We start from the raw sequence: 57,671 nt of genomic DNA, 5'->3' as shown, positions 1-57,671 counted from the left end.
ACCTGACAAATTCTACGAATTGACGCGCAAAAATGAAGAGATGTATCTCTTTAGTCCCTACAGTGTCGAAAAAGAATATGGCGTGCCCTTCTCTTATGTCGATATCACCAAGGAATACGACAACTTAGTCATGAACCCACGGATTCGCAAAACCAAAATCAGAGCCCGTGATCTAGAAAACGAAATTTCTAAATTGCAGCAAGAATCTGGTTATCCTTATATCATCAATATCGATACAGCAAACCGCAGCAACCCAATTGATGGCAAGATCATCATGAGTAATCTTTGTTCCGAGATCCTTCAAGTCCAAGCACCATCTGAGATCAACGGCAAACAAGAATACGAAGTTTTAGGAACAGATATCAGCTGTAACTTAGGTTCCACCAATATCGTGAACTTGATGGACAGCCCTGACTTTGGGAAATCTGTTCGAGCAATGACTCGTGCCTTGACCTTTGTTACTGATGCGTCTGACATTGACGTAGTACCATCGATCCAAAATGGGAATGCCTTGAACCACACGATCGGTTTAGGCGCAATGGGCTTGCATACCTATTTTGCAAAAAATCAAATGGAATATGGTTCACCAGAATCCCTTGAATTTACTGATCTTTATTTCATGTTGTTGAACTATTGGACATTGGTTGAAAGCAATGCCATCGCCAAAGAAAAAGGCGAAGTTTTCCATAACTTTGAAAAATCAGCGTATGCAGACGGCAGCTACTTCACCGATTATATCCAAGGTGACTACCAACCAAAATCGGAAAAAGTCAAAGCATTGTTCGAAGGCGTCTTTTTACCAACTGGTGAAGATTGGGCAGCCTTGGCACAAACCGTCAAAGAAACCGGCTTGTATCACCAAAACCGCCTAGCCGTTGCACCAAATGGTTCGATCTCTTATATCAATGATACGAGTGCCAGCATCCACCCAATCACTCGGATGATCGAAGAACGCCAAGAAAAGAAAATCGGCAAGATCTACTATCCAGCACCTTACTTGAGCAATGAGACGATCGGCTACTACAAATCAGCCTACGATATGGATATGCGCAAAGTGATCGATGTTTACGCAACTGCTCAAAAACACGTCGATCAAGGTATGAGTATGACCTTGTTTATGCGTTCAGATATTCCAGAAGGTCTTTACGAATGGAAAGAAACGACAAAACAAACCACCCGTGATTTGAACATTTTGCGTCACTACGCTTTCCACAAAGGCATCAAATCGATCTACTATGTACGGACCTTTACAGATGATGCAGAAGAGATCGGCAGCAACCAATGTGAAAGCTGCGTCATCTAATCCAACTTTTGCCTGAAAACGAACCAACCGCCTGCCCCTGCTCTTTCTTGACAGCGGGTCGGCTGTTGTCTTGATACGATTATTGGAGGAACCGACTATGGGTAAGACTTACTATGAAGCAATCAACTGGAATGAGATCGAAGATATCATCGATAAATCCACTTGGGAAAAATTAACAGAACAATTCTGGTTAGATACGCGGATCCCTTTATCAAATGACCTTGATGACTGGCGGACGCTATCTCCATTAGAAAAAACAACGGTGGGCTACGTCTTTGGCGGCTTGACTTTATTAGATACCGTTCAATCAGAAAGCGGTATGGATCAACTGCGTAAAGATGTCCGCACCCCACATGAAGAAGCGGTCTTGAACAACATCCAATTTATGGAATCTGTCCATGCAAAAAGCTATTCATCGATTTTCAGCACCCTGAATACAAAAGCGGAGATCGCTGATATTTTTGAATGGACCAACACCAATCCATATTTGCAAAAGAAAGCCGAACGAATCAATGAGATCTACAAAAATGGCACACCGCTAGAGAAAAAAATCGCCAGTGTATTTCTAGAGACCTTCTTATTCTATTCAGGTTTCTATACACCCCTTTACTACTTAGGCAATAACAAACTAGCGAACGTAGCGGAGATCATCAAATTGATCATTCGTGACGAATCCGTTCACGGCACGTATATCGGCTACAAATTCCAATTAGGTTTCAACGAATTACCAGAAGACGAACAGCAAAAGCTGAAAGACTGGATGTACGACTTGTTGTATGAGTTGTATGAAAATGAAGAGCGTTATACCGAAGAATTATACGATGAGATCGGCTGGACCGAAGAAGTCAAAACCTTCTTGCGTTACAATGCCAATAAGGCTTTGATGAATCTAGGTCAAGACCCGCTTTTCCCAGATACCGCCAACGATGTCAATCCAATCGTCATGAACGGTATTTCAACTGGTACCAGCAACCACGACTTCTTCTCACAAGTTGGGAACGGGTATCTGCTTGGTTCCGTGGAAGCGATGAAAGACGATGACTACTTCATCGGACTTGATTGATCTGCTGACAAATAAACACCTTGTTTCTCGCCAATTGAGGGTGAGAAACAAGGTGTTTTTTAGTGAGCCAACTGGTCTTTGATAAAGGTCAACGTTTCTGTCAAACAGGCCTGTGCTTGGGGCAAGCTATAATCAAATTGGTATTCGTGGGTCACCGTTTCCGAATCCCCTTTGTAAAAGCGACTCGTCACGGGAATATCAAGAGCTTGCAGCTGGTTGGCAAAGGCAATGCCTTGGTCTTCAAAGGAATAGGCATTGCCATCCGTGATATACGTTGGTGGAAAATCAGCCGTCAATTTATCCACCAGTGAGATCTCCTGCAGTTGGGGACTATCTTGCCATTCTTTTTTGCCTAATAACGACCAAGCCACCGTTTTGACAAAGAATTTCATAAAGCGATCATCTGAAGAAGTCCCAGCGATCTGCTTCAAATCAAGCGGTCCGCAATAGGAAATAAACCCTTTCAGGGCCGATGCAGGAATGTCTTGATCAAAGGACATTTCCTTCGCATACGCTGGATTGGTTTGCAGAGCCACATATTGCCCAGCGATTTGGGCTCCTGCAGAATCCCCGCCGAAGAAGAGTTGATCGAAATCCAGCATGGGGTATGCTTGGGCATCTGCTTTGATCGAGTCTACCGCTTGGGCTAATTGTTTGACCTGTCCAGGATAATGCAGACTTGGTGCCCATTCATAATTAATCGAAATCACAGCGGCTTTGGTTTCATCGACGACATAGGTCGCAAACTCTTTGACCCCTTCTTTGTCTCCGCCGACATAGCCGCCCCCATGGACCCAAAAAATGACTGGAACAGGGCCTTCTTGTGCCTCTTTGGGATAATATAGATCAAAGGTACTACGTTGATAATCCGATTGATACGTCAAGTCCTGTTTGACCGTCACATTCGGCAAACTTTTTTGATAAGCTGCCTCATCCTTGATGGTCACTTCTTGGTTAAACAGATGACCGATCAAAAAAGCCCCCGGTCGTGGGGAGAGTTGAAAAGCCAGAAAAACGGCAGCTAAGAGTCCGATCAGGACAATCGCCACCCACATGAAAAAGCGCAGAATTTTTTTCAAGTAAAAGCTCCTTCCTTCTTTCTGTTTCAGCTTTTTCATTTAACCATGTTTTTTTAGCAAATTCAATGACAATCGCTAAAGATTAAAAAAGGATGATACCAATAGGCATCATCCTTAAAATAACATCGTTTATAATGGCAACATCATAAACAAACCAGCAGCGATCGCTGCCCCGATCATTGGACCGATGATTGGTACTAACGCATAGCCCCAATCGGAAGTCCCTTTGTTTTTGATTGGCAAGATTTGGTGAGCGATCCGTGGTCCTAAGTCCCGTGCCGGGTTGATGGCATAGCCTGTTGGTCCACCAAGCGACAGCCCGATCGCTAAGATCAAGATCCCAACGACGATGGGATTTAATCCATCCGTAAAGGTATTGGCACCAAAAGCCAATAAGCCAAAGACTAAGACAAAGGTTCCAATCACTTCAGTGATGGTATTCGATACTAAATTACGAACCGCAGGCCCTGTTGCAAAGGTGCCTAAAATCGCGCCTTGGTCTTTTGTTTCATCCCATAATGGCAAGTAGTTGAGCCAAACGAGGATCGCCCCTACGATCGCACCAGCAATTTGTGCCAGCATAAACGGTACAGCCAAGCTCCAAGAAAAATTCCCCGTCATCGCCATGCCTAATGTAACGGCTGGATTCAAGTGAGCAGGTCCCATGTACCCTGAAACGTAAACGGCAATCGTTACCGCTGTCGCCCAGCCCATTGCGATCACGATCCAGCCAGAGGCTTCTGCTTTACTCTTTTTCAGATTGACAGCCGCACACACACCATCCCCTAACAAAACCAAAATAGCCGTTCCTAGAAATTCACTAAAGATCTGGGTTGTTTCATTCATCTTTTTTTCCTCCTTTTAAGGCTGTTAAATCTGATTCTGCGATCACTTGGTTCAATTCTGCTACATGGGCTGCTTTTTCTTCCTCGCTCCAGCCAAAGAAGTCGGTCATAGCTGCAACGACACCGGCTTTGACTTCATCTAAGGTGTCTCGCATAAATAGGATATGGTTGGTCCGACGCAATAGATAATCGACAGGCGTCAGAACCATTTCTTCATGCAAGGAATAGTTCAAGGCCGTACTTTCTTTTTCATCTAAGCCCTCAAACTTCGTCTTGTAGTTCAACACTTGGGGAAGATTCGACCCATAAAGATGAGCCAAATACGTTGCAGCGGCTTCATCGAATCCAGCGGCTTGCGCTTGGTCAGCCAGCTTCGCTAAGTCTTCCTCTACATTGGCTGCATCAAGCTCACCACCAGAAACTGGGTACGTGGTTGAATCCACCAACTCGAAGGATGCACCGCTTTCTTGGAGCAATTCATTGATCCGTTTGACTGCTCCTTCCGCCATCAAGCGATAATCGGTGATTTTTCCCCCTGCCAACGTCAATAGTCCGTCTTTTGAGCGTTCCAAACTGCTGCCGCGAGAAACTTGCGATGGATCCACTTTGCTGGCTTCTACTCGTTCTTGTGCTTGTTTTACGGCTTTTTCTACGACTGGTCGCTGCCGCTCATCTTCAAGATACTCTTTGACGCTTTCAACGATCTGCTCAAAGCTTTCATCCGATAGTTTGCCTTTACCGCCGCCATTGTAATCAGACCCGCCATTATTCACAATCAACGGACGCAATCCTGCCCAGCTCGCTTCGATATCATTAAGGGTGATCTGAGCGTGAGGGAAGCGTTCATTCACGATGGTCAGTAGATAATCAACATCTTCTTGCGTGACCGTTGGATGGGCGAAATCGCCTGTATAATCCGTATCGGTTGTGCCAAAATAGGTCTTATTTTCTCTTGGTACCACGAAAACCATCCGACCATCATTTTTCCCAGTATCAAAATAGGTTGGTTGCGGCACTTTTAGTTTTTCCCGATCGACCACTAAATGGACACCTTTCGTCGGACGCATTTGTGGCGGCAACTCATCATTCTTGTCTAATTGACGAACGATGTCTGACCAAGGGCCTGTCGTGTTGATCACGACTTTGGCGTGAACCTCAAAGCGCTCGTTTGTCAGTTGATCCTCCACTTCTACCCCATTGATGATGCCTTGCTCATCATGTAAGATGCCGACGACTTTGGCTTTACTGATCATTGCTGCCCCATCGGCTTGTGCTCGTTTGATGTTTTCGATCACCAAGCGGGCATCGTTGTTGCGAAAATCAAGATAGACACCGCCACCGACTAAGTTTTCCGCCTGCAGCTGAGGTTCGCGTTCTAAGACCTCTTCTTTCGTCAGCAGATAATTTTCGTATTTACTGCCTGTCACATTCGCTAAGCGATCATAAAGATCCATCGCCACTTTGACAGAAAACAAGGAGAAGGTTGCCCCTGGTTCATCATAGATTGGCAAAAGCATTGGATCTGGTTTCGGGATATGCGGAGCAATTTGCTGCACGATCGCCCGCTCCCGCACGGTGTCAGCGACCACTTCCACGTCAAAGGTTTTCAAATAGCGAATACCGCCATGAACGAGTTTGGTGGACCGCGAAGACGTTCCTTCGGCAAAATCCTGCATTTCCAAAAGAACCGTCTTCATCCCAGCGGCTGCGGTTTGAACAGCAACCCCCGCGCCAGTGATCCCACCACCGATGATCAATACATCATAGGTGGTCTTTGCCGCTTCTTGAATGGTTTGCTTCCGATCTTTATGTGAAAAGGTCATGGCTTACTCGCCTTCTTTCTTCGCTTTGAATTTGAAGGTCTGAGTAGCTGCCACCGCTTGTTTCCAGCCTTCGTACAAATTGTCTCTTTCTTCTGCTGGCATTTCTGGTGTAAACATTTGCCCTTCTTCTGCCATTGATTTCAATTCATCCAAGTCTTTCCAGAAGCCAACCGCTAGCCCTGCCAAGTAAGCTGCACCTAATGCGGTTGTTTCCAGATTCGCAGCTCGTTGCACGTCAATGTCTAAAATGTCCGCTTGGAACTGCATCAATAGATCGTTTTTGGCTGCACCGCCATCGACTTTCAGCAATGGGATATCGATGCCAGAATCTTTTTTCATCGTGTCGATGACATCTTTTGATTGATACGCAACAGCTTGCAATGTTGCCCGAACAAAATCTTCCTTCGTCGTCCCACGAGTCAAGCCAAAGACGGCTCCTCTTGCATCTGAATCCCAATAAGGTGCACCCAATCCAGTAAAGGCAGGCACCACATACACTTCATTATCGCCTTTTGCTTTGGCAGCTATTTCTTCTGATTGCGGAGAAGACTCGATCATTCGTAGACCGTCCCGCAGCCATTGGATCGCTGATCCAGCAACGAAGATACTTCCTTCTAAGGCATAATAGACTTTGCCGTTGATGCCATACCCGATGGTCGTCAGTAGGTCATTGTCAGACAATTGTGGTTCTTCTCCCGTATTCATGACGATAAATGCCCCAGTGCCGTAAGTATTTTTGATCATGCCTTTTTCAAAGGCCATTTGTCCAAAGAGGGCGGCTTGTTGGTCCCCAGCCATTCCAGCGATTGGTACTTCACTGCCGTAAAAATGGTAGCTGCGGGTGTGACCATAGACTTCTGAGTTGCTTTTGACTTCTGGCAGCATCGAGCTTGGAATGTTCAAAAGATCCAAGATTTCTTGATCCCACTCTAATTTATGAATGTTGTAAAGCATCGTCCGACTAGCATTGGAGTAATCGGTGACATGGACTTGCCCATCTGTCAGTTTCCACACAAGCCATGAATCGATCGTTCCGAAAAGTAGCTCGCCATTATCCGCCTTTTCTTGTGCCCCTTCGATATTGTCTAAAAGCCAGCGCACCTTGGTCGCTGAGAAATACGCATCAATGACTAACCCAGTTTTTTCATGGATCATCTCTGTATGGCCATCTGCTTTTAATTGGTCAGCGATCGGTGAAGATTGGCGGGATTGCCAAACGATTGCATTTGCGATCGGCTGGCCTGTCGTTTTGTCCCAAACCACTGTCGTTTCACGCTGGTTGGTGATCCCGATGCCGGCGATTGCTTCTGGTCGGATACCTGATTCAATAAATGCCCCTGCGATGACTGATTGGACAGAGTTCCAAATTTCGTTGGCGTTGTGTTCTACCCAACCCGATTTTGGGAAGTATTGCGGAAACTCTTTTTGTGAACTGCCGATTTTTTTCCCATTACGATCAAAAATAATTGCTCTTGAACTAGTGGTTCCTTGGTCGATCGCCATTACATAATTTTTTTCTGCCATTTGATTCGCTCCCTTTAGTTTTTTATACGCTTTTATTGTTAGCGCTTTCTGACTTGCTTTTATTTTAGCTGAACTTTCGCTATGTGGTTCGTCAATTTTTTTTCAAATTTCTAAGAAATTGACGAAATCCACTATTGAAAGCGTTCGCGGATCATTTTTTTGATCGTTTCCCGATCATAAGCGGTACCTAGTTCACTGATTCGATAAGTCGGTGTTTTCGTCTCGATAGCATAATTTGCCAAGATCAAATCATATTCTTGTTCCGGGCGATAGCGTTCCACGACTACGCCATTCAAATTTTTGAGATACAGCAGCCACATGTAGTAGAGGGCTTCTTTAAACAGTTCATCCATTTTCAAAGCGATCCCGACGCGAAACTCCCGATTGATTTGATAATCGATGATCGTGATCACGCTCAAGTATTTGACCATCGTCATCATCAACAAACTATTTTTATCAGATGGCTTGATATCAAGCTCTGCTAAAGCCTTATCCAATAGTTCGTGACTGATTTGCTGGATGTTACGACTGGATAGCTGCGCTTCTAACTGCCAAATATTTTCTCGATCAAAAACCTCCACATCCCCTTTGAAAAAATACACGCGGCTGTGGATCTGCAGCAGGTGACCATAACAAGTGGCTTCGATTTCACGGGGAACAAACGATGGGCGGTAGAGATGCAAAATATGTTCCAAAATCAAGGTATCCGTCAAGGCAGTTGGTGTAAACCGAGAACGCTGCAGCATATACACTTGCAGATCGTGTTCGGATAACACCGAGAACGACAGTAAAAAGACAAAGTGCAGCATCGCCTCCTCTTCTCTGACTTCTAATGCATAATGGCCAAACCCACGAAATACCAACTCCCGTAATTGCTGAAACAAAGGATCTTTCGTGTAGGGTACCATTTTCTCCCGTAAGACTTGAAAGGATTGAGTAGCAATTTTCAGTCGCGCCTTCATGATCCTCAGCCATAGGGACAAGCGCTGTTGGGCTTCTTTCGTGAAGGTCATGTTCAGACCTCGTGTGATCAGACCGACGTATTTTTCATCGATCGGCAGCGGCTGACTGTCGAAAGAATGGACATACCAAAAGAGTTCAAAATAGAAATAACGAATTTGCGTTTCTTCCCCAATCAGCTTTCCTTGCCAGATCTCTAACTCGAATTCTGCTAGCAAGCCATTTAGCTCTTTGATTTTGCGAAACAAGGATGACTCGCTGACCGCTAATTTTTGTGCCAGCTGGACAGTGGTCACCTCTTGATGCTGCAAAAGATGCTCGAGGATTTGAAATTTCAATGCTGAACGATAAAACGCCCATTCGATTTGATTAAGGGAAAAAGTGGGACTCATTTCAAAGACCAGGACACCTTTTCGATAATACAACTGACACTGCTCTTGGTAGTGAGCCAGCTCATCTTGCAACTCCTCCACATATTTTTCCAAGGAAGGCTTACTGATGCCAAGATAGCTCGCCAGCTCGTGCAGCTCCATTTTTCCGCCCACCAGTAAAAGCTTTTTGAGCAGCTGCAATTGCTTTGCTTCTTTTTTTTCTAATAACTGATCAAGTCTCATCGGCATCACTTCCCGACCGTAGAAAAGTTTCGTCGATTACATTAGTGAACCGTGGATGGAAGAAAAAGTCTTTTTGGGTCAACTCCTCCATCGTTGCCTGCTGCTCGATCGCAAACGCTAGTAAATTGATTTTTTCCAAAATATTGGCTTTTGATAAAAGCTGCGCACCAACGATTCGGCCGCTGGCTTGTTCGATCATCACTTTTCCATGAACCTGTGTTGGATCAAACAAGGAACTGGCGGCAGTAAACGCATGACAGACGATCGGAGATTCGAAGAAAAACCGATCCGACTCGGTCAAGCCGGTGCTTGCTAAGTACCACCCAAACAGTTTCGTACCGACTGTCCGCAATCCGCCACGAAACGGGGTGGTTTTGCTTGCCAGATTGCGAGCTGCTGCGATTCCTGAGCGAACAGCATTGTTGACTAAGGGCATATAGACCGTGTCTTTCGTAATAGCATTCGGAATTTGGATCAAATCGCCGACCGCAAAAATATCCGTGGCAGAAGTTTCCAAGTAGGCATCTGTCCAGATGGTTTGATCACTGTGTAATTCAAAGACCGCAAATGCCTCTGGCAAGCGAGGATGAACGTTGACTGTCGTCAATACCAGATCGCTTTCATAGCCTTGATCGGCGGTTTCGATCCGAAAGCCTGTTTCCGTTTTAACGACTGCCAAAGTTGGCTTGGACCAATGCAGCTGCAAGTTGGGGATTTTTTCGATCTCCGTTAAAAAGGGCTGCAAAAAATCGTGATCAAAGTACTTGAATAAAGGATATGACATTGATTCGATCACACTGACTTTTTTTCCGATCGCAGTCAAGGTATTCGCCGCTTCCATCCCCGCTTGACCAGCACCTACGATGGTAATCGACTCTGCTTGGGGCAATTGCTGCAAGAAATGCTTGGCTGCCTCATATTCCTTGTAGGTCAGTAGTGCTTCTTCTGGTTGTGGCAAAACAGTGGAATCTTGACTGGAGCCTGCTGCCAAGACGAGTCGATCATAACTTAGTTCTCGCTTATCCGTTCGAATCCGATGATCCGAAGGAAAAATCTCCAGAAGCGTTTCTTCTAAGGCAACGTCGATCGTTTCTGCCTCCAGCTGCTCCTTCGTACAAAAGAATGCTTCTTCCAGCGATGCGATCCTGCCTTCGATCAGCAATAACAAACCGCTTGGAACAAACCCAAGATGGGCTTTTTTTTCTATCAATAAAATCTCTGCGTCAGGGTATAATCGGCGTGCTTCACGGGCGCAGCTGACACCCCCAAAGGACCCGCCTATGATAATGATTTTCATTGGATCACCTCTCTCCCTTAGCTTAAATGAAACGCTCTCATTTGACGAGTAAAAAGCTATCAGGCTGACTATTTTTTTGTTAACTGCGGTAAAATAAATGAGACCTATGCTACACTATACGCAAAGGAGTGTTCAAATGGTTTTCTTTTATCAATTCATGCTGGGATTGTTTGCCAGTACATTCGTTGCAGCGGCAGCATTCGTCTTTCAGTGGCTGACTGTTTCTGGCGCACTGGCTGCGATTCTTTGCGGCACACTGGTCATTGGCTTTGGTCCGTGGTACAGCATCTTTTTGATTGGCTTTTTCTTTGCCAGCTCTGGCATCATTGGTCTTTTAAAGAAAATGCGCAGTCAGCCAGAGTTAGCTGTGCTTGCCAAAGGTGCTCGCCGTGATGCAAAACAAGTCTTTGCGAACATCACACCAAGCATCTTTGCTCTACTGCTTGCCTTTTGGACGAAAGAACCGCTATTCCTTTGGGGATTTGTAGCGGGAATCGCTAGCTGTACGGCTGACACTTGGGGCTCAGAAATCGGCGTGCTGAGTCCAAGTCCACCGCGTCACTTACTAACGGGAAAAAAATTACCACCGGGACTTTCCGGTGGTGTCAGTTGGTTGGGAACTGCCGCTTCCCTAGCAGGGAGTCTCTCCATCACTGGTTTATTCGCAGCAGCCTTATGGTTGAACGGCAAGCCGTTCTCCTTTGATCTCTGGTTGACCTTGACTGCTTTAGGCTTTGGCGGTAGTCTTTTGGACAGCTTACTGGGCGCAACGATTCAGGTGCGCTATCAATGTCCTGTCTGTCACCAATACACCGAAAAAAAAGTCCACCACGACGTTGCCACCAAGCAAGTCGGCGGTCTTTCCTTTGTAACGAATGAAGGGGTCAATTTGCTGAGTTCAATAGTGATCGTTATTTTGACTGTATGTTTCTTTTACTTAAAAATGTCTACCGCATCATAAAAAAAGCAGCAAAGCACGTCACTAATGTGAGGTGTCTTGCTGCTTTTTGACTCAATACCGATTAAGCAATATCCACTAAGCGGATCTTCGTGACATTTTTGTAGACAGACAATTCTTCGATCACTTCAGAAAAGCCTAGCCCTCGGGGGAGATCAATCGTATAAATGTTGGTATAAATGCGATAGTCTTCCATAAATTTTACATCAAAATTGACATCTTCGATCACGATATTTTTCTCTTGGAAGTACTCCGTCAAAAACTCTTTGGTCTCGGTGCGATGGATGTAATGGATCTCTAATTTTTTTGCTGTCGGTACGCGGACGATCCGCTTAACGATCGTCAATGCAAAGAAGATCCCGATAAAACTGCTTAATGCGATGGTGTAAAAGCCCATCCCGATGGCAATTCCTAAACCTGCGATCGCCCATAAGGAAGCAGCCGTCGTCAACCCCGTCACCGAGCGCTTCGTCACAATGATCGTTCCAGCGCCTAGAAAACCGACCCCGCTGACGACTTGTGCGATCAATCGTGCTTCGTCTGAACGAATCACGCCCGCTAAATCTGGATGATCCAGCGCATCTCGCATGGCACCTGTGGCGATCTCCACTTGGATCAAGGCAATGACACAAGCTCCCATGCAAACCAAGATATGGGTTCTAAGACCAGCTGGTCGACTTTTGTATTGCCGCTCGTACCCAATCGCTCCTCCCATGATCATTGCCAGCAGCAATCTCAGCGCTACTTCAGGAATGGATAAATGCATATCAACCATTTGCATCCCTCTTTTCTTCGTATTCTCTCTTTTAACTATAGCATCTCTGATGAAAAAAAGAAAAAAACAGCGCCGAATCAGTCAAATAAAAAAAGCCCCCTCAGAAAATAAGCAAGTAAGCTACAAACCATTGCTCGCAGCTGCGCTGGCGCTACTGCACAAGCGCAGGGGGAAGCTGCGAGGATGGCTCATTTTTCCTTCTGACTTATTTCTGAAAAGGGCTGATTTTGTTTTACAGGTTGCTGGCAGCAGCCTCATCGATGATCACGATCACGTCATCATGCTTTTGTAAAACAGAAGCCGGTAATTCGTTGGTTACGGGTCCTTCAATCATTTTTTGGATCGCATCCGCTTTGACTTCGCCAAATGCCATCAAAATGATTTTTTTGCTTTGCATAATCGAACCGATCCCCATTGAAATTGCCGTCGTTGGGACGTCTTCGACTTTATCAAAGTAGCGTTTGTTGGCATTGATGGTCGATTCAGTCAAATCAACGACTGAGGTCGTTCCTTCAAAAGATGCACCAGGTTCGTTGAAGCCGATATGTCCGTTTTGACCGATACCCAAGATTTGGATATCAACTGGGTGATCCGCAATCACGCTATCGTAGCGTTGGCATTCTGCTTCTAAGTCTTCCGCTTTGCCGTTTGGTACGAAGGTTTCTTTGAATGGTTTTTTATTGAATAAATGAGCATTCATGAAGTAGCGATAGCTTTGTTCGTCTTCGCCGCCTAGTCCTACGTATTCATCTAAGTTGACTGAAGTCATTTCTGAAAAATCAACTTCACTGGCAGTCATTTCTGCATAAAGGGTCTCTGGCGTGCTTCCTGTTGCTAAACCTAGCACCTTGGCGCCATTTGCCATACCTTCTTGAATCAATTCAAAAGCTTTCTTTCCGCCTTGAGCAGCATCTTTGACGCGAATAATTTCCATGATCAGCGCTCCGTTTCTATTTGGTATAGTCCAATAATACCACAGGTTGTGTTTAATTACAATAATTAGTCTAGACCAGATGACGATTTTTTCTCGCCAATCAAAAAAAGACGAGCTCTAAAGTGCGCTCGTCTCTACTCGTATTCTACTTGCTTACCAATTCGTATAAACATCAATACCGCTATGACCGACACCTGTGTCATAGACTTTATAGGCACCTAAAGATGATTGACCAGTCGATCCTTTCGGTTGATTATCACTGGCAACAACGATGTACCCATCGGCATCACGGATGGTTCCGTCTGATGCTACATGGCGACCAGGGATATTCAATCCGCCTCCTGGCAAGACTTTTTGTGAGTAGTACGATTCTCTCACTCCATTGAAATAGTTGATCCCATCCACTGGATTCAAGACACCAGAACCAGCACCAGGAACGCTTGAACGAGTTTGACTCATGTTAGCAGTCGCTGTAGACTCACTTTTTTCTGTGCTTTCTTTCGTACTTGTTTCTTTGTTTTCTACTGATTGGCCATCGTTAGAAACCAACAATGTTTCGCCATCAAAAATCATATTTGGATTTTCGATCGAATCATTTAAAGCTAAAAGGTCTTCGACCGTTGTTTGATAAGTAGCAGCGATCCCAGATAGAGTGTCTCCTGGTTTGACAACATGGGTTTGTTCTGCTGCTGAAACAACTGTTCCGCCAACGAATAAACCAAATCCTGCAACAACTGTAAATGCAAATTTTTTCAAATGAAAAAACCTCTCTTTTAATTATTTGTCCCGCTATCGGGCACAAGTAAGAGAATAACATTACAATATTGCAGGAAGGTTTCAGAAATATTTTTCATTATCACAATTGTTAAACAGAAAGTTACAGGATTTTTATTCAAAAATGCTAAACTTACAATATTGTTATCCCTTTCGATGAGTGCTTTTAGTGGCCACATGCTATAGTGATGCTAGTAATGGAAAGGAATGACACCCATGAAAAAACTACTAGTAACGCTTGGCGTTTTGATTATTGTCGTAGCCGGCTATTTCGGCTACACGTACTATGCAACAACGTATCGCGGCATCACGGCTTATGCTATCACACCCAACAAAGTCCCTGAAAAGACACAGACCTACAGCGATTCTGGTGAAAAAATCGATGGCTCTTTTACCTACAAATACACCTTTGAATTCGTAAAGAAAAATGGTGAAAAAGAACTCATGACCTATGACCTGACGGGCGAAAATGTAAAACCATTGGCTCCAAATACTTTAGTCAAAGCAGAAATCAGTAAGACCCGCATCATTTCTGGTCCCAATGAAGTCCCTCAATCAGAAGTCCCCGCAAAAATACTATCTGAGCTGGAAACCTTTGACGAATAAGGACTTCTTACAAGAAACTTTCTACTTTTTAAGGTTCATTTTACTTTGACCGACTATGCTAGCTTTATACCAAAACTATTTTTCTTCCTCTTACCAGTCCTCACCCGACTGGTATTTTTTGATTTTTCCCAATGGTCAAGAGTTACACTTCTTATAGACAGAACCGCTCTAGGTTCGCAATGGGTTTTTTCTCAAATTTTGATCAAGTAGCTATTGATGATCGGAAATAAATAAAAACCAGAATCAAGAGGATAAACGCTGGTTTCATCATAAAAAAACCGCTAGATTGTTTATCTCTAGCGGCTTTTTTTGCGATTTTAATAGAGTTCCAAGTATTGTTCTCTTTCCCACTCGGAGACTGTTTGGCGGAAGGCTGCCCATTCTAATCGTTTTGCTTCGACAAAGTTGGCATAGATGTGTTTGCCTAAGGCATCGATCATCACTTGGTCTTTGCGCAATGCTTTGATGGCATTGTGGATCGTTGATGGCAGATCTTCGATTTGTGCTTCTGCCCGTTCTGTTTCGTTCATGATATAGATGTTGCGGTCGACAGCTGGTGGTGGTGTCAACTCACGTCTAACGCCATCAAGTCCTGCTTGTAATAAAACAGCCATTGCTAAGTATGGGTTAGCGGATGGGTCAACTGAACGCAATTCCAAACGCGTTGACAAGCCTCTTGATTCTGGTACCCGAATCAATGGTGAACGGTTGCGTCCTGACCATGCCACGTATACAGGCGCTTCGTAACCTGGCACTAAGCGTTTGTAAGAGTTGACAGTTGGGTTGCAGACAGCTGTGTAAGCACGGGCGTGTTCGATCAAACCGCCTAAGAAGTGATACGCTGTTTGGCTTAATTGCATTGGTCCTTCTTCATCAAAGAAGACATTTTCATCACCTTTGAACAAGGACATGTTGCAGTGCATGCCTGAACCGTTGATGCCGAACAATGGTTTTGGCATGAAGGTCGCATGCAAGCCGTGTTTACGAGCAATGGTTTTCACGACAAGCTTGAAGGTTTGGATGTTGTCACATGCTTCCACTGCATCCGCATATTTAAAGTCGATTTCGTGTTGCCCTGGTGCTACCTCATGGTGAGACGCTTCAACTTCAAAGCCAAGGCTTTCTAATTCTAATACGATATCGCGACGGCAGTTTTCCCCTAGATCGGTTGGGGCAAAATCGAAGTAGCCGCCTTTGTCGTTTAATTCAGTTGTGATTTCGCCTGCTTCATCTAATTTGAATAGGAAAAATTCTGGTTCAGGACCAAGATTGAAAGAAGTAAAACCAAGGGATTGCATGTCAGCTAACGCCCGTTTTAAGTTGCCGCGAGGGTCGCCTGCAAATGGGGTGCCATCTGGATTGTAGATATCACAGATCAAACGAGCCACTTTGCCATGTTCACTTTCCCAAGGGAAGATCATCCAGGTGGACAAATCAGGATACAGATACATGTCACTTTCTTCAATACGGACAAATCCTTCAATAGAAGAACCGTCAAACATCATTTTGTTTTCCAGTACTTTATCTAATTGACTTACAGGTACTTCAACGTTCTTGTTCGTTCCTAAAATATCAGTAAACATCAAGCGTAAAAAGCGCACGTTCTCATCCTTTACGATTTGTTTGATGTCTTCGGCAGTTCTTTCAAATTTTGGCATAGTATCCCTTCCTTTTTCCCAATTCTTTTTTATATCACAGCAACGATCTACTAATGCTCTACATTCGTGGACCTTTTTGCTGGTATGGCTGTTGTTGATTCAATCCACCTTGAGCCAAGAGTTCATCATAAAAAATTCGACGTACATCTTCATCGGTCAGCGGCGGTTTGTTCTTCGCTTCTTTTTCTTTGGCAACTTTCATTTCATAAACTCGTTTGATTCCCGCCATGTTCAGTCCATCGGAAAGATAGTCTTTGATCTCAAGCAAGGTATCAATATCATTCAGCGAGTACATTCGTCGATTGCCATCGCTGCGTTCCGGGTGGATCAATTCTTGTTCTTCGTAATAACGAATTTGACGGGCGGTGAGATCGGTCAATTTCATGACTGTTCCGATAGGAAAGACTGACATTGAGCGCCGCAATTCTTTTTCCCGCATAACTTGGCTCCCCTCCGTTTCAATGATGCTGCGTAACTTTATGGAAACTATACCAATTCTTTTTTTGCGTGTCAACCCCTCATGTTAGAAAAAGTGACATGAATGCAATTTTTTTTGATTTTTCCACTGAGTCCTTGATTTGATCGCATGTTCAAGCAGTCCTTTTTCTGGAAGAAATGGTGCCTTAGCCAAAAATGTTCGGGTTTTGCACTTGAAGGAAGTCAAACCACTTATACTTCCATAATTTTGTCACCACAAAAAAAACGGTGCATCGGCTGCACCGCTTCTGTTTATTCTTGTTCTTGCGCCATTCTGCGTAGTGGATAGGTATCCTCCAGCGCAAATCCTTTGATATGATAGGTCTGTGTTGCTTCATCGAAGGCATTGCTCAACACTAGCGACTCCCGTTTTAAACGATTCAGCGCATTGCCTTCATAGGCTTGCAACACCAGATGATAAGGCTGCATGATCTGCATCAATTCCATTTTGATCGCCTGAGTCAAGCGCTCTTTGCCTTTGGTACTCTTTGCTGAGATCAAGACATTGGGAAAGAGCGTTGGGACAAACTGATCGGCGTCGATGCGATCCGCCTTATTGTAGACCGTCAACATCGGTAATTGGGTCAAAGAAAGTTCCTCCATTAATTTTAAGACCGTCTCCTCTTGCTGGACCCGTTCTTCGGAACTGGCATCGACGACATGCAGCAAGAAGTCCATGTTTTGACTTTCCTCCAGTGTGGAATGAAACGCATCAATCAATTGGGTCGGCAATTCTTGGATAAAACCAACCGTATCGGTAATGGTGACTTCGAATCCTTCTGGCATCCGCCAGCGTTTCGTCAAAGGATCGAGTGTCGCAAACAACTGGTCTTGCTCATACGTATCCGCACTGGTCAAAATGTTTAAAATAGTTGATTTTCCAGCATTGGTATAACCAATCAAGCCCATTTGAAAGACTTGGCTGTCTTTGCGCTTTTGGCGTGTTCGGTCTCGATGGGCTGCCACTTCCTTCAATTCCCGTTTGGTGATGGTGATGCGGTTGCGGATGTGGCGACGATCGGTCTCCAGCTTGGTTTCCCCTGGCCCTCTCGTTCCGATTCCGCCCCCTAGCCGAGACATGTTCTTTCCTTGCCCTATCAAGCGTGGAAGCAAATAATCCAGCTGCGCCAATTCTACTTGCAGCTTTCCTTCTTTGGAACGGGCACGCATCGCAAAAATATCAAGGATCAGCTGAACGCGATCAATCACTGGCACTTCTAGCGCATCACCGATCAACTGGCTTTGCCTTGGTGTCAGTTCATGATTGAAGATCACTAGATCTGCTTCATGTGCTTCTGCCAACTGCTGCAATTCCGCAACTTTCCCCTTGCCGATCACGGTTTGTCGATCGACTTGCTGCCGTTTTTGCACCAGTGAAAAAACAACTTCACCATTGGCGGTTTTTGTTAAGCTTTTCAATTCTTTCATTGACGAATCAAAATGAAGATAGTTTTTCTCCGTTTCTACTCCGACAAGAATCACACGTTCTTGGCTCATCTTTTCTCCTCCAACCATTGGTCGATTTCTGTTTCAAGGGTACGTTGTTCTTCAGGTTGCCTCACTAAATCAATCCATCGGGGCTGTGCTCGGTTATTGAACCACGTCAACTGCCGCTTGGCGTAGCGGCGTGAGTTTTGCTTGATTTGCTCAATGGCCTCCTCCAATGTGGCCTGCCCTTGTAAATAGGGCAAAAATTCCTTGTAGCCGATCCCCTTAGCGGCTTGCGTTTCTGGATACTGCAAAACAGCTTTTGCTTCTTCGATCAAGCCTTGATCCATCATCAAGTCCACCCGCTGATTGATTCGCTGGTATAACACTTCTCGCTCAGTGGTTAACCCGATCATGAAGAAATCGTACAAAGCTTGTGGTGTCTCTTTTGGTGCAGCGATACTTTCGCCAGTCGTTTCAAAAACCTCCAACGCACGAATCACTTTCCGCTCATTGTTGTAGTGGATCTTCGCTGCTGCCAAGGGATCGACCGCCTGCAGCTTTTGCCATAAAGCTTCTTTGCCGATGGCTGCTGCTTCTTGTTCGTAATGCTGACGAATCGTTGGGTCGCCTTCTTCTGCCCCTAAACGAAAGTCATACAAAAGCGCTTGGATGTATAACCCTGTTCCCCCTACAACGATCGGCAGCTTTCCTTGCTGCTGGATCGTCTCGATGGCTTCACGCCCCATTTGCTGGAAATCAGCGGCAGAGTATGCTTCCGTCATCCCACGAATATCGATCAAATGATGAGGAATCCCTGCCATTTCTTCCTTCGTCACTTTGGCGGTACCGATATCTAACTGACGGTAAATTTGCATGGAATCCCCGCTGATGATCTCCCCATGGTATTTTTGGGCTAACTGGATACTCAAGGCGGTTTTGCCGACTGCGGTCGGTCCCACGATTACTAAGACTTTTTTCATCCTTTTGTTTCCTCGCGAACCTGTTGCACAATTGCCCGAGCTTTTTCTGGAAAATCGGTGATGATCCCCGTCAACCCCAGAGCCAAGCAGGTGCGAATCGCCGCTTCTTCGTTGACAGTCCACGGACGGATCGCGATCGGAAAATCAGTTAAGACCGTTGCTGTCTCTTGGACCCAGCGATAGGCAGGATGAATTCCTTCGATATACGGTCGGCTGAGCGCCAACGGTGGTTTGTCTTCCCCGCGTCCCATAATAAAATCAAGGGTCGCATCCGGTTCGATCGCATGCATCCGATCCAAGGTCTCGATATTGAAGGAACAATACCAATGAGTAAAGGGCCATTCTTGACTATTCATTAAGTCGGATACTTTGGCTTCGATTCCTTCATACTCATAATGATCGGTTTTTAATTCGATCGTCAAAATGCCACGATAATTCTTCGCTGCAAGTAAATCCAACACTTCTTTTAGCGTGGGGACTTTGGCGGCTTGGAATTCCTCAGAAAACCAGCTGCCAGCATTGAGGTCTTTTAGTTCAGCAACCGTCAGGTCACAGATCCGACCTTTGCCGTTGGTCGTTCGATCAACCGTTTCATCATGCATGACGATCAAGCCGCCATCTTTTGATAGATGTACATCTAACTCAATGATATCAGCTTTGACCCGCACCGCTTCCGCAAATGCTGGTAGCGTGTTTTCAGGTCGGTTGCCGCTACTCCCGCGGTGGGCAACGATTTGTACCATCATTCTTTCACTCCATTCTCACTCTTTATTTTACCATGGAATCTACTAGAACCAAAAAGCCTCTGTTTGTTTCGATCCTCTTAATGAATAATAACGCTTTGTTTCGGTCAAAGAAAAACACCCTTACTATGATCGCAGTAAGAGTGTGTGTGATCAGTTAAAAAAGCGCAACCGTCGATACTCTGGTTTGGTTGCCTTAACCAAGGAAAACGGCTGACCAGTAGAATCAAATCGTTTTTGAAAAATAGGTCAACGGTTCGCTCGTCATGTTTTTCATTTGGGTTTTACGCTCATTGACCATTTCGACTAATTGATCAAGGAAATTTTCCATAATGATCCGACCGCCTTTATAGGTATACCCACCGATTTTAACAGTTTCCTCTGGGGATAAAATCACCCGACGTGTCCCGATTTTTTTGAAAAACTCTTCCAAGAAAAAATTCGGTAGATAAAAACTGTTTTGCGCTGCAAAAGATTGTAGATAGGCAAAATCATCGATGGTGATATAACAGTCGTCAAAGGCATCAAAGCTGACATACTCATCCATCAGCATGACCCGTTTTTGTAGAATCTCACTGATTTTTTGATTCAATAAAACCAACGTTTCGATTTCTTTGACTTTATGCTCCAACAAACGGCGTTGTTTTTCTTTTTGCTCCTCATACCGAATGCGTAAATTAAAAATGATGGTTACTAACAATGCGCCCACTAAGACGCCGATCAAACCTGCTATTGCTACTGCCATTCTTCGATCCTTCCTCATTCCTTTTTTCATATTGTATCATATTTGAAAGTTTCGCAAAAAAGATAACGAACTTTTTATTTGACCTTTCTTGACCTAATCGGTATACTATCTCTTAGATATTGCGAAAACTTTATGCTAAACTATATCTATAACGATTTTTAGGAGGACTATCACTATGAATTTAATTCCTACAGTCATTGAACAATCATCTCGCGGTGAAAGAGCGTATGACATCTATTCTCGTCTATTAAAAGACCGGATCATTATGTTGAGTGGTCAAGTAACCGATGACTTAGCAAACTCGATCATTGCTCAGCTTTTATTCTTGGACGCGCAAGATTCTGAAAAAGACATCTACTTGTACATCAACTCGCCTGGCGGAAGCGTTACTGCTGGTCTAGCGATCTTTGATACCATGAACTTTATCAAAGCCGATGTTCAAACCATCGTTATGGGGATGGCTGCTTCTATGGGTTCATTCTTATTGACCGCTGGTGAAAAAGGCAAACGCTTTGCGTTACCAAATGCAGAGATCATGATCCACCAACCATTAGGTGGCGCCCAAGGTCAAGCAACTGAGATCGAAATTGCTGCCCGCCACATTTTGGCAACCCGCGAACGGCTGAACAAAATCTTGTCAGAACGTACTGGTCAACCAATCGAAGTGATTGAACGCGACACCGATCGCGACAACTTTATGACCGCACAAGAAGCCAAAGATTACGGCTTGATCGACGAGATCATGGAATCAAACAAATTGAAATAAGCTTGCATAAAAAAGGTGTACGAAGCAATTCGTACACCTTTTTGCGTCTTTTGGTTCGGCGTCAGACTTCACCATATTCGCCCTGTTGGTAAGCATACCCATTTTCCACGTAATGCGTGATGTTTGCCTGATTTTTGGCGATTTCTTCCTCTGTCAACGGGCGGATCACTCGTGCAGGACGACCAAACGCCAACACATTGGGCGGAATGACGGTTCCTTCCGTTACTAACGAACCAGCACCTAACAAACTATTTTCACCGATCACTGCATGATTCAAAACAATCGAGCTCATGCCGATCAGCGCCCCTTTTTTGATGGTACAGCCATGAAGCATACACTGATGCCCAACAGTCACATCGTCTTCCACGATCGTCGGGGCATCGTGATCAACGTGAATGATCGTTCCATCTTGAATATTGGTACGCGCGCCGATTTCGATGCGATTGGCATCGCCTCGAATCACTGCTTGAAACCAGACCGTACTCTCTTTTCCTAGAGTCACGTTTCCTACGATCGTCGCATTTTTTGCCACAAAACAAGGTGTTCCTTGCAACGAGGCTGGCGAAACTGTTTTGTGGGTTTCATTTCCTGATTGTTCTTTGTCCATCAACTTCTCCTTCCAATCCATAAACGGATCTGCGCTTTCTTTTTTCACTATAGCACCACCCTTGCGACAATGCAAAAAGAGCGCCAGTCAGACTGGACGCTCTTTTGGGTTTACTCGGCTTCTTCTGAAAATTGACTTTGGTACAGTTGGCTATAAAAGCCGCCAGCTGCCAACAAGGTCTCGTGATTGCCTTTTTCAATGATCGACCCTTGATCCATCACTAAGATCAGATCTGCTTCACGAATCGTTGACAAACGATGGGCGATCACAAAGCTGGTACGACCTTCCATCACTTTATCCATTGCTTTTTGAATCAGCGCTTCTAAGCGGGTATCCACCGAACTGGTGGCTTCATCGAGAATCAAAATCTTCGGATCAGAGATGACTGCCCGAGCGATGGTCAACAATTGTTTTTGCCCCAAGGAGACATTGTCCCCTTCAGAATTGATGATCATTTCGTAGCCGTCTGGCATCGTGCGAATGAAGTGATCGACGTTGGCGGTTTTCGCTGCATCAACGACTTCATAATCGGTGGCATCTAATTTCCCAAAGCGAATGTTGTCGCCGATCGTGCCTTCGTACAACCATGCATCTTGTAAGACCATCCCAAATAGTGACCGAACATCGTGACGTTCCATTTTCTTCGTGTCGATGCCGTCGATCTTGATGGCCCCTTCATTGACATCATAAAAACGCATCAACAAATTGATCAAAGTGGTTTTCCCAGCACCTGTTGGTCCCACGATCGCCACGGTTTGTCCAGCTTTGACTTCAAAGTTCAAGTCTTTGATCAACGGTTTTTTCGGATCATAGGCAAAGCCGACATGTTCAAAGGTCACGTCGCCTCTGATTTGTTCTGGCAATTGGATATCCGTTTGATTGACTGGCTCTTCTTCCTCATCTAGGATTTCAAAGACCCGTTTTGCTGCTGCTGAGGCACTTTGCAAGACGGATGACAGCTGGGTAATGTTCCCCATTGGCTGACTGACTTGCCAAATGTATTGTATGAACGCTTGCAGCTGACCAACAACGATCACGCCGCTGATCACATAAAAGCTCCCCATGACTGCCATTGCGATATAGGTAAAGTAAGCGGTCATTTGCACCAGCGGCATCATCAATCCTGACACAAAGGCAGAACGAAAGCCGTAATAGCGCAACTGGTGGTTAACGTTTTTAAACCCTTCAAGTGTTTGCTTTTCCCGTCCATACACTTTCAACACACTGAATCCAGTCATGTTTTCTTGTACGTAGCCGTTCAGATCCCCTAACGCATTTTGCATGCCTTGGAAGTCTTTTTGCGACTTTTTGACGATCGTGCGAGAAATCAATAAGGAGGCTGGGATCATGATCAATGAAACCAATGCCATGTAGGTATTGATGTAAAACATCATGGAAACCGCCATAACGATTCCTAAGAAGGCATTGACGATCCCGATCAAGGCTTGCTGCATCGCACCACTGACGGCATCCACGTCATTGGTCACCCGTGACAGGATATTCCCTTGCTGGTTGCGGTCGAAGTAAGAAACGGGCAAACGATTGATTTTTTCTTCAATGTCTTGCCGCAAATCTCGCATCGCAGATTGGACAACGTTGGTGATCAGCAGCCCTGACATCAATTGTGAGAAACAGTAACCGACACCGACGACTGCGATCCAGATCAAGCAAAGGATCACGTAATCAAAATTAACGCCTTCGCCAGCGGCTATGTTGCGGCTGATCTCTGTCGTCGGTAATCCAGAAACATACGGCATTGCCGCATTGAAGCCGACGGTTGCAACAGTAAACAACAAGACTAGGATAAATTGTACTTTGTACGGTTTGATGTAAGCACCTAACCGTTTTAAAGAAGAGATTGCTTTCATTGTGCCAACTCCTCCTCTGATAATTGTGACGCCGCAATGTCGTAGTATACTGGACAAGTTTGCAGCAGTTCTTTGTGGGTGCCGATGCCAACCACATCGCCTTCGTTCAAGACGACGATCTTATCGGCATTCATGATCGTTCCTACTCGTTGAGCAACGATCAAAACGGTCGATTCTGTGGTTTCTTTTTTCAAGCGTGCCCGCAATTTTGCATCCGTTTGGTAATCCAATGCAGAAAAACTATCATCAAAAATATAGATCTCTGGTTGGCGGATCACCGCACGGGCAATCGCTAGGCGTTGTTTTTGTCCGCCAGAGAAGTTGGTTCCGCCTTCTGCCAAGTGAGCATCAAAGCCATCTGGTGTGCGAGAAATGAAATCTGCCGCTTGCGCAATCTCGGCTGCTCGTTCCAGCTCTGCTTGCGTGGCATCTTCTTTCCCATAGCGTAGGTTTTCTGCGATCGTCCCTGTAAATAGCAACGCTTTTTGAGGGATAAACCCGATCTTGTTGCGCAACGTCGTTAAGCTGTAATCCCGAACGTCAACACCATCCACCAAGACTTGGCCTTCACTGACGTCGTAAAAACGTGGGATCAATTGGATCAAGGTTGATTTTCCACTTCCAGTACTACCGATAAACGCCACGGTTTCCCCTGGTGAAGCGGTAAAGCTAACATTACGGATCACTGGACTTTGCGCATGTCCTGGATAAGCAAAGGTAACATTTTTGAATTCCAAGAAGCCTTTCGTCTTAGTTTCAGTCACTGGCTGTTCTGGCTCTTTGATTTCAGAAGTCGCATCTAACGCTTCTTGGATTCGACGAGCAGAAACCGCCGCTCGTGGATACATCGTAAAGACAGTCGCAAACAGCATGAAAGAAAACAGCGCATGGAAGATGTATTCGATAAATGCAATCAAGTCACCGACCTGCAGTTGCCCTTGATCGATTTGAATACTCCCCGTCCAAATAATCAAAATCATCACGATATTGAATAAGAAGAAAAAGCCTGGTTGTGCCGTTGCCATCAAGCGAAACAAGCTGCGAGAACTAGAAGCATAGGCTTGGTTGACTTTGCCAAAGCGTTTTTCTTCAAATTTTTCATTGACGAAGGCACGGATCACTCGTAAACCAGAGAGATTTTCCCGCAAGATGCCATTGATTTTATCTAGATTGGCTTGTTGTTTAGTGGATAAGGGTTCCGAGATTTTGGCAATGGCGATGACGGCCATCAGCAATATCGGCAATGCCCCCAAAACATACAACCCTAGTTGTGTACTTGTCCGCATGACCATGTACAAGCTGACCACAAACATCATGGGTGTCATTAAACCTGTCCGTAAGATGCTTTGCATAAACAGCATGATTTGATACGCATCATTGGTCACACGGGTGATCAATGATGAAACCCCGATTTTTTCATATTCGGTATGTGAATAGCCTTGGACTTTTTCAAAAAGATCGTCACGAATATCTGCCACAATGTTAGTGGTGATACGTGACGTGAAATAGCCTAACAAAATGTTCATCGTGATCCCCACAATGGTGATCGCGATCATCGCCGCACCCATTTTCCATATGTAGTCGCGATCACCAGCGGCGATCCCTTTGTCGATCATTCTTGCCAATAACGTCGGCAAACCTAATTCAATCAAAATAAAACCAAAAACACAGATGAAATTAAAAACCAGCAGTTTCTTGTTTCTCATCGTGTAGTGCCACATTAATTTCAAAAAATCCCCTCCTTTTTTACTTCATTACTTCTACTATAGCATAGGAATATTCTTATTGTAATGCACTTTCAACGAAAAAAAGCAAACTTCAGCGATAGTCCTTTCATTTTCTTTCAGTAAGCCTTTTCAAAATGACGTGTTTCTATACTTATTCGTTTTTCTGTGATAAACTAGGGATACTTGTAGTGGAACGACTTACAAACCCGGTGAATTTTTTATGACGACATTTGGAAAGCAAAGACGAGGCTTTCTCTTTTTTCTCACAACGATTGTCTGAAAAAAGCATGCAGCGGCTCTCGAAGCCTTCTTTTCAGGTCACTTTATTCGGACCTCGATTTTGTGATGCAGCGAATTCATCAACCAAATAGACTACTGCGAAAAGCAGATAAAGGAGAAAAGATATGATTTACAAAATTTATTACCAAGAAACAAAAGACCGCAACCCAAAGAGAGAACAAACCCACTCTTTGTACATTGAAGCAGACGATGCAGTAATCGCACGCCGTCTGGTTGAACAAAATACCCCATACAACATCGAGTTCGTTCAAGAACTAGATGAAAAACATTTAGCTTACGAAAAAGAAAACGCTGATTTCAAATTAGCGGAGTTTTAAGATGAAAGTTTCGCTGAAAAATAATGAGACTGGCGTATTCGGCGTCGGTGGACTTGGCGAAATCGGAAAAAACTGTTATGGGGTTCAATTCCAAGATGAGATCATCTTAATTGACGCGGGAATCAAATTCCCCGAAGATGAACTGCTTGGGATCGACTATGTCATTTCCGATTATAGCTACATCGTTCAAAATTTACCGAAAGTCAAAGGCTTGATCGTCACTCATGGTCACGAAGACCATATTGGCGGAATCCCTTACTTGTTGCGGGAAGCCAATATCCCGATCTATGCGGGACCCTTGGCACTTGCTTTGATCACCAACAAATTAGATGAGCATGGCTTATTGCGGGATGCGGAATTACACGAAATCAATGAAGATACGGTGATTCGTTTCCGTAAAACATCCATCAGCTTCTTTAGAACGACCCACAGTATCCCAGATGCTTTAGGTGTCGTTGTCAAAACGCCTTCTGGCAATATCGTCGCAACTGGCGATTTCAAGTTTGACTTTACGCCTGTGGGCGAACCAGCAAACTTGCACAAAATGGCAAAAATTGGTGAAGAAGGCGTCCTTTGCCTCCTTTCCGATAGTACCAATGCAGAAATTCCGACCTTTACCAAATCAGAAAAAACGATCGGCAGCTCGATCCAAAAGATTTTTGAAAAAATCGATGGTCGGATCATTTTTGCCAGCTTTGCCTCCAACATTTTCCGTCTCCAACAAGCTGCAGATGCGGCGGTTGCGACTGGACGTAAAATCGCCGTTTTTGGACGCAGTATGGAAAATGCAATCGTCAACGGACAGCGCCTTGGCTATATCAAGGTGCCAGATGGAACCTTTGTGGAATCTCATGAGATCAACCGTTTGCCTGCAAACGAAACCATGATCCTTTGTACGGGTTCTCAAGGAGAGCCAATGGCTGCTTTGAGTCGGATTGCCAACGGGACTCACCGTCAAATCCAAATTCACCCAGATGATACCGTGATTTTCTCAAGCTCACCGATCCCAGGAAATACCACGAGTGTCAATCAGCTGATCAACTTGTTGTTGGAAGCTGGCGCAAACGTGATCCATGGCAAATTGAACAACATCCATACTTCTGGTCACGGTGGCCAAGAAGAACAAAAACTGATGTTGCGTCTAATGAAGCCAAAATTCTTTATGCCTGTCCATGGGGAATTTCGGATGCTGAACATCCACACCCAGTTGGCACAAGATGTCGGTGTACCAAAAGAAAATTGTTTCATTATGGAAAATGGTGACATGTTGGCCTTAACAGCGGATACCGCTCGCTTGGCTGGTCATTTCAATGCCAATGATGTTTATGTTGACGGCAGCGGTATCGGTGATATCGGAAATGTCGTCTTACGAGATCGTCGCATTCTTTCAGAAGAAGGCCTCGTCTTAGCTGTCGCGACAGTCGATGTGGCGAAGAAAGAAGTCCTTGCTGGACCAGATATCCTTTCTCGTGGGTTTGTTTATATGCGGGAATCTGGCGAGATGATCAACGAAGCACAGCAGATCCTCTTCCGTGCATTGCGGGAAGTCTTGAACCAACCAGACCCAACAGAACACAAATTAAGAGAAGCGATGTCTTCGGCGTTACAGCCATTCCTATTTGAAAAAACCGAGCGTCATCCAATGATCCTTTCGATGATCATGACGCCGGACGATTTATAGTCTCACATGCGAGGGTAGTTCTCAGGTTACTGAGAACTACCCTTTTTCCTTTCCGTTATAAAAAGCAAAAAAAAGACCATCGAATCGATGGTCTTTTGGGGTTTTTGATTTCAAAGTGCTCTTACTGGCAGTTTGTTTGAAAGCTTACGCTTTGTTTACGTTAACTGCTTGAGGTCCACGATCAGAATCTTCCACGTCGAAAGTTACTGCTTGACCTTCTTCTAAAGTTTTGAATCCTTCACCTTGGATCGCTGAAAAGTGTACAAATACGTCTGTACCGTCTTCGCGAGAGATAAAACCAAACCCTTTTTCAGCATTGAACCATTTTACTGTACCTTGTTCCATTAAAAAAAACCTCCTCGTGCATAAGCACTTAATTGTGTGTAACATTGCCTTTGTGCGATAGAGGCCTAACGTGCGTTTCAACATCTATTCAGCAAACAAAATTACAATAATATTTTACACTTGCCCGTATTTTTTTGCAAGACAGACGATTAGACAATTCACCTTTATTTTTAATAATGTTCGCAAAATCGGCTTATTTTCACACGTCTTCCTGTTGCCACAGCCCCTCTTCTCGCAAACTGACATAGGCATTGTCGCCAATGATCAAATGATCCAATATGTCGATCCCCATCAAGTCTCCGCACTTGATCAAGCGGCGTGTAAACAGCAGATCTGCCTCTGAGGCTTGGGGACTGCCGCTGGGATGGTTGTGGACGACGATCACTCGGGCGGCACTGTAGCGTACCGCCCAATGAAAAATCTCCCGTGGGTGAGCGATCGACTGATTCAACGATCCGATGAAGATCGTTTTTTTCTGAATGATCTCATTTTTCGTATTCAAATAAAGCCCTAGTAAATGCTCTTGACGACAATCCTTCAACTCTTGGATCAACTGATGGGCGATCGCCATACTAGAGTTGACCTTACCGTACTTTGGTTGAGCGGAGCGCTGGATTCGCACACCTAATTCAACCATCGCTTTGATCTCGATCGCTTTGATTTGTCCGACGCCGCGAATTTCTTGTAATTCATCGATCGTCGCTTGCTTTAATTCATACAATTCTTGAAAACGATTCAAGACACTGGCCGCTAACTCGAGGACATTCAGAGGACGTGAGCCAGTTCGCAGCAAAATGGCCAATAATTCTTGATTCGAAAGGGCATCCACTCCATATTCTACTAAACGCTCTCGGGGAAACGAGCTTTGGGGAATCACTGTTTCATTGATCATAAAAAAACTCCTTTGCGTCGGTCTAATAAAAGATACGCAAAGGAGAGAGTATTTCATGAATCAGGTGCGCAAAAAATCGCAGCTAGATCGAAAAGGCGGTTTCTAGAAAATCTGGGACATCCTCTAGTGATGGTAAGACTTTCAAGACTTTTTCTTCAATGATGGTCGTCGGCGCGATCAAATCGGGAATCATAATGACTGAGATCCCTGCCCCATGAGCAGCATGAATACCGTTAGCCGAATCTTCAAGGATCACCAATTCTTCTTTTGGTACCGCCAATAATGCGTGGGCTTTTTCAAAAATCTCAGGATCTGGTTTTGCCCGTGTGACATCATCAAAGCAGACGATCTCAGGAAATTCCGCCGTTAAGCCTGCTGCTTCCAGCAAGGTATCGATCACTTTGCGCTGGTTGCTAGACGCCAACACTCGGGGAATCTTTTTCTCATCAAGATAATGCAATAACTCGTGGATACCCGGCTTCAATTCAGCCTCGCCCCGTTGGAACATTTCCAGCGTTTGCTGAAAAGCCGCTTGGATAAAGTCTTCGATCATTTGATGGCCAAAGGCTTCGTCGAACCGCTCATGGTAAGCTGCCCAGACTTCTTCATCCGAGACCCCCACATAAGCTAAATACAACTCTTTTGTATAGGGAATCCCCATTTGATCCGCCACGATTTGAGTAGCCTGGTAATAGAGCAGCTCCGTGTCAAAAATCAAGCCGTCCATATCGAAAATCACACCACGTAACTTAGCCATTTCTTCCTCCTATTGCCAACAACAATTCACGAACTTCTGAAACAAAATACAACGATCCTGTCACCAGCAGCAAATCTTCATTGGTCATTTTTTCTAATAATTCTGCCAAGCCAAACTGCCATAAAGAGACGGTTGAGATTCGTTTTTCATCGAGTTCCTGATAGCCGTCTGCTAAATGCAATGCTTTTGGGAAATCAAAGGTCGTTAAATAAATCTCGGCTTGCGGAATTGCCAGCAATTGCTGAAGCATCTCATTGACGTTTTTGGTTTCTAAGGCTGAGAACAGCACATGGATGCGATAGTCGCTGAACTCTTCTTTCATCGTATCCACCAAGCGAGCCATGGCATGCACGTTATGGGCGCCATCGATGATCACCAGTGGTTCACTGCTGATTCGTTCCATTCGGGCGGGCCAATAGGCTTTTCTTAGCCCATTGCGAATATCTTTAGCTGAAAATGGCAGCTGCCGTAGGTCGCAATACAGACTGTACAATTGGATCGCAACACCGGCATTTTCTGGTTGATGGCGGCCTAACATCGGTGTTTTCAAGCCTTTGATTTTGCCATGCTCATTTTCAAAATCAAACAATTCGCCCCACTCTTCATCAGGATGACGATAGGTCACACGGTACTCTTGCCCTGCATGATACGCAGGTGCCTGTGCTTCTGCAGCTTTCAAGTCGATCACCGAAAGCGCACTTTCAACGATATTGCCAGTCACAAGGGGAATTTGTGGCTTGATGATCCCCGCCTTATGGGCAGCGATTTTTTCAATGGTATCGCCTAAGACATCCATATGATCCATGCCGATCGTCGTGATCGCTGTCAACATCGGGGAAATAACGTTGGTACTATCTAAAAGTCCCCCTAGGCCAACTTCCATTATCGCAACATCGACGTTTTTTTCTTCAAAATAGCCTAATGCCATGGCAGTAATGATCTCAAACTGAGTGATGCCCGTCAAGGTTTCATCACGATCGATTTCAGCAACCAGCGGCTGGATTTTTTCCACCCAAGCGACCAAATCCTCATCTGATATAAATTGTCCATTGATTTCGATCCGTTCATTGAACGCTTCAATGTGCGGGGAAGTAAAAGTCCCCACTTGCTGCCCAGCTTCTTCTAAAAGACTGCGCAAATAGCTGACGGTTGATCCTTTGCCATTCGTGCCGGCGATATGGATCATGGTTATGTTTTTTTCAGGATTGCCCATTCGTTTTAATAATGCTTCGACACGCATCAATCCGGGTCTTTGCCCAAATGCCAAACGCGAATGGATCCACGCTGTTGCTTCTTCGCTTGTCATCTCCTTCACCTCGCTCTTATTTTATCAAAAATCCCACAGCTTTCCCAATTTCTTTCCTTTAAACGAGAAATTTGTTTGACGGTTTCTATCGATTACGCAAAAACAAGCATCTACAAGAGATGCTTGTTTGCAGACAGTCGACGCTTCCTATTGAATCGTGCGCAATTGCTCGATCCGTTCTTGGACTGCTTTTTGTTTTTCAAGATAATCGGCTTCTTTGCTGCGTTCTTGTGCTACGACTTCCTCTGGTGCATTGGCAACGAAGCGTTCATTTGCCAATTTGCCTTGTACCCGTTGAACTTCTTGGGTGAACTTCGCTAGTTCTTTCTCCAAACGCGCGATTTCTTCTTCAATGTTGATCAACCCAGCTAGCGGCAAGTAGATCGTCGCGCCTGATAGGATGGCTGACATCGCCAATTCAGGGGCTTGTAAGCTGTTAGAGATTTCTAGTTCTTCTGGATTACAGAAGCGTTCGATATAGTTTTTGTTGGCGATCAAGAATTCTTCGATCTCAGGCTCATTTGCTTGGATCAGCAAAGTGATTGGTTTCGAAAGTGGTGTGTTTACTTCTGCACGGATGTTTCGAACCGAACGAATCAATTCTTTCAACACTTCCATCCCTTGCGCCGCTTTTTCATCGGTCCATTCTGGTGCCACTTGTGGATACTCAGCAACGACTAATGATTCCCCTGTATGCGGCAGTTTGCTCCAGATTTCTTCTGTAACAAATGGCATGATTGGATGCAATAAGCGTAAAATTTGGTCAAGAACATGGACTAAGATGCTCTTATTGACTTGTTTCGCTGCTTCATTGTCACCGTATAAGGTTTCTTTCGACATTTCAATGTACCAGTCACAGAAGTCATCCCAGATAAAGTTGTATAATTGACGACCCGCTTCCCCAAATTCGAAACGTTCAAAAAGGTCAGTGACTTTTTCAATCGTTTCATTCAAGCGCGTCAAGATCCAACGATCCGCCACTGATTTTTCACCAGAAAAATCAATGTCTTCGGCAGTCATTTCGCTGACATTCATCAAGACGAAACGGGAAGCATTCCAAATTTTATTGATGAAGTTCCAAGCGGCATCCATTTTTTCATAGCTGAAACGCACGTCTTGTCCCGGTGCAGAGCCATTTGATAAGAACCAACGCAATGCATCGGCACCGTATTGTTCAATGACTTCCATCGGATTGATCCCGTTTCCAAGCGACTTACTCATTTTGCGACCTTGTTCATCACGGATCAATCCGTGGATCAAGACATTTTGAAATGGTCGTTTGCCAGTAAATTCCAAGCTTTGGAAAATCATACGGCTTACCCAAAATGCGATAATGTCATAGCCAGTCACTAATGTATTGGTTGGGAAGTAGCGTTGGAAATCTTCATTGTTTTCATCTGGCCACCCCATTGTTGAAAACGGCCATAAAGCAGAACTAAACCAGGTATCCAATACGTCTGGATCTTGCTGCCAATTTTCGGCATCCGCTGGCGCTTCAAGTCCTACATACATTTCTCCCGTTTCTTTGTGGTACCAAGCTGGGATTTGATGGCCCCACCACAACTGACGAGAGATCACCCAGTCATGGACATTTTCCATCCAACGTAAGAATGTTTGGTTGAAACGTGGCGGATAAAAGTCCACCGCATCGTCGGTTTCTTGGTTGTCGATGGCTTGTTTTGCTAATGGCTCCATTTTTACGAACCATTGTGTCGACAAACGAGGTTCGACTACTACGCCTGTCCGTTCTGAGTGCCCTACGCTATGAACCATTTTTTCGATTTTGATCAGACGACCTAACGCCTCTAAGTCTTTCACGATTTGCTTACGAGCAGCAAAACGATCCATGCCTGCATAAGTACCTGCTAAGTCGTTCATTGTTCCGTCATCATTCATGACATTGACCCGTGGTAGGTCATGGCGGTTACCGACCTCAAAGTCATTCGGGTCATGGGCAGGAGTGATTTTTACGACCCCAGTTCCAAATTCTTGGTCCACGTACTCATCTGCGATGATTGGGATCTCTTTATTGACCAAAGGCAAGATCACTTTTTTACCGATCAATGCTTGATAACGTTCATCTTCTGGATGAACCGCGACTGCTGTATCCCCCAGCATCGTTTCTGGACGAGTCGTTGCGATCTCCACCACACCGCTGCCATCTGCTAATTCGTAAGACATATGGTAAAAAGCACCTTCGATGTCTTTGTGGATCACTTCAATATCAGATAATGCCGTGCGGGCTTGCGGGTCCCAGTTGATGATGTACTCGCCACGATAGATCAAGCCTTTTTCATATAGCGTCACGAAAACTTTACGGACCGCTTCGGATAATCCATCATCTAATGTGAATCGTTCACGGCTATAGTCTAGAGATAAACCTAGTTTCGCCCATTGTTCCCGAATGTGACCGGCATATTCTTCTTTCCAATCCCATACTTGTTCAACGAATTTTTCCCGACCAAGGTCATAGCGAGAAATCCCTTGTTCCCGCAGCTTTTCTTCTACTTTGGCTTGGGTAGCGATCCCGGCATGGTCCATACCTGGTAGCCATAAGGTGTCATACCCTTGCATCCGTTTTTGACGAATGATGATGTCTTGTAACGTGGTATCCCAGGCATGACCTAAGTGCAATTTTCCTGTTACGTTTGGTGGTGGAATCACGATAGAATAAGGTTTTGCTTCTTTGTTGCCGCTTGGTTTAAAACGGTCATGTTCTAACCAATCTTGGTAGCGCCCCGCTTCTACTTCTTGGGGATTGTACTTGGTGGATAGATTTTCAGTTTCTGTCATAGTTGGTCCTCCTAAAGTTACGTTTTTTAGACGTAATGGTTGGTGTGGGTTTTTTGTGCCTGTTACTGGGTAAAGCGTGACAATGTTTGAATCGTTCAGGATTAGTGCCGTGGTAGAGATGATTATCAGCTGTTTGTTGACGCCTCGCTTGTTATTCGTAAAAAAAACGTTGCTTACAGAGGTCAAGGCACACTTCCGTGATCCGCTATTGTGTCTTAGGGCTTTTGGCAAACGATCTCGCTCGCTTCGTGGACCAGTTTTGATGACTTCTTGTACTGTTCATCATCTATTCTGTCTTGCTTCGCAAGCCAATCGCAGTGATTCCTAGTACGGTTACTACGCTCCCTATGGTCGCCTAGTACTGTTCATCATCTATTCTGTCTTGCTTCGCAAGCCAATCATAGTGATTCCTAGTATGGTTACTACGCTCCCTATGGTCGCCTAGTACTGTTCATCATCTGCTCTGTCCCACTTTGTGGGCCACTCATTGTGATTCCTAGTATGGTTACTACGCTCCCTATGGTCGCCTAGTACTGTTCATCATCTGCTCTGTCCCACTTTGTGGGCCACTCGCAGTGATTCACAGCAAAAAGCGCCCTAATGCCGAGGCATTAGGGCGCTGATACGCGGTACCACCTAAATTGCAGATTGCTCTGCCACTTTGACGTGAGGTAACGTTCACGACGCGCTTGATCTTACTGTGCGGCTTTGTCTGCAAGAAACAAACCGTGGTTCGGATCAAAGACCTTCAAGCTACCTTTTCAGTGTCTGGGGAAGTCTTGCACCGACCGACTTCTCTCTGACCGCCAGGGTCACTGATACTCCTCTTGAACATTGTCTTGCTATCATAGATTCTTGTTTCATCTTGCTACATTCTACAATGAACTTTTTTGAAAGTCAATCAGAGGTTTGCTTTCGCAGCATCAATGGCTGCTTGATAATCCGGTTCGTGGGAGATCTCAGGCACGATCTCAACGTGTTGGATCACGCCTTCACGGTCTAAAACGAAAATTGCTCGGGCAAAATGACCGAAGTCTGGGATCATGATTTGATAGGCCTCACCGAAGGTATTCGCCGGATCATGAAGCATGATCATGTCAACACCTTCTTGGCCGCACCATTGCGCTTGTTCTTCTTTTGTATTGTTAGAGATCGTGACAAAATGGATGTCATCCAATTGACTTGCCTCTTGGTTGAAACGCTTGGTCTGCAATGCACAGACGCGTGTCACGATATCGGGAACCACGCTGATGATCGTTGGTTTTCCTAAAAAATCAGTCAGTGTGTATTCCTTGTCCTCTAAACTTTTCAAGCGAAAATCAGCTGCTTTATCCCCTACTTTTGGTTGGTTGCCAGGCATCTCATAAACCGTTTCTTTGCGTGTAACTTGCATAACATCTCTCCTATAGCATTTTCTCCCAGTATAAGAAAGATTGTCAAAAAACGAAAAGGATTTGCTCAGACTTTCGATTTTTGCGAGTAGGTCGTATCAAAAAAGATCAATGTTTGCAATTCTGTCGTCAAATCAATGTATTGGATATTGACGTCTTTTGGCACGATGACGGGATCAGGGGCAAAATTTAAAATCGCTGTGATCCCAGCATCCACGATCGCATCGATCGCCATTTGTGAATAACGGCTAGGAACGGTCGAAATCGCTACGGTGATCCCTTTATCTGCTACGACTTCCGCCAATTGATCCATTCCATAGACATAACGCCCACTAATGGTCTGACCAATCATTTCTGGATCATTGTCAAAAACCGCGACCACGGAAAGATTTTCATTTCTGCGAAAATTGTTGTTGGCTAACGCTTTTCCTAAATTTCCATAACCAATCAAAGCGATTTTTTTCTCTTCATTGGTTTCTAAGATATAGCTCAATACCTCAATCAGATAGGGAACATCATAGCCATAGCCACTTCTGCCCAATTCTCCTAGATGAGAAAAATCTCGGCGGATCGTGGCTGAAGGAACTTGCGTGATTTCTGCAAACTCTTTCGATTTGATTCGCTGAATACCAGAGGCATCCAGTAATTTTAAGTGTCGTAAATAAGCTGGCAAACGTTTTGCCGTCGCTTTCGGAAGTTTTTTATCTCTTAATGCTTCCATCCTGTCCACCCTCCTTGTTAAATGATTCACATATTGAGTGTAGCATGTTCCATTTTCAATAGCAAGAAAATATTCACAAACTCTCTCACTCGATGAAAAACGACCACAAATGTTCAAAAACAGTTGTGGTCGTAGCATTAAAATCGGGGTTTTATTATAAAAATTCAGCGAATTCCGTTGCTGCTTTTTCTTGATTTGCCGTGATTGCTTCCAGTTTCAACCCAGCCATCGCACGTTCCATCATCCCTTCGATATCGAGACGTTCTTCATATTGGTGGACCTTATCCAGTCTTGGGCGCGTCTTTGGTTGAGGAGGTGCAAAGATTGTGCAGCAATCCTCAAATGGCTGAACTGATAATTCAAAGGTATCAATGGCTTCGGCAACTTCAATGATTTCCAATTTGTCCATCGTTGCTACTGGGCGCACGATCGGCGTATTGGTTACTTCATTGATGGCGACCATGCTATGCAAAGTTTGTGAAGCCACTTGTCCTAATGATTCACCATTTAAGATGATCAAGCCATGACGAGCTTCCCGAATCGCATCCGTCAAACGCAGCATCATCCGACGGGTGATGGTCATCCAATAGCCTTGTGGCACACGATTTTTGATTTCTTCTTGGATTTCTGTAAACGGAACTTCGATAAACTGGATGCTTCCCACATAAGGCGCAAGCTTCTTCGTTAAATCTTTGGCTTTTTGCAACGCTTGTTCACTCGTATAAGGAGGACTTGCGAAATGGACCGCTTCGATCTCAACGCCGCGTTTCATGGCAAAGTAGCCTGCAACTGGCGAATCGATACCGCCAGAAAGCATCAACATTCCCTTTCCACTGGTGCCCACTGGCAGCCCAGCGGCTCCTTGGATCGTTTCATAAGATAAATAAGCGCCATCGATCCGTATTTCTACACGCAAATTGATGTCTGGTTTTTTCATTTGGACTTTGATATCAGGAAAACGGTCGATCACCGCATTCCCTAAGGTCAAATTCAACTGGTTGCTATCTTGCACAAACGAATGATCACTGCGCTTGGCTGTGATTTTAAAGGTCTCAACGCCCGTATAGATCTCTGCCATGACGTCTTGAACGGCTTTCTTTAATACTTCGATATCTTTTTCGACCCGAATGCTGGGGGAAAAGTTTTGAATCCCAAAGACTTTTTGCAGCTTAGGAATGATCTCTTGGCTGTTTTCACCGTTCAATAGCAAGTGCATGCGATCTCGCTCGGCATGAACTTTGACATGGGGATAATCTGCTAAGGTACGTTTGACGTTTGAAGCTAATTGCATAATAAAACTACGACGATTTTTGCCCTTTGTTGACAGTTCGCCATAACGAACCATGATTTCTGAATAATTCACGAGAAAACTCCTTTGATTTGGATTGATTTTATAGTGGTCTGTCGTGCTTAATTGATTTTCGAAAATTTTTGGTACAACTGGTGGAAGACGATCAGAAACTGCTCGACTTCTGCCATTGTATTGCTCTCATCTAAACTGATACGAACAGCCGATGTTGCTAACTGTTCTGGAACGTGCATCGCATGAAGCGTACTGCTGGCCATCTTTTTACGGGAGGAACAAGCGCTCGTCGTCGAAAGATAGATCTGCTTTTCTTCAAAGGCATGGACTAAGACTTCTCCTCGGACCCCTTTTAATGAAAAACAAAGTATGTGCGGCGCAAACCCTTCTGTGCCAGAAAAAAGCGTGACTTTCTCGTACCCAGTCAGTGCTTCTTGCAAATAGCCTTTTAATAATTGAACATGGTTCGGCTTTTCAGCCTTTTGTTCTGTCGCTAAACGTAGGGCTTTTGCCATAGCAACGATTGCTGGTACGTTTTCGGTACCGCTGCGCTGGTTTTGCTCTTGCCCACCGCCGGTCATCAATGGCGCCAGCTTACGGCCTTGTTTCCAATAGATAAAGCCTGCGCCACGAGGTCCATGAAATTTATGCGCAGAGAACACGGCAAAATCGACCCGCTCATTGAACCATTGTTCTTGCGGCACCTTTGTGATGGCTTGGACGGCATCTACATGAAAATGGATCGTTGGATGGTCAGCTAGCACAGCTGCGATCTCATGGATCGGTTGGATCGACCCTACCTCATTATTGACCGCCATCACCGAAACCAAAATCGTTTCTTTGCGAATCATGTTTGCTAATTCAGACACGTTGACAAAGCCTTGGGCATCGACAGGCACAACACTGACCTCAAACCCTAACTCGGCTAATTGAGCCGCTGTTTCACTGACGGCAGGGTGTTCAATACTGGAAATAATCAGGTGATTCCCATAGGCTTTTTTCGCTAAAGCAGTCCCTTTGATGACCCAGTTGTCTCCTTCAGTCCCCCCACTGGTAAATGCGATCTCTTTGGAAGAAACGTTTAACAGATCGGCGATCTGCTGACGAGATTGCTGCAGCAGACGATTGGCTTGATTTCCTAAATCATGCAGGCTTGAGGGATTGCCGATGATTCGCTGACTGACTTGGACATATGTATTTAAAGCTTGTGGATAAATAGCGGTTGTTGCACTGTTGTCAAAATAGATCAATGATAGGACCCTTTCTCTAAAAAAATTCTTTCCCATTATAACTGCTCTTGGGCTGAGTTTCAAGGTGACTCGCTGGCTTTGGCTTTTTTTAAAGGAAACTTTTCCTTCCTTCGTAAGCGGTACTCATGCAGCGAGCCATTCTTTCCATGAAAAAAGCCAGTCAGTTTTTCACTGCTGGCTTTCGTATTATACTAAGTCGCGGTTATTGAAGTAGAAGTTTTCGATCCGTTTGAAGGCACCTGGTTCTACTCGTTCCAACGCTGTGCCGATTTCATCTAGCGCATCTTGATAGCGATATTCTTTACTAAACAAGTAAAGTGATTTGTCGATCGCTGCCTTGATATCTGGATGAGAATGACGATAGCGGTTGGCATATTGCATCATTTGCTCAGTCAATGCCGCAGCATCCACTAAGTCTTTTGTTTGTTCATCTAAAAGATCAAGATCTTCTTCACAGACAGAAACCAATTTATTGATTTCTTGCATGTTGATGCGAATCTTGTTCAATTCTTTGCCTAATTCTTCGACACGATCCGTTGCCACGAAGAAGAATTCTAAATACTCGCCTGGCAAACCAGGTAAGCGTTGTTTCTCAACAAACCGTTTCAAGTTGCGTAGACGGAATTCGAAGCTTTCCACTTTTTCTTGTGCAACTTTTTCGCCACGACGTAATTCCGCAAGAGAATCATCGATTTCAACTTGCTGGCTTTCCACATCATCCAAAATCTTGTAGGCATCTTTGTAGAAGCTTTGCACTTCTGAATAAGGAATCTCATGTTTTTCCAATTTCGGTAAGTACTCGTTGTTGCGGCGAGCCAATTCGTCCACTTCGGTTTGGAAGCCGCGGACGCGACCCAATTCATTATGATTCAAAGTATAGCTTTGTGCCGTATGATCCAACTCGATCAACAACTGACGGTTGTTCTTCGTTGCATGGTCAATGTAGTCTTCGATGATCTGACGATTTTTCATGACATATTTCTTGGCATTGATCTCACGTTCCATCACCGTATACAAGGCATCAATATCACTTGCAGTATCACGGCTTGCCACTTCAACGGAAGCGACTTCTGTTTTCGCTAGATCGTTCATGGAGTTTTCAACCCGTTTTTTCACACGATTGATTTCTTCTTGGAAGTTTGCTTCTGGGAACACATATTTTTGTTCTAATAATTTTTTATAACCTTCTTGGATTTCTTTCAACTGATCAGGGAAGGTACGATTTAATTCTTCGTACGCCGCTGGGATCCGTTTCATTAGGTCTTCCACTTCATAGGTGTGTTTTTCCGCTTGGTCTAACACTTCCCGTGCTTCCACAGGATCACCTGAAGTATTTAAGGTAACAAATTGGGTGAACTCAATTTCAATGTTTTTGATTTGTTTTTGCAGCTCATTGTAAGCAGGACCGAATTCTTCGCCTTGATCCCGCAGCTTCTTCTTCAAGTCTTCGTAAACGTCCAACGCTTTTTGAACTTCCAGGGAATTTCGTTCTTCACTTTCTCGTAATTCTTTCAAGCCTGCGCGAATCTCTTCCACTTGGCGTTCCATCTCGTCCATGGTCGCTTCGGCTTGGACGATCGCCCCTTTTGCTTTAAAAAAGCGGATGCGTTCGTTCAGCTCTTCCACTTCAAAGATTTGACTTTCAAGTTCAGCAAAAGATTTTGTGGAGATATCTGTCCATTGTTGGTTCCACTCACGGAAGGTGTTTTGACTTTGACCAACCAAGTGCATTCTTTTTACTTCATCGACTTCTTCGATCACCGGCAAGTCAAACAGATTTTCTTTGCGTTTTTCCAAGTCATTCAGCTTTTCTTGGTTTTTCTTCCGCATGAAAAAGCCAATTGCATACAAGACCGCTGCGATGATGATGATGGCAATGACAATTCCAAAGATGATATTAGTTCCCATTTTGTGGTTCCTCCAATTTTCAAATATACATGTTTCGTCTAAAACCTGCTGATCAGCAGATTGATTGATAAGTTCGTTGAGTATAAAAAGGACAGATAGTCCCTTTATAAAAAAGCATCTACGCTAGATTATAGCATAAAGAAAAAAATCAAGCATTAGATTGAGGCAAAAAAGATCGACTTTTTTCGCATCGAATAAAATAAATCACGGCTTTTCCAGCGATAATGAAAACAAATCGTGAAATTTACATCAACAAGTGACTTTTTTTCTGATTTTTCCGATTTTTTTCAAGAAACCGCTTGATTTCTCCCTATTGAAACTGTACTCTAGTAAAAAGCTTGAACAGGAGTAATGTCAAATGAAAGTAGCGAAATTCGGAGGCAGTTCCCTTGCCTCAGCCGAACAAGTCGAAAAAGTTGTTGCGATAATTGAAAGTGATCCTAAAAGACGGTTTGTTGTTGTTTCAGCGCCTGGTAAGCGTTCCAGCGACGATCAGAAAGTCACCGATCTGTTACTAGCTGTCTGTACCCGTCTGTGTGCCCAAGAAGAAATCACTGATTTAATAGAAGAAATCTATGCCCGCTATACAGCGATCGCCGCCCCCTTTGGTATCGAACAAGTCCATTTAGATCGCATCTGGCAATCATTGGCGGCTTTTCAAACACTGCCTACCCAAGACAATCCGCATCTTTATGATACAGTCTTGGCAAGCGGCGAAGACAACAACGCCAAATTGATCGCAGGGATTTTACAAAGCCGTGGGTTAGCTGCTCGCTACATGAATCCGCAAGAACTTGGGCTGCTGGTGACGGATGAACCTCAAAACGCCCGTATCTTGAACAAGTCGTACGCCAAGATTGCACAATGGCGCGACAGTCCTGAAATCTTAGTGATTCCTGGCTTCTTTGGCTACACAGAAGCCGGCGAGATCTGTACCTTCTCTCGAGGAGGATCAGATATTTCTGGTGCCATCGTGGCGGCTGGTCTGCAAGTAGAATTGTACGAAAACTTTACCGATGTCGATGGGATTTTTTCTGCTCATCCAGGCTATGTTCATCATCCAGAGTCCATCAAAGAAGTGACCTACCGAGAAATGCGAGAGCTGTCTTATGCAGGCTTTACTGTGTTGCACGATGAGGCGTTGATGCCTTCATACCATGCGAAAATTCCCGTGGTGATCAAAAACACCAATAATCCAAGTCATCCTGGTACCTTGATCACCAACCAGAGAGACAATTTGGATCAGCCCGTGATCGGCGTTGCCAGTGACGAAGGCTTTTGTATGATCTATATCCGCAAATACTTGATGAACCGCGAAGTTGGGTTCACGTTACGGGTCTTAGAGATTTTCCGTGAATTTGATTTAAATTATGAACACATGCCTTCAGGAATCGATGATATCTCGATCATTATGCGCTCCAACCAGTTGAATCCAGTATTGGAAGAAGAACTGCTGCGCAAGATCGCCTACGAGATCGATCCCGATGAACTGCGAATGACCCACGATCTATCCATGGTCGTCGTCGTTGGTGAAGGAATGCGTCAACGAGTCGGGATCACTGCCGACAGTACCGCTGCCCTTGCGCGGAAAAATATCAACTTAGAGATGATCAACCAAGGGTCCTCTGAGGTCAGCATCATGTTCGGTATCCACAAAGAACAAGAAAAAGCCGCTGTAAGAACCCTTTACTACACTTTCTTTGATTAAACCAAACGTGCCAGTTGCACCACTCCTTTTGCTGATAAGCAATCGGAACGGGCAACTGGCACGTTTGATTTTTATTCTGACGATTCTTGGGCTTGTTTTTGTGCCAATTGGCGGTTGATTTCTGCCTTGATTCGCGGTTCAGGAGCAAACCGTTCTTCCCAATCGCTCGGCTTCATGACTTTGTGGGTCTCAGGATCATAATGAGGCTGCCCATCTGGAAAAAGTTTCCCCATGTTGGCGTCATGAACGATAGACAGAATCGGCGCTGGATCGACCCCTAACAGTGAAAAAGAGCCATAGGTAAAATACAGCAGATCACAAAGCGCATCGACTTGTTCTACTAGAGAATCACTGACAGGCTGTTGTTTGGCAGCCAGCTTGGCTTGGGCTTGATCGATCGCTTGATGCAAATGCTCCAGACCTGCTTGAAAGGTCTCTTCGTCATTGTTGCTGGCAGCATAAAGGAACTCAACTAATTCTTCAATTTTAAAACCAGCACGAAACTGGGCTTTTTCCGCTGAAAAAGCTTGTGGATATGGCGGTCGCGTTGGATCAAAGGTTTTATGAAACTCTTCCGTCATTTCAAATGGACTCATTTTGCTCGCTTCTTTCTGCTTTTTCTCATGGTTTTGTTTTATGGTTCTGCGCTGTCTTCTACGTTGCTTCATAGATTGGCTACTTGCTTATTTTTTTCATTCCCTGGCTTGGGCATCCTCGGCAATAATGCCAAAATGGATCAAGGCTTTCTTGATGCCGTCATGATCGTTAGTATCCGTCACAAAGTCAGCACTGGCTTTAGTGATGGGCTGGGCATTGCCCATCGCAACCCCGATCCCCACGCCTTCTAACATTTCCACATCATTAAAATGATCCCCAAATGCCATCGCTTCTTCCATCGCGATCCCTTCATAGGCCAAAAATTCTTTGATGCCTTTAATTTTCGAACCGTTTTTCGGCACGATGTCAACAGAATAGGCATTGGATCGCTTAAAATCACATTGCGGCAGCTTGGACCGTAATTTTTCGCGCTCTGATTCAGGGCTCAGCATAATGCACTGATAGATGGGCTCTCGTAAAATGTCCAACGATTCATAGCGCTTGGCGTTGCGATTGGGACTAAAGCGCTGCAAGACTTTCTTTAAAAAACCGACGGGAAATTTTTTCGGTACATAGCGCAAGTAGCGCTGCATAACGGGTGATTGGCTTAAACGGATCGTCAAGCTGCCAGCCACTTGGGTTTCTCCGCCAAACATGACTTGGCGGTAATTTTCATCTGCGTATTCTACGATCGCTTCCAGCGTTTGTTTTGGAAAAGGTTTAGCATAAATCAAGTTTTCCTTCGTGTAGACATATTGGCCGTTATAGGTGATAAACATGTCTAACGACAAGTAATCGATCACCTTCTCTAAATCAACCGGACCACGTCCGGTGGCAATGCCGCAGAGGACGCCATTGGCTTGGGCTTGTTTGATGGCTTCACGGGTACTGGCAAGCGCCTTGCCGTTGCTGGCAATCAGCGTGCCATCAATATCAAAAAAGATTGCTTTTATCATATGACTCCTCAAAATAATTTCAACTGATTAGGATTTAATGCTTCGTAATCGATTTGCAGCGCATCGATCAATGCGCGAGCATTGTCAGCGGCATCACGACCGGCATTATTATTGAAGACCACTGCGACTTCTTTGGCATTGGCTTCGATGGCTTGGACTGCGTGTTTTAACTCCGTTAGTTCGGCTTGGTCATAACGATACAAGGTCCGCAGATTTTTGGCATCTGGTCCCGTCGCTGTCCAGCCGCTGTCGTTGCGTCCGTGAAAACGGCACAGGACAAACTCTGGATTGGTCACGGTTGGATCAAGGGGAATGGTGGTCGATAGCTTTTTTGGCTGATCAACAACTACTAAGGAAAACTGCTTTCGCTTCATATAATCGATCATTCCCGGATACAGTTTCGGCTGATACCAGCTGCTGTCTCTCAGCTCGATCGCCACTGGATAGCCCGCAAACCATTCTCGCACTTGGTCTAAATAGGCAACATTTTCTTTCGTACATTTAAAGCTGTTGGGAAACTGCGCCAATAGGCAAAAGAGTTTGCCTGCTTCTACCATTGGCGCGATCGCTTCTTTATAAAGCTGCAGTGCTTCGGTCATGGTCAACTGATCTGGCAAATCCCCTTGGGTGGTCACACTTTGATGGACTTTCAACACAAAGCGGAAATTTTCGGGAATCTGGGTCAACCAGTTGCGCACGTCTTTTTCTTTTGGCAAAAAATGATAGGTGGTATCCAGCTCAACTAACGGAAAATAACGGGCATACTCAAATAATTTCGAGTTTTTTCTTTGCACGAGACTGCCATGTTCACTAAATGTGGTACAACCAATTCGAATCATTTTTTCCCATCGCTCCTTGTTTTCTTATTTTAATAGTATACAATAGTTTTGAGTTAAGAGTAAATAAATCATTGCAGGTGATGAAAAAATGAAACGAATTCTCGTGTTGCACACTGGCGGCACCATCGCCATGAAAGAAGACACCCTGACAGGCGGCGTCAGCCCTGATGTCAGCAATCCGCTGATGGATGCACCGATCCACATTGACGACGATGTTGAATTGATCGTCGAAGACATTTTTAATATTCCCAGTCCTCACATGACCCCAAAAGAAATGCTGCAGTTGAAAGAACGTATCCAGCTGGCGCATTTAAGCGGTGTCGATGGGGTCGTGATCACTCACGGAACCGATACGCTGGAAGAAACAGCCTTCTTTTTAGATACCACAATCGGCGGTCAGTTACCGATCGTGGTGACTGGCGCCATGCGCTCAAGTAATGAAATCGGCAGTGACGGGCTTTATAACTTTGAAAGTGCGATTCGGGTGGCGAAATCACCTGATGCCTTAGGAAAAGGCGTCTTAGTCGTGATGAACGATGAGATCCATTCCGCACGTTATGTTACGAAGACCCACACCACCAATATTGCGACGTTCCGCACCCCGACATTAGGTCCGATCGGCTTAGTCACAAAGCACCGTATCTTGTTCATGCAAGAGCTGTTAAATAACCGCCATTTGGATGTTGATCGTGTCGATGGTCTGTTTCCGATCGTCAAAGCCTATGCAGGGATGACTGGGGAATTGTTCGATGCTTTAGCCGACTCGCTGATCGATGGACTAGTGATCGAAGCTTTAGGCGCTGGCAATCTGCCGCCGCAAACCATAGAGCCTTTGAAAAAACTGATCGCTAGAAACATTCCAGTCGTCTTAGTTTCTCGCTGCTTCAACGGCGTTGCCGAGCCGGTCTATGACTACTTAGGCGGCGGGATCGAATTGCAGGCTCTTGGGGTGATTTTCTGCAATAGCATCAATAGCCAAAAAGCCCGCATCAAATTGCTAATAGCAAAAAACCGTGGGTTGACCATGGAGGAGCTGCCTGATTTCATGGAGAATTAACCAAACAAAAACCCTTTTGCCATTCCGCTAATGGAGGCAAAAGGGTTGTTTTATTTTTCTCGCCAAGTAAAGATGGCTTCGCAGTAAGTATCCTCACCGATCTTGATCTCGTGGATCGTTTGCAGCGGCACAGCCTCGCCGGCTTCATCGACTGTCTTCTCATTGATTTGAAAATGGCTTTCGATCAAATGGCCGTAAGCCACTTCCCGATCAAAACGGATCGTCACTTGTGTCACTTCATGTTTTGTTAAAAACTCATAGCCTAAGACGTCCATCAGCCAATTGAAATACATGGCATTGTTGACATGCTGATTGCTGTCAATATCGTAGAAACGCACCCGATACGGCAAAAATTGTCCTTGCGTGATAGGGGTGATCTTCGGGTAGCGTTTGATTCGCTTGATTTTTTCACTGCCAAAAGGCGCCACGATCTCATCTGGTACACTGCTGACTTTGCGCGTCTCAGGGTCCATCAACGCAAAAACCGCCTCGATTTTGACCAGTTCCGTTCCATCTTCTGCCAATAACCAAAAGTAACGGTAGCAGAAAAACTTATTGTATTCTCTCGCCTGGGTCGCCACTTGAATCTGCTCCCCTACGCGCGGCAAACGAGTCACCGTTATGTGATAGCTGGTAATGATCCAGGTCAAGCCATAACTAGCGATGACTTCTGGTCCGCGGTTTAACGCTGCACTTTGTTCTTCTGATGTCTTGATGGCGATGCCTAGCATGGCTGGAAACGTCATCGTTTGGTTGACATCACATTCATAATACGCCACTTCATGTGTGGTTTGATACTTTGCTGCCATAGTTCTAATTGCCTCCTAAAAACGACTCAATATTTCATCGACACTTGGTCCATAGCTTTCGCCAAACTGATTCAAATGGACCAATAAATAATACAATTGATACACTGGCAGTCGCTCTTGCCAATCCTCATCTAATGGATAGACTTCTTGATAGCCTTCCAAAAATTCCTGACGAAAACCACCGAAGAGCTGGGACATCGCAATATCCATTTCTCGATCCCCATAAGCGACTGCTGGATCAAGAAACACTGGTTCTCCTTGCTGATCGAACAGCACATTCCCCCGCCAAAAATCACCGTGTAATAAAGCAGGTGTGACGCTGCGATCACGCCAATTCTCATGCAAAAATTCTTTCAAACGCAGATAAGCAGCTTCCCGTTTGGCATGCCAGCGGTTACCCAGCTTCGCTAGTTCGACTTGCACATCCAAACGGCAGACTGTGTAAAAATCAAGCCAATCGGTGGTTTTCGGATTGACTTGCGGCAAAAAGCCGATGTAATTGTCTTCGTAAAACCCAAAAGACTCCTGCGTCTGCTGATGAAGCCGAGCCAAGCTTTGACCTAAGCGTCGCTGCTGTCCTTCCCCACCATCGATCCATTCCATCAATAAAAATGCCCTCTCTTCAGTCTGACCGAGACGTTCGATTTTTGGCACCCGCACGAAAGGGGCTAATTCAGCTAAGCCGTTGATCTCTGCTTGAAAGAACACCGATGAAACATGAGGATGAGTTTTTAAAAAATAGCGATTTTCTGCTGTAGTGAAACGATACGTTTGATTGACATCCCCACCACTGATGGGCGTCAGCGAGCCGGTTATCCCGATTGCTGCGAACAATGCTTCCTCCATACGGATCACCCTTTCTTTACTCAGTCAGTTGGGCATTCAAATACGCTTGCTCTTCTTTCGTCACCCCTAGTCCCTGCAGGAGATACTGATCAACCGAACCGAAGTGCTGATCGATCGCAGCCAAGCTTTCATCAAGAAAACTCTCTTTGGCACTCATCAAAACCGTGATCGCCGTTAACAGCTCTTGCGGCAAATGCTGGGTCATTGGGGCAAATTTTTCTTTTAGCATTGGCGCTAAATAGCGATTGGTTGCTAAATAATCTTCTTTGATCGTCGTTGGTGCCACCGCCAACACATGCAGCAATAAAAAGGCGCCAAAGCCTGTGCGATCTTTGCCAGCGGTACAGTGGAACAAGGTTGCACCTTCGCCTTCCGCATTAGCGATCACATGATCAAAGAACTGCCGATATTGTTGGCGGGCATAGTCGCTTTCAACAAAGTGACGGTAGACTTTTTTCATCTGCTCTTCGGCATCTTCCCCATCTTCCAAGCGTTGCTTCAAGCTTTCTGGCGACAAGGAAACCATCGTTTCGTCTTCTTTAAAAATAGGTAAAAAAAGCTGCTTTGCTGTGGCGATCGGTCGATCAGGCTGTGCATTGGCTTCAGCGATGGAGCGAAAATCAATGACCTGATTGACCCCATAGTTTGCCAGTACTGCTTGATCTGAAGCAGTCAATTCATTGATCGCCGCACTGCGGATCAATTTTTTTCGTTTGATCGTCGTGCCGTTTGTCGTTTGATAGCCGCCAAGTTCTCTGACGTTTGCTGCTCGTTCTAGTTGAATCAATTGTGTCATTGCTTATCCCTCCCGCGATGTTCTAGTTAAAAGTATAGCAGAAACTTCGCTATTAAGGGCACTGAAACCTAGATTTTTCTATGAGCTGAGCTTTAACGGACAAAAAAAAGAAAGACCACACGCAGTCTTTCTTTGCTTTCGCTTGTTACAAAATGTTTCTATTCGGCTTCGATCACGGCGGCAGAATCATCTAAGATCGAACGATCCAGTTCGTTGATACGACTGCTGGTCACCATTCCCGCAACCATACTGTCGCTGACATTAACGAGTGTCCGTGCCATATCGATCAATGGTTCAACAGAAATAACTAAGCCTACGATGGCGATCGGCAAGTTCATTGAGCCTAAGACGATCAATGAAGCAAAGGTTGCCCCACCGCCGACACCAGCAACGCCGAAAGAGCTGATCGTAACTACTGCAACTAGCAGCAGGATAAACTGCCAATCAAAGACATTGATCCCAACCGTTGGTGCAACGATCGTTGCCAACATTGCTGGATACACACCCGCACAGCCGTTTTGACCAATCGATAACCCAAAGCTGCCTGCAAAGTTAGCCGTGGCTTCATCAACACCTAACGCTTTGGTTTGGGTTTCGATGTTCAATGGCAAGGCTCCCGCACTTGAACGAGAAGTAAAGGCAAAGCTCAAGACTGGAAAGGCCTTTTTGAAATACGTTACTGGATTGACCCGTACAGCGATCAGCAATAATGAATGAACGAGTAAGACCGAAATCAAAGCCGCATAAGAGGCGATGATAAATTTTCCTAAGTTTAAGATGGCTTCAAAATCACTTGAAGCTAATACATTTGTCATCAATGCCAAAACGCCATAAGGTGTCAGGCGCAAAACTAACGTGACGATACGCATCACGATTTTATATAAGCTGTCCATCAAATTCGCAAAAGTTTCCGCTTCTTTCGGTGATTTACGTTTGACACCAAGAAAGGCGATCCCAACAAAGGCTGAGAAAATCACGACCCCGATCGTACTTGTCGAACGAGTACCCGCAAAGTCGGCGAAGACATTGCTTGGGATGAAGGAAACGATTTGTTGTGGGATCGATAGGTCTTGGACTTGTGTCGAACGTTCCGCTAATTCTGCGATCCGCGCTGTTTCCGTTGCCCCTTCGGTAAAGCTGGCACCGTCAAGACCAAAGACCATGACCATCACGATCCCGATCAAGGCAGCGATCGCCGTTGTCCCTAGCAAAGTCGCAAGAACCGTAAAACTGATCTTCTTGATTTTTTCGCTTTCTTTCATCTTAGTGAAAGCACCAACGATCGAAACGAAGATCAAGGGCATGATCAGCATTTGCAAGAGAGCTACATAGCCGCTACCGACCATCGTGATCCAGTCAAGAGCTTGCGTGACAACGTCAGAGCCTGTCCCAAAAATCAGCTGCAGCACGCCACCAAAAACGATCCCGACGAACAAAGCCGCAAAGACTCGCGTAGAAAACTTCACGTGACGTTTTTGCAATAAGTAGAACCCATAAATAAGGGCAGCAAAAAGTAGAACAACAATAATAGTTAACAGATTTGTCATTTGAATCCTCCTTTTGTTCAATAAACATGACAAAGTCTGTCAGAGGAAGTAAAGGTTCCCAGTGACCATTCTTCAACAGTTCACTCTAATGAGACGTGTGGCATCATTAGTGACTATTCCATTTTAAAGAAGTTTGCTTCATCTTACAATAAATAAGTTCCCACTTTTCTAGGATGGTACCGCTTTTTTGTCAGAAAATAAAAAAAGAACCGTTGCCGCAACCCCACACTGTTAGGATTTCTACTTTCCTAACAGTTGGATTGCGGCAACTGGTTCGTTATTTTTTCATTTCATCTTTTTGAAAAATTTCAGAGAATATCCAGGCAATCATTAGAAATTGCTGTCTTACGCTAAAGCACCCATTGGGTCCCAAGGTGCTAAGACTGTTGGTTCTGCTTCAAAGGCAGCCAATTGTTCTGCTGTCAGGAACTCTTTGCGAACCACGATTTGATAGGTGTATTCATCCATCCACGCATCGCTCATAACGAAGAAGCCATTCGTTCCGACTTTTTCACCCCAGCTGTTTTCGACTTTCCATTTGGTTGATTCGCCGTCGATCAAGTCAACGCCAGTCAAGACCATCGCGTGGGTCATTAAGCTTTCGCCAAAATCTAAGCGTTCTGCTTTGGTCATCGTAAAGTCGATGTCAAATAGGTCGTTGATATCATACGCATCTAATGCCATGATCCCAGTATCTCTGGTAGAAGATTGACCGACATCACAACCGAACCACACGGACTCCCCTTGTTCCAATTGAGCGATCGCTAATTTTTTGAAAGTCGGCATATCGACGTTCAAGTATTTGACTTCTTTGCCGCCAACCACGTTGCCTAGCATTTCTACGGTATACGATTGATTGTAAGGCTTGTCGGTAGTTGGTGCGTTGATGATGCTGACATAATCGTCAAGGTCCACCCCGACATATTTTTCATAAAAGCTTTGCGGTGTTAAGTTGCGATCAATGTGATAGTTTTTGTCTTCATCACGGTATTCAAAATCAAAGGTTTCTGGCGGTGTGCCTAAAGAAGTCGCTAAGAAACGATAAATGTCTTCCAACATCGCTTCTTTGGCTGTTTGGATGTCTTCAGCTGTTTTGCCTTCAGCCACTAGCTGACGCAAAGCAACCGCATCTTTACGCAGTTTTTTGTTCAAGTAATTGTTTAGGTCACGAGAATTGGAAGAGTTGCTGCTTTCTGGCATGACCGTTTTTGGTACGACACCATATTTTTGGAAAATCGAAACGATCATGTCCCATTGCCCACCATCTTGTTGTGGTGTTTGCAATAAGAAAGCAACTTTGCGACTTGTTAAAGGCTCGTTAGCAGTTGCTAAAATATTTTCATAGAAATAATTGGCTTTTTCGTATTTGTCCCAAAAGAAGGTATGGTTTTGCGACAATTCAAATTCTTTTAAATTGAAATCATTCAGCATCTTATGACGGAATGTATTCAATGCGGCAAACATCCAGCAGCGGCCTGATTGTTTTTGGTTTGAGACTTTCCCGGTTGTCACATCAACTGAAAAAACTGGCACATTGTTGACTTTTGCTGACACGTTTTCCGCAGAAGCGGTGATCCCATTTTTCACAACACTCCGTTGTAGTGCCGTTTGTTTATTGTTGTCTTGATACGCTTGCGCAAAGGCAGCGGTGGTCTTTTTTGAAATTTCTGACATATTTCTTCATCCTTTCACTTTCCGTTCCTTCCATTTTACGCCTCTGCCTCTCAAATAACAACCGCTCCTAGAAAAATGAAAGGATCATCTTTCTAAGAGCGGATGCTCGTATCAAGGATTTAAAGAGTTAGCATCAAAAGCAAAAAGCCAAGTAAAACAAAGGATAGTCCTCGTTCAAATCGTGCATAAAGGAAGCGGATCGGACGACTAGCTAGCAAGATCGTCAGTAAAACACTGGCTAACACCAACGTCACAAAGCCTAATACCGACAGGTTCAAGTCGGTGATCGCTAATGCCCGCAAGCCCTTGATGAAGATCCCCTGTAAAAGATAGACCAGCAAGGTGTTTTTGCCCCACTTCGTAAAAAAGAGGTGCTCTCTAGGCACGAGGCTCAGAAAGCCGATGATCCCCATCAGCCCGATCACGAAAAAGACCGCACGCAATGGACCGCCGAACAACGGATAGCTCAAGTAATCGTCATAAGGCTTGGAACCAAAAACCATGTACTTGTTCATCCCATGAAAAAACGCGATAAAGGTGTAGATGATCGGTAAGAAAAGCAAACTGATAGTCCGAATCTTCGGTTTCAATAAAAAGCGCATCTCATTTTTGGGAAAATAAAACCCGATGATGAAAAACGGCAAAAAGACAAAGGTCCGCTGCAAGGTCAACACTTGATTTAAAAATGGCACGTAGCCAGCGAAGATGCTCAAGCCGATACTCAGCAAGATCGCCTGCTTTTTGGACATTTTTTGAAAGACCAGCAAGGAGAGCTGCCAAAAGAACATGCTAAGCAAAAACCAAAGTGCCCATTGCGGATTCAACAGTTGGATTTTTAACGACTCCCGTAGACCGATCAACCAGTAATAGACGGTGTAAAACACTTGAAAAAAGACATAAGGCAGCAAGAACTTTTTCATCAGCTCACGAAGCTTATGTCCCTTCGTCAACGGTTTGGCAAAGTACCCAGCCAGAAAAACAAAAGCTGGCATGTGGAAAGTGAAGATAAAATAATATAGGTCATGATAAAACTTCTGATCGCCGATAAAAGGCTGTAGTAAGTGACTGAAGACGACCAAGATCATCAGTAGAAATTTTGCATTATCAAAGTAAGCCGTTCTTTGCGATTGGCTCATAAAAGTTCCTCCTCTAAGTTGTATCTGTCAAAGGATACCTGATCCATGAAACAGAACTGTAACAAGCTATTTACTTTTTCCTAACGATTCTTGTTCATTTGATTACCAGTTGCTATTTTGTATACTTTGTATTAATATATATAATACAAAGGAGCTGTCTTCGATGATATTTGATATTCAAACCCAAAGCAACCAACCGATCTACCAGCAGTTGCAGGAACAGATCATTGTCGGTATCGCAAAAGGCGATTTATCCGCTGGCGAATTGCTACCATCCGTCCGTCAATTAGCCGAAGAGATCGGCATCAATACCATGACGATCTCAAAAGCCTACAATTCCCTCAAAGAAGAAGGCTTGTTGGTCACGGATCGCCGTAAAGGAACCGCCGTTGCCGCGCCACCACCGTTTACTTCTGGACAAGAAGCGGAGTATCGCCAAAACTTGCAGCTGCAGCTAGCAACCGCTCTCTTACACGGCAAAAGCAAGCAAGCGCTTTTAACGGATGTTCAACAACTGCTGGACCAATTTCCTGAAAGGAATGAATGCAAATGACCTATCTTTTTTTCATTATTGCTCTTGTCCTCTGTGGGACGACCGCATTTGGTTTACGCTTGATCAGTAAACCCCACAAAAATGTTTTACTCGAAAATACCCTTGCCCCTGAGTATCTGGATGATCCTAGCGTCCACAGCTTGATCACAGAATTTCGCAAGCGTATCTTACAAATCGTTGGTACATTTAGTGTAGCAAGTCTCCTTTTTTTGTTCAATTTATCTGACTCCATCATCCTTACCCTGTTCTGGCTTTATATGGCCGCTTTGCTGGGGACAGCTTACCTGGTGCAAGTGCATTACATCGGGAAAATGCGGCAATTGATCCTTGCCAATGGATGGGAACTACCCATCGATCCGATTCGGATCGATACAAAACTCGTTCAAGCCAAAAATAAACGGATGCTGCCGTGGTATAGCCTCGTTCCTGCGGGGATTTTGTTGATGATCAGTTTGTACCAAGCATGGCAGTTGCCTGATCTTTCTACAGGATACTTGATGGGCGGCGTCTCCTTAGCAATTTTTGCGCTGTTCGTCTATCTCTGGGTGATCATCAGCCGCATACCCGTTCGCGGGATCAGCGGTGATTCAGCTATCGACCAGCACATCAATGATTTAACAAAGCGCTATTGGTCCTTATTGATCGCTGTCACTTGTACCATTACGCTGCTCTTGTTGACTGTCCCGCTGGCATCCATGTCCGCTACTGGAGCATTCAGTACTATCCTCTTAGTGCTCTTTGTTGTTTTGGTTGTTTTCTTGATCGTCTTTACCTTCTTCTTGTTGCTAGATCTACGTAAAAAACAAGATCAGCTCTTAGAACCAGCAGGACAACCGCGCTATTATGGTGAAGATGCTTACTGGCGATATGGTTTTTACATCAATCCTAATGATGCGCGACTGTTTGTTCCTGACCGTGTTGGGATGAATATCGGCATCAATCTAGGCAAACGTAGCGGACAAATCGTCTCAGGTATCACCGCTGTCTTCTTACTTGTATTAATGGTCGGTACCATCATTCCGATGTATCGCTTAGATTTCGCTCCTGATGCGATCACCGGTGAAGTGCAAGGACAAGAAGTCACCTTCGATGCACCAATGACTGGGAAAACAACGGTCTCTTTGGCAGATATAGAGACGGTGGAATTGATCGAAGCTTTGCCATCGCCTCGTGTTCGTACCATGGGTGTAGGAACCGCCAGTTACCAAATCGGTAAATTTACCGTTGCTGGTGATCCTGCCAGAATGTTCGTGGACATAAACTCGACACCTATTTTAAAAGTCACCACCAAAGATGGGCCAACCGTTTTTTACACAAATAAAAAAGCCGCCGAAACGACGGATTTATACGAGGAACTAGTACAGAAGATTTCCTCAGCGGAGTGAGTGTTCTGGAGAAAAAACTGGGGAACCCATTATCTCCAGGCTATCCACAACCAAAAAAACGACCTTCCGAAACGAAGGTCGTTTTTGATACTCCGGCAGTAGGACTCGAACCTACGACATCATGATTAACAGTCATGCGCTACTACCAACTGAGCTATGCCGGAAGAATCTATCTGTACTATACCAAATAGTCAGATAATTTAGCAAGAGCAAAAATCAATTTTTTGTTCCTTTTTTTCAAGAAAATCCCCTTTTAGAAACTTCCCTTCCCGCAAAGTGTTTTTCTCAAGAAATATCCGAAAATCTCATTGACAAAGCAGCGCCTTTACGGTATTCTATATCTTGTGTTAAATAACACGCCGCTTTAGCTCAGTTGGTAGAGCGCATCCATGGTAAGGATGAGGTCGACGGTTCAAGCCCGTCAAGTGGCTTTGGTAGGACAACGTTTGTCGGACGTTGTCTTTTTTGTGCATCTAATTCCCAAAGTATAGCGATAATTTCTGAACTTAATCATTCGTACGCCCCTAATTTCCTGCGATATACAAAAGAAATAAGATCGTAAAACCCAATAGTAGGACCGATACAACTGCTTTCATCATTTTCGCTGTATCTTTAAATTTAAACAAGAGCGTATATAGATTAATAAAGTAAATGATCGACAGGGCTGCTTCTTGCGAATATTCTTTTACTTGGATCAAGCCTAGCCATATAATCAGCAAAAGAATCGAAAAAACAACTAAATAGTTTTCTGCAACACGCTTCATTTCATTCTCCTTTTTTATTGTTTAAAATTGATATAACAAGATTTATTCCAACATCCTCTCAATGTCCCTCATTATTTAAACTAGAATCTGAAATACAAGGTTTAATTCCGCAAGTCAAACTTGAACAATTACCACGGGGTGAAGGTTCAATTCAATTTAACCAATTCATTTCAAATGCCTTCTTTCTATTTAATTATGAAAAGTATAATAGTAGGCAGAAAAATAATTACTATAAAAATAACAAACATGATCATTAAAATTTTAAAAATCTTTTTCATCATTTATTTCTCCTTTCCAACAATATTCGATTGTATTCTGCTGCATTCTGTAAAGTCGATAAATTATCCGCCCCTCTCTCAAATACTTTTCCTACAGCCTTTGCTTATTAAAAGTGTAACAAACTATCTCTTCCAATAGTCAATTTTCATTAATTTAAATAAATATCTTTTTATAAAACGAACAAAACGGATTTTTCAATTGGTGCTCACAGCTCTATTTTAGACACATCTTTTTTACCACAAAAAACTCGCTCTCCTAAAGCTAAGAGAGCGAGTTTTTCAACTACAGTGAATTTTTTAAAAGGATACGCTTTATGCTGGCTTAAAAAATAACATATTCTTTCCGTTTAATTTAAATTTTTACTTCACGACCAACACCGTACATTTCGAATGATTGACGACATAATCGGTGGTTGAGCCTACGACAGCTCGGGTCAATGTACCTTTACCAGTTGCACCGATAATGATCAAATCAATCGGGTACAATTCTGTTGCTGCATGAATGATAAAGCGTTTTGGATCGCCGACTTCAACGATTACCTCAACATCTTCTACCCCATGCTGATTGGCATCATAGATTTTTTTCAACATGTCCGTTTCCACACGCAATTTTTCTTGGTCAAAAATTTTTGCAAAAGCATAGGCACTTGTGGATAACTCAGCATTGTTGATAACAGAGAGGACATACAATTTGGCTTTGTTCATACGACAAATCGCGAGTGCTTCTTGGAACGCTTTTTCTGACTGATCCGACCCATCCAAGGCAACAAGTACATTTTGACAATTACGTAACATCCAAATCGCCTCCTTTTCTTTATTTTACCACAAAAAATGGAAGCGTTACAAAAAAGGACAAGGTCTACTCTTAAGAGACCTAAAACTTCCTTTAAGATTTGTGAAGTTCCTTACTTGTCTCCGTGATTATACAGTAAAATAAAGAGAAGAATGATTCGAGGTGAAAGAAATGCGCTCTTTTTTCCAGGCTGCGGTCACTGTGCTCTTGTACTTAGGGCTTTTCTTGCTGATAATCGGTATTATCGCCTTTTTCTTGCTAAAACTTTAAGCTTGGTTTGTTGAAAAGCAAGTTGCTGTCACATCCCTAAGAGGAGTGATACACTTGGTTTATCAACAATTATCGAAACGAAACAGCTTGCTGCTCACTCGTTTCAAAAAGGAGATCATGCAAAATGGACTTACATATTACCCCTACTGCCGCTGCTCGCTTTCCAGAAGGACACGACTTATATATTCTGACGAGTAATGACGGATCGAACCAATTTTCTTCAGCAGCTGGATGCTGTATGATCGGCGAACGTTTTTTGATCACACCGATCGACGAACCGTTAGACCCATACAATGAGTTAGTCTCAAGCAATCAGTTTACTTTCTTTACATCAACCTATGATCAAATGTTCTTGACTGGTCATCTGATTCTAGATGTTCACCCAACTTCAGGAACTTTGATTTTGAAAAACGAAAGCGGCTATTTGGATACCAATCTTTTATTGGAATCCTCTCCACAGTTGAAACAAACGAATGCGTAACTAAAGAGCTGACAAACGCCTTGTAAGGTGCTTGTCAGCTCTTTTTCTCTATAATGAATCTGGAATCAACGCTAAGAGTTCTTGTGTCTCAGCGGCTAAAGCGATCGCACCAGCATCAAGCAATTCTTCTTTTGACCCAAAACCATATAAAACGCCGATTGCCGGTAACTGGTTTTCTTTTGCCCCTAAAATATCATGCTCGCGGTCGCCGATCATGATGGTTTGCTGCGCTTTTTGCTCCTTTTCGATCTCAGTTAACGCGTAGCGGATAACGGCCGCTTTTTCCCCACGTTTATTCTCAAGATCCGCCCCATAGATTCCTTTGAAATAGCCATCATACTTGAGATGGGTCAGGATCTCTTTTGCAAAAACTTCTGGTTTCGACGTAGCGATATACAAATCGTGATCCTGCGCCAGCTCCTGCAATGTTTCTTCGATCAACGGATATGGTTGGACTTGAAACATGCCCGCTTGACGATAATTTTTCCGGTAGAAGGCAACGGCTTGCTGAGCAGCAGCTTCATCGAAGCCCAAGCCACGGAAGGATTCAATCAAAGGCGGCCCCACAAAGCTCCGCAGTACGTCTTGCGCTAATTGCTCTTTTCCCATTTTTTCCATCGCATATTGAATCGATCCATAGATTCCTTCACTCGAATCAATG

At 44.4% G+C, this 57,671-nt stretch carries 52 protein-coding genes, 2 tRNA genes and 1 other annotated feature (2 of these 55 only partly in view); of the genes, 13 read left to right on the top strand and 41 right to left on the bottom strand.

Going from position 1 to position 57,671, the window contains the following annotated elements; genetic code table 11:
* A protein-coding gene (gene nrdE, locus IGI77_RS03565) for a class 1b ribonucleoside-diphosphate reductase subunit alpha (RefSeq protein WP_005225181.1) crosses the window boundary here: on the top strand, window positions 1-1,303 show its 3' portion. It extends 857 nt beyond the left edge of the window; 1,303 of the gene's 2,160 nt are visible here — the last part of the coding sequence; its start codon lies off the left edge, out of view; its stop codon occupies window positions 1,301-1,303.
* A gap of 97 nt (window positions 1,304-1,400) precedes the next feature.
* The gene (nrdF, locus tag IGI77_RS03560) at window positions 1,401-2,366 is read left to right on the top strand and encodes a class 1b ribonucleoside-diphosphate reductase subunit beta (RefSeq protein ID WP_005225180.1); all 966 of its coding nucleotides are present in this window, start codon (window positions 1,401-1,403) and stop codon (window positions 2,364-2,366) included.
* A 59-nt stretch (window positions 2,367-2,425) separates the two neighbouring features.
* Here nrdF and IGI77_RS03555 read toward each other — a convergent pair whose 3' ends face one another.
* From IGI77_RS03555 to IGI77_RS03530, 6 genes are all read right to left on the bottom strand, one after another.
* Window positions 2,426-3,484 carry an alpha/beta hydrolase gene (locus IGI77_RS03555; RefSeq protein WP_050759597.1) on the bottom strand — a complete coding sequence of 353 codons (1,059 nt, stop codon included), beginning with the start codon at window positions 3,482-3,484 and terminating at the stop codon, window positions 2,426-2,428.
* Between the two features lie 90 nt (window positions 3,485-3,574).
* Window positions 3,575-4,291 (bottom strand): MIP/aquaporin family protein, encoded by a 717-nt coding sequence (locus tag IGI77_RS03550; protein WP_005225178.1) that lies wholly within the window; start codon window positions 4,289-4,291, stop codon window positions 3,575-3,577.
* Window positions 4,284-6,113 carry a type 1 glycerol-3-phosphate oxidase gene (glpO, locus tag IGI77_RS03545; RefSeq protein WP_142973618.1) on the bottom strand — a complete coding sequence of 610 codons (1,830 nt, stop codon included), beginning with the start codon at window positions 6,111-6,113 and terminating at the stop codon, window positions 4,284-4,286. The genes IGI77_RS03550 and glpO overlap by 8 nt, the downstream gene beginning before the upstream one ends.
* Window positions 6,114-6,116: 3 nt before the next feature.
* The gene (gene glpK, locus IGI77_RS03540) at window positions 6,117-7,637 is read right to left on the bottom strand and encodes a glycerol kinase GlpK (protein WP_005225176.1); all 1,521 of its coding nucleotides are present in this window, start codon (window positions 7,635-7,637) and stop codon (window positions 6,117-6,119) included.
* 131 nt (window positions 7,638-7,768) lie between these two features.
* On the bottom strand, window positions 7,769-9,211 hold the full coding sequence (locus tag IGI77_RS03535; RefSeq protein WP_015509062.1) for a helix-turn-helix domain-containing protein: 1,443 nt from the start codon (window positions 9,209-9,211) through the stop codon (window positions 7,769-7,771).
* Complete coding sequence (locus IGI77_RS03530) at window positions 9,201-10,508, bottom strand: FAD-dependent oxidoreductase (RefSeq protein WP_438769488.1); 1,308 nt, start codon at window positions 10,506-10,508, stop codon at window positions 9,201-9,203. The genes IGI77_RS03535 and IGI77_RS03530 overlap by 11 nt, the downstream gene beginning before the upstream one ends.
* 136 nt (window positions 10,509-10,644) lie before the next feature.
* On the opposite strand from IGI77_RS03530, the gene IGI77_RS03525 reads away from it, so the two are divergent.
* Window positions 10,645-11,469 carry a DUF92 domain-containing protein gene (locus tag IGI77_RS03525; RefSeq protein WP_438769487.1) on the top strand — a complete coding sequence of 275 codons (825 nt, stop codon included), beginning with the start codon at window positions 10,645-10,647 and terminating at the stop codon, window positions 11,467-11,469.
* A 61-nt stretch (window positions 11,470-11,530) separates the two neighbouring features.
* On the opposite strand, the gene IGI77_RS03520 is transcribed toward IGI77_RS03525, so the two are convergent.
* The 3 genes from IGI77_RS03520 to IGI77_RS03510 form a co-directional block, all read right to left on the bottom strand.
* Entirely contained in the window at window positions 11,531-12,241 is a 711-nt protein-coding gene (locus tag IGI77_RS03520; protein ID WP_438769485.1) for an MgtC/SapB family protein, read from the bottom strand.
* A 232-nt stretch (window positions 12,242-12,473) separates the two neighbouring features.
* Complete coding sequence (nagB, locus tag IGI77_RS03515; protein WP_005225171.1) at window positions 12,474-13,175, bottom strand: glucosamine-6-phosphate deaminase; 702 nt, start codon at window positions 13,173-13,175, stop codon at window positions 12,474-12,476.
* A 153-nt stretch (window positions 13,176-13,328) separates the two neighbouring features.
* Window positions 13,329-13,931: a LysM peptidoglycan-binding domain-containing protein gene (locus IGI77_RS03510; protein ID WP_195961423.1), complete on the bottom strand. Its 603-nt coding sequence runs from the start codon at window positions 13,929-13,931 to the stop codon at window positions 13,329-13,331.
* 234 nt (window positions 13,932-14,165) lie between these two features.
* On the opposite strand from IGI77_RS03510, the gene IGI77_RS03505 reads away from it, so the two are divergent.
* Window positions 14,166-14,555, top strand: a complete 390-nt coding sequence (locus tag IGI77_RS03505; RefSeq protein WP_060792935.1) for a YxeA family protein — start codon at window positions 14,166-14,168, stop codon at window positions 14,553-14,555.
* Between the two features lie 317 nt (window positions 14,556-14,872).
* On the opposite strand, the gene glnA is transcribed toward IGI77_RS03505, so the two are convergent.
* The 6 genes from glnA to IGI77_RS03475 form a co-directional block, all read right to left on the bottom strand.
* On the bottom strand, window positions 14,873-16,213 hold the full coding sequence (gene glnA, locus IGI77_RS03500) for a type I glutamate--ammonia ligase (RefSeq protein WP_005225167.1): 1,341 nt from the start codon (window positions 16,211-16,213) through the stop codon (window positions 14,873-14,875).
* A gap of 58 nt (window positions 16,214-16,271) precedes the next feature.
* Window positions 16,272-16,652 (bottom strand): MerR family transcriptional regulator, encoded by a 381-nt coding sequence (locus IGI77_RS03495; protein ID WP_005225166.1) that lies wholly within the window; start codon window positions 16,650-16,652, stop codon window positions 16,272-16,274.
* 290 nt (window positions 16,653-16,942) lie between these two features.
* Window positions 16,943-18,187: a GTPase HflX gene (hflX, locus tag IGI77_RS03490; RefSeq protein WP_438769484.1), complete on the bottom strand. Its 1,245-nt coding sequence runs from the start codon at window positions 18,185-18,187 to the stop codon at window positions 16,943-16,945.
* A complete protein-coding gene (miaA, locus tag IGI77_RS03485; RefSeq protein WP_438769483.1) occupies window positions 18,184-19,101 on the bottom strand; it encodes a tRNA (adenosine(37)-N6)-dimethylallyltransferase MiaA in 918 nt (305 codons plus the stop codon). Before miaA ends, hflX begins: the two co-directional genes overlap by 4 nt.
* The gene (locus tag IGI77_RS03480; RefSeq protein WP_010747465.1) at window positions 19,098-19,847 is read right to left on the bottom strand and encodes a glycerophosphodiester phosphodiesterase; all 750 of its coding nucleotides are present in this window, start codon (window positions 19,845-19,847) and stop codon (window positions 19,098-19,100) included. The genes miaA and IGI77_RS03480 overlap by 4 nt, the downstream gene beginning before the upstream one ends.
* 223 nt (window positions 19,848-20,070) lie before the next feature.
* Window positions 20,071-20,589 carry a hypothetical protein gene (locus tag IGI77_RS03475; RefSeq protein WP_005231097.1) on the bottom strand — a complete coding sequence of 173 codons (519 nt, stop codon included), beginning with the start codon at window positions 20,587-20,589 and terminating at the stop codon, window positions 20,071-20,073.
* A 175-nt stretch (window positions 20,590-20,764) separates the two neighbouring features.
* Between IGI77_RS03475 and clpP the strand changes: the two genes are divergently transcribed.
* Window positions 20,765-21,355, top strand: a complete 591-nt coding sequence (gene clpP, locus IGI77_RS03470; RefSeq protein ID WP_005225161.1) for an ATP-dependent Clp endopeptidase proteolytic subunit ClpP — start codon at window positions 20,765-20,767, stop codon at window positions 21,353-21,355.
* 61 nt (window positions 21,356-21,416) lie between these two features.
* Here the strand turns inward: clpP and IGI77_RS03465 are convergent, their stop codons facing one another.
* From IGI77_RS03465 to IGI77_RS03455, 3 genes are all read right to left on the bottom strand, one after another.
* Window positions 21,417-22,010: a gamma carbonic anhydrase family protein gene (locus IGI77_RS03465; RefSeq protein WP_005231095.1), complete on the bottom strand. Its 594-nt coding sequence runs from the start codon at window positions 22,008-22,010 to the stop codon at window positions 21,417-21,419.
* A 62-nt stretch (window positions 22,011-22,072) separates the two neighbouring features.
* Window positions 22,073-23,830 (bottom strand): ABC transporter ATP-binding protein, encoded by a 1,758-nt coding sequence (locus IGI77_RS03460; protein ID WP_005225159.1) that lies wholly within the window; start codon window positions 23,828-23,830, stop codon window positions 22,073-22,075.
* Window positions 23,827-25,560 carry an ABC transporter ATP-binding protein gene (locus tag IGI77_RS03455; RefSeq protein ID WP_010747462.1) on the bottom strand — a complete coding sequence of 578 codons (1,734 nt, stop codon included), beginning with the start codon at window positions 25,558-25,560 and terminating at the stop codon, window positions 23,827-23,829. Before IGI77_RS03455 ends, IGI77_RS03460 begins: the two co-directional genes overlap by 4 nt.
* Before the next feature lie 401 nt (window positions 25,561-25,961).
* Here IGI77_RS03455 and IGI77_RS03450 point away from each other — a divergent pair, with 401 nt between their 5' ends.
* Both IGI77_RS03450 and rnjA read left to right on the top strand, forming a co-directional pair.
* Entirely contained in the window at window positions 25,962-26,174 is a 213-nt protein-coding gene (locus IGI77_RS03450) for a DNA-directed RNA polymerase subunit epsilon (RefSeq protein WP_005225157.1), read from the top strand.
* A gap of 1 nt (window position 26,175) precedes the next feature.
* Entirely contained in the window at window positions 26,176-27,855 is a 1,680-nt protein-coding gene (rnjA, locus tag IGI77_RS03445) for a ribonuclease J1 (protein WP_005225156.1), read from the top strand.
* A gap of 144 nt (window positions 27,856-27,999) precedes the next feature.
* Here rnjA and IGI77_RS03440 read toward each other — a convergent pair whose 3' ends face one another.
* The 10 genes from IGI77_RS03440 to ezrA form a co-directional block, all read right to left on the bottom strand.
* Window positions 28,000-28,200 (bottom strand): cold-shock protein, encoded by a 201-nt coding sequence (locus tag IGI77_RS03440; protein ID WP_005225155.1) that lies wholly within the window; start codon window positions 28,198-28,200, stop codon window positions 28,000-28,002.
* Between the two features lie 199 nt (window positions 28,201-28,399).
* Window positions 28,400-29,092 carry a RadC family protein gene (gene radC / locus IGI77_RS03435; RefSeq protein WP_005225154.1) on the bottom strand — a complete coding sequence of 231 codons (693 nt, stop codon included), beginning with the start codon at window positions 29,090-29,092 and terminating at the stop codon, window positions 28,400-28,402.
* An 82-nt stretch (window positions 29,093-29,174) separates the two neighbouring features.
* A complete protein-coding gene (locus tag IGI77_RS03430) occupies window positions 29,175-29,849 on the bottom strand; it encodes an HAD family hydrolase (protein WP_005225153.1) in 675 nt (224 codons plus the stop codon).
* Window positions 29,842-31,155, bottom strand: coding sequence for a bifunctional folylpolyglutamate synthase/dihydrofolate synthase (locus tag IGI77_RS03425; RefSeq protein ID WP_438769482.1), 1,314 nt, complete (start codon window positions 31,153-31,155; stop codon window positions 29,842-29,844). The genes IGI77_RS03430 and IGI77_RS03425 overlap by 8 nt, the downstream gene beginning before the upstream one ends.
* A gap of 147 nt (window positions 31,156-31,302) precedes the next feature.
* Window positions 31,303-33,948, bottom strand: a complete 2,646-nt coding sequence (locus IGI77_RS03420) for a valine--tRNA ligase (protein WP_438769481.1) — start codon at window positions 33,946-33,948, stop codon at window positions 31,303-31,305.
* A gap of 609 nt (window positions 33,949-34,557) precedes the next feature.
* Window positions 34,558-34,792, bottom strand: a binding site (T-box leader).
* Between the two features lie 57 nt (window positions 34,793-34,849).
* Complete coding sequence (gene tpx, locus IGI77_RS03415; RefSeq protein WP_010747457.1) at window positions 34,850-35,341, bottom strand: thiol peroxidase; 492 nt, start codon at window positions 35,339-35,341, stop codon at window positions 34,850-34,852.
* A 65-nt stretch (window positions 35,342-35,406) separates the two neighbouring features.
* On the bottom strand, window positions 35,407-36,060 hold the full coding sequence (locus IGI77_RS03410) for a redox-sensing transcriptional repressor Rex (protein WP_015509044.1): 654 nt from the start codon (window positions 36,058-36,060) through the stop codon (window positions 35,407-35,409).
* A 154-nt stretch (window positions 36,061-36,214) separates the two neighbouring features.
* Entirely contained in the window at window positions 36,215-37,423 is a 1,209-nt protein-coding gene (gene thiI / locus IGI77_RS03405; protein WP_005225147.1) for a tRNA uracil 4-sulfurtransferase ThiI, read from the bottom strand.
* A gap of 47 nt (window positions 37,424-37,470) precedes the next feature.
* Window positions 37,471-38,613: a cysteine desulfurase family protein gene (locus tag IGI77_RS03400; RefSeq protein WP_438770494.1), complete on the bottom strand. Its 1,143-nt coding sequence runs from the start codon at window positions 38,611-38,613 to the stop codon at window positions 37,471-37,473.
* 186 nt (window positions 38,614-38,799) lie between these two features.
* Entirely contained in the window at window positions 38,800-40,521 is a 1,722-nt protein-coding gene (gene ezrA / locus IGI77_RS03395) for a septation ring formation regulator EzrA (RefSeq protein WP_005225145.1), read from the bottom strand.
* Window positions 40,522-40,879: 358 nt separating this feature from the next.
* On the opposite strand from ezrA, the gene IGI77_RS03390 reads away from it, so the two are divergent.
* Complete coding sequence (locus IGI77_RS03390; RefSeq protein ID WP_005237529.1) at window positions 40,880-42,229, top strand: aspartate kinase; 1,350 nt, start codon at window positions 40,880-40,882, stop codon at window positions 42,227-42,229.
* A 71-nt stretch (window positions 42,230-42,300) separates the two neighbouring features.
* Here the strand turns inward: IGI77_RS03390 and IGI77_RS03385 are convergent, their stop codons facing one another.
* From IGI77_RS03385 to IGI77_RS03375, 3 genes are all read right to left on the bottom strand, one after another.
* Window positions 42,301-42,825, bottom strand: coding sequence for an HAD family hydrolase (locus tag IGI77_RS03385; protein ID WP_438769480.1), 525 nt, complete (start codon window positions 42,823-42,825; stop codon window positions 42,301-42,303).
* 96 nt (window positions 42,826-42,921) lie between these two features.
* Window positions 42,922-43,782, bottom strand: a complete 861-nt coding sequence (locus IGI77_RS03380; protein ID WP_005225142.1) for a Cof-type HAD-IIB family hydrolase — start codon at window positions 43,780-43,782, stop codon at window positions 42,922-42,924.
* An 8-nt stretch (window positions 43,783-43,790) separates the two neighbouring features.
* Entirely contained in the window at window positions 43,791-44,621 is an 831-nt protein-coding gene (locus IGI77_RS03375; RefSeq protein ID WP_010747451.1) for a DUF72 domain-containing protein, read from the bottom strand.
* Window positions 44,622-44,709: 88 nt separating this feature from the next.
* On the opposite strand from IGI77_RS03375, the gene IGI77_RS03370 reads away from it, so the two are divergent.
* Window positions 44,710-45,678, top strand: a complete 969-nt coding sequence (locus tag IGI77_RS03370; RefSeq protein WP_074536347.1) for an asparaginase — start codon at window positions 44,710-44,712, stop codon at window positions 45,676-45,678.
* 50 nt (window positions 45,679-45,728) lie between these two features.
* Here the strand turns inward: IGI77_RS03370 and IGI77_RS03365 are convergent, their stop codons facing one another.
* The 6 genes from IGI77_RS03365 to IGI77_RS03340 form a co-directional block, all read right to left on the bottom strand.
* Window positions 45,729-46,487, bottom strand: a complete 759-nt coding sequence (locus IGI77_RS03365; RefSeq protein WP_015509041.1) for an acyl-ACP thioesterase domain-containing protein — start codon at window positions 46,485-46,487, stop codon at window positions 45,729-45,731.
* A gap of 15 nt (window positions 46,488-46,502) precedes the next feature.
* Window positions 46,503-47,333 (bottom strand): fructosamine kinase family protein, encoded by an 831-nt coding sequence (locus IGI77_RS03360; protein ID WP_438769479.1) that lies wholly within the window; start codon window positions 47,331-47,333, stop codon window positions 46,503-46,505.
* A gap of 16 nt (window positions 47,334-47,349) precedes the next feature.
* On the bottom strand, window positions 47,350-48,129 hold the full coding sequence (locus tag IGI77_RS03355; RefSeq protein WP_010747448.1) for a tyrosine-protein phosphatase: 780 nt from the start codon (window positions 48,127-48,129) through the stop codon (window positions 47,350-47,352).
* A 158-nt stretch (window positions 48,130-48,287) separates the two neighbouring features.
* Window positions 48,288-49,676: an L-cystine transporter gene (locus IGI77_RS03350; RefSeq protein WP_438769478.1), complete on the bottom strand. Its 1,389-nt coding sequence runs from the start codon at window positions 49,674-49,676 to the stop codon at window positions 48,288-48,290.
* A gap of 345 nt (window positions 49,677-50,021) precedes the next feature.
* Complete coding sequence (locus tag IGI77_RS03345) at window positions 50,022-51,350, bottom strand: aminopeptidase C (protein ID WP_201691367.1); 1,329 nt, start codon at window positions 51,348-51,350, stop codon at window positions 50,022-50,024.
* Between the two features lie 119 nt (window positions 51,351-51,469).
* On the bottom strand, window positions 51,470-52,486 hold the full coding sequence (locus tag IGI77_RS03340; RefSeq protein WP_086339168.1) for an acyltransferase family protein: 1,017 nt from the start codon (window positions 52,484-52,486) through the stop codon (window positions 51,470-51,472).
* A gap of 163 nt (window positions 52,487-52,649) precedes the next feature.
* On the opposite strand from IGI77_RS03340, the gene IGI77_RS03335 reads away from it, so the two are divergent.
* Window positions 52,650-53,039, top strand: a complete 390-nt coding sequence (locus tag IGI77_RS03335; RefSeq protein WP_413127089.1) for a GntR family transcriptional regulator — start codon at window positions 52,650-52,652, stop codon at window positions 53,037-53,039.
* Window positions 53,036-54,424 (top strand): hypothetical protein, encoded by a 1,389-nt coding sequence (locus tag IGI77_RS03330; RefSeq protein WP_438769477.1) that lies wholly within the window; start codon window positions 53,036-53,038, stop codon window positions 54,422-54,424. Before IGI77_RS03335 ends, IGI77_RS03330 begins: the two co-directional genes overlap by 4 nt.
* Before the next feature lie 90 nt (window positions 54,425-54,514).
* Here the strand turns inward: IGI77_RS03330 and IGI77_RS03325 are convergent.
* Window positions 54,515-54,588: transfer RNA gene (locus IGI77_RS03325), tRNA-Asn, on the bottom strand.
* A 194-nt stretch (window positions 54,589-54,782) separates the two neighbouring features.
* On the opposite strand from IGI77_RS03325, the gene IGI77_RS03320 reads away from it, so the two are divergent.
* Window positions 54,783-54,855, top strand: a tRNA-Thr gene (locus IGI77_RS03320).
* A 93-nt stretch (window positions 54,856-54,948) separates the two neighbouring features.
* On the opposite strand, the gene IGI77_RS03315 is transcribed toward IGI77_RS03320, so the two are convergent.
* On the bottom strand, window positions 54,949-55,188 hold the full coding sequence (locus IGI77_RS03315; RefSeq protein WP_086339166.1) for a hypothetical protein: 240 nt from the start codon (window positions 55,186-55,188) through the stop codon (window positions 54,949-54,951).
* A gap of 638 nt (window positions 55,189-55,826) precedes the next feature.
* A complete protein-coding gene (locus IGI77_RS03310; protein ID WP_005225130.1) occupies window positions 55,827-56,261 on the bottom strand; it encodes a universal stress protein in 435 nt (144 codons plus the stop codon).
* Window positions 56,262-56,653: 392 nt separating this feature from the next.
* Here IGI77_RS03310 and IGI77_RS03305 point away from each other — a divergent pair, with 392 nt between their 5' ends.
* Window positions 56,654-57,010 carry an iron-sulfur cluster biosynthesis family protein gene (locus IGI77_RS03305; RefSeq protein ID WP_015509034.1) on the top strand — a complete coding sequence of 119 codons (357 nt, stop codon included), beginning with the start codon at window positions 56,654-56,656 and terminating at the stop codon, window positions 57,008-57,010.
* Between the two features lie 48 nt (window positions 57,011-57,058).
* Here the strand turns inward: IGI77_RS03305 and IGI77_RS03300 are convergent, their stop codons facing one another.
* Window positions 57,059-57,671 carry the 3' portion of an HAD hydrolase-like protein gene (locus tag IGI77_RS03300; protein ID WP_347482944.1) on the bottom strand. 38 nt of this gene lie beyond the right edge of the window, so only the last 613 of its 651 coding nucleotides appear in the window; the start codon falls outside the window, past its right edge; it ends in the stop codon at window positions 57,059-57,061.

It is taken from the genome of Enterococcus sp. DIV0213h (assembly GCF_051711285.1).
Lineage (GTDB): Bacteria > Bacillota > Bacilli > Lactobacillales > Enterococcaceae > Enterococcus_D > Enterococcus_D casseliflavus.
Note: the sequence above shows the minus strand (reverse complement) of the source record. Positions and strands in the feature narration are given on the sequence as shown.

Excerpts from the sequence above, each read along its gene's own strand:
- IGI77_RS03530 (WP_438769488.1), bottom strand. The coding sequence starts at position 10,508 with ATGAAAATCATTATCATAGGCGGGTCCTTTGGGGGTGTCAGCTGCGCC.
- tpx (WP_010747457.1), bottom strand. The coding sequence starts at position 35,341 with ATGCAAGTTACACGCAAAGAAACGGTTTATGAGATGCCTGGCAACCAA.
- IGI77_RS03380 (WP_005225142.1), bottom strand. The coding sequence starts at position 43,782 with ATGATAAAAGCAATCTTTTTTGATATTGATGGCACGCTGATTGCCAGC.
- miaA (WP_438769483.1), bottom strand. The coding sequence starts at position 19,101 with ATGAAAAAAGTCTTAGTAATCGTGGGACCGACCGCAGTCGGCAAAACC.
- ezrA (WP_005225145.1), bottom strand. The coding sequence starts at position 40,521 with ATGGGAACTAATATCATCTTTGGAATTGTCATTGCCATCATCATCATC.
- IGI77_RS03315 (WP_086339166.1), bottom strand. The coding sequence starts at position 55,188 with ATGAAGCGTGTTGCAGAAAACTATTTAGTTGTTTTTTCGATTCTTTTG.
- IGI77_RS03335 (WP_413127089.1), top strand. The coding sequence starts at position 52,650 with ATGATATTTGATATTCAAACCCAAAGCAACCAACCGATCTACCAGCAG.
- IGI77_RS03555 (WP_050759597.1), bottom strand. The coding sequence starts at position 3,484 with ATGAAAAAGCTGAAACAGAAAGAAGGAAGGAGCTTTTACTTGAAAAAA.
- IGI77_RS03350 (WP_438769478.1), bottom strand. The coding sequence starts at position 49,676 with ATGACAAATCTGTTAACTATTATTGTTGTTCTACTTTTTGCTGCCCTT.
- IGI77_RS03525 (WP_438769487.1), top strand. The coding sequence starts at position 10,645 with ATGGTTTTCTTTTATCAATTCATGCTGGGATTGTTTGCCAGTACATTC.
- IGI77_RS03310 (WP_005225130.1), bottom strand. The coding sequence starts at position 56,261 with ATGTTACGTAATTGTCAAAATGTACTTGTTGCCTTGGATGGGTCGGAT.
- IGI77_RS03420 (WP_438769481.1), bottom strand. The coding sequence starts at position 33,948 with ATGACAGAAACTGAAAATCTATCCACCAAGTACAATCCCCAAGAAGTA.
- IGI77_RS03440 (WP_005225155.1), bottom strand. The coding sequence starts at position 28,200 with ATGGAACAAGGTACAGTAAAATGGTTCAATGCTGAAAAAGGGTTTGGT.
- IGI77_RS03425 (WP_438769482.1), bottom strand. The coding sequence starts at position 31,155 with ATGACAAGCGAAGAAGCAACAGCGTGGATCCATTCGCGTTTGGCATTT.
- IGI77_RS03460 (WP_005225159.1), bottom strand. The coding sequence starts at position 23,830 with ATGAAAGCAATCTCTTCTTTAAAACGGTTAGGTGCTTACATCAAACCG.
- IGI77_RS03345 (WP_201691367.1), bottom strand. The coding sequence starts at position 51,350 with ATGTCAGAAATTTCAAAAAAGACCACCGCTGCCTTTGCGCAAGCGTAT.
- glpK (WP_005225176.1), bottom strand. The coding sequence starts at position 7,637 with ATGGCAGAAAAAAATTATGTAATGGCGATCGACCAAGGAACCACTAGT.
- hflX (WP_438769484.1), bottom strand. The coding sequence starts at position 18,187 with ATGAGCCAAGAACGTGTGATTCTTGTCGGAGTAGAAACGGAGAAAAAC.
- glnA (WP_005225167.1), bottom strand. The coding sequence starts at position 16,213 with ATGCCAAAATTTGAAAGAACTGCCGAAGACATCAAACAAATCGTAAAG.
- IGI77_RS03365 (WP_015509041.1), bottom strand. The coding sequence starts at position 46,487 with ATGGCAGCAAAGTATCAAACCACACATGAAGTGGCGTATTATGAATGT.
- IGI77_RS03385 (WP_438769480.1), bottom strand. The coding sequence starts at position 42,825 with ATGAGTCCATTTGAAATGACGGAAGAGTTTCATAAAACCTTTGATCCA.
- IGI77_RS03330 (WP_438769477.1), top strand. The coding sequence starts at position 53,036 with ATGACCTATCTTTTTTTCATTATTGCTCTTGTCCTCTGTGGGACGACC.
- IGI77_RS03355 (WP_010747448.1), bottom strand. The coding sequence starts at position 48,129 with ATGACACAATTGATTCAACTAGAACGAGCAGCAAACGTCAGAGAACTT.
- IGI77_RS03305 (WP_015509034.1), top strand. The coding sequence starts at position 56,654 with ATGGACTTACATATTACCCCTACTGCCGCTGCTCGCTTTCCAGAAGGA.
- IGI77_RS03450 (WP_005225157.1), top strand. The coding sequence starts at position 25,962 with ATGATTTACAAAATTTATTACCAAGAAACAAAAGACCGCAACCCAAAG.
- nrdF (WP_005225180.1), top strand. The coding sequence starts at position 1,401 with ATGGGTAAGACTTACTATGAAGCAATCAACTGGAATGAGATCGAAGAT.
- IGI77_RS03410 (WP_015509044.1), bottom strand. The coding sequence starts at position 36,060 with ATGGAAGCATTAAGAGATAAAAAACTTCCGAAAGCGACGGCAAAACGT.
- rnjA (WP_005225156.1), top strand. The coding sequence starts at position 26,176 with ATGAAAGTTTCGCTGAAAAATAATGAGACTGGCGTATTCGGCGTCGGT.
- IGI77_RS03340 (WP_086339168.1), bottom strand. The coding sequence starts at position 52,486 with ATGAGCCAATCGCAAAGAACGGCTTACTTTGATAATGCAAAATTTCTA.
- IGI77_RS03495 (WP_005225166.1), bottom strand. The coding sequence starts at position 16,652 with ATGCGGGAAAAAGAATTGCGGCGCTCAATGTCAGTCTTTCCTATCGGA.
- IGI77_RS03505 (WP_060792935.1), top strand. The coding sequence starts at position 14,166 with ATGAAAAAACTACTAGTAACGCTTGGCGTTTTGATTATTGTCGTAGCC.
- IGI77_RS03475 (WP_005231097.1), bottom strand. The coding sequence starts at position 20,589 with ATGGCAGTAGCAATAGCAGGTTTGATCGGCGTCTTAGTGGGCGCATTG.
- nagB (WP_005225171.1), bottom strand. The coding sequence starts at position 13,175 with ATGGAAATTATTCGCGTCAAAGATGCTGCTCAAGGCGGAAAGAAAGCT.
- radC (WP_005225154.1), bottom strand. The coding sequence starts at position 29,092 with ATGATCAATGAAACAGTGATTCCCCAAAGCTCGTTTCCCCGAGAGCGT.
- IGI77_RS03480 (WP_010747465.1), bottom strand. The coding sequence starts at position 19,847 with ATGATGGTACAAATCGTTGCCCACCGCGGGAGTAGCGGCAACCGACCT.
- glpO (WP_142973618.1), bottom strand. The coding sequence starts at position 6,113 with ATGACCTTTTCACATAAAGATCGGAAGCAAACCATTCAAGAAGCGGCA.
- IGI77_RS03360 (WP_438769479.1), bottom strand. The coding sequence starts at position 47,333 with ATGGAGGAAGCATTGTTCGCAGCAATCGGGATAACCGGCTCGCTGACG.
- IGI77_RS03550 (WP_005225178.1), bottom strand. The coding sequence starts at position 4,291 with ATGAATGAAACAACCCAGATCTTTAGTGAATTTCTAGGAACGGCTATT.
- clpP (WP_005225161.1), top strand. The coding sequence starts at position 20,765 with ATGAATTTAATTCCTACAGTCATTGAACAATCATCTCGCGGTGAAAGA.
- IGI77_RS03520 (WP_438769485.1), bottom strand. The coding sequence starts at position 12,241 with ATGGTTGATATGCATTTATCCATTCCTGAAGTAGCGCTGAGATTGCTG.
- IGI77_RS03535 (WP_015509062.1), bottom strand. The coding sequence starts at position 9,211 with ATGAGACTTGATCAGTTATTAGAAAAAAAAGAAGCAAAGCAATTGCAG.
- IGI77_RS03390 (WP_005237529.1), top strand. The coding sequence starts at position 40,880 with ATGAAAGTAGCGAAATTCGGAGGCAGTTCCCTTGCCTCAGCCGAACAA.
- IGI77_RS03375 (WP_010747451.1), bottom strand. The coding sequence starts at position 44,621 with ATGATTCGAATTGGTTGTACCACATTTAGTGAACATGGCAGTCTCGTG.
- IGI77_RS03370 (WP_074536347.1), top strand. The coding sequence starts at position 44,710 with ATGAAACGAATTCTCGTGTTGCACACTGGCGGCACCATCGCCATGAAA.
- IGI77_RS03430 (WP_005225153.1), bottom strand. The coding sequence starts at position 29,849 with ATGGCTAAGTTACGTGGTGTGATTTTCGATATGGACGGCTTGATTTTT.